We start from the raw sequence: 57,215 nt of genomic DNA on the forward strand, positions 1-57,215 counted from the left end.
AGTCCGCTGGCCATTTCGCGATGGATCTGGCTTTCGGTCGTGCGCGCGCCGATGGCGGTCCAGCTCAACAGGTCGGCAATGTATTGCGGCGTGACCGGGTCGAGTAGTTCGGTGGCGCAGGGGAGGCCTTTGCCGTTGACATTGAGCAAAATGGTCCGGGCCAACTCAATGCCCTGGGCAATCTCGCAGGTCCCGTCCAGATGGGGATCGTTGATCAAACCCTTCCAGCCGACGGTGGTGCGGGGTTTTTCGAAATAGACCCGCATGACGATAAAGAGGCGGTCTTCCAGGCTGCGGTGGAGCAAGGCCAGCCGGCCGGCGTATTCCAGGGCGGCCTCGGGGTCATGGATGGAACAGGGCCCGACGATGACGAGCAGGCGGGGATCCCGGCGCTGGAGGATGTTCTGGATGGTGGTGCGGGCGGCGACCACGGTGTCGAGGCAGGTCGAGCCCATCGGGATCTCGTCGCGCAAGAAGCGCGGCGTCGGCAGTCTCACCGAAGACTGGACGTGGATGTTCTGCAGGGGGATCAGGGACATGGCGATCCAACTCTAGGCCGGTCAGGCCGGGTGGGCGAGCCGGAATTCAGACATCCCCTTCGTCGGGTTGCGGTTCCACCGCCCGGGGGTGGGCCGAGCGGTAAAAGAGGTAGACCAAACCGCCGGAAAAGCCCCAACCGAGGGTGACCGCAAAAAAGACAAGGGAGAGCGCGATGGAAGTTTCCTTGGTTACTGAAACATAGGTTAGGAAATGCTGGAAGGCCAGTTCGCGCACTCCCAGGCCGCCGACCGAGGGAATGGCCAGGGTGACCAGGGCGATGAGCGGCAGGACGGCTCCCAGATCCCAGAAACCGAGTTCCAGCCGGAGGGCCATGGCCACGGCGTAACAACTGAAGAGGAGCGAGAGGTGCGCGGCGACGGAATAAAGCAACCCACCCCAGAAACACGACTTGTGATGCAGAAAGAATTGGTAGGCTTTTCCCGCTTCCGCCAGCTTTTCCCGCACCGGCAGGCGCTGCCAGAAAGGCAGGCGCGCCCCGATCCCGGGAATGCTGCCCAACCCGATGACCGCGAGGGTGAGGAAAAAAACAGCGAAGTAAAGGATGACGGCGTAGCGGGTGACGGGTTCCTCGGTCAGGGGACCGATACGACCGAGGATGAGGGTGGTGGAGACCATGAACATGGCCACGAAACCGAGCACACGTTCCATGACAATGGACATGATGACCGTGGGTTTGACCGACGGGGCCTCGCGGGCCACGAGGACGGCCTTGAACAGATCGCCTCCCATGCCTCCCGGCATGAACGTGTTGGCGAAAAGGCCGATGAGGGTGAGTTGGGCCGTACGGGTGAAAGCCACCGGGGCCCCGCAAGCGCCGAGCAGGAGGTGCCAGCGGAAGATGCCGAGGAGCGTCGTCAGGCCGTAGGCGGCAAAGGCCGCCGCCAGCCAGGGCAGTGCGGCCTGGTGCACCGCGTCACGGATGGTGCCCCAGTCCTTGAAAAAGCAGAGGTAACCGACCCCGCCCGCTGTGACCAACAGACGGAGCAGCAGGCCCCAGGAGAACAACGGTCGTTTTTTCGGCATGAGAAGCCTCCCACTCAAGCAGGACCGCTGCACGATACCAGCCGGAACATGAGGCCGATCAGTCGCTCAAAATTCGAAGTCGCAAAAATCCCTTTGGAGAAGACTGGGGGCCAACCATGGGGAATGAAGTTCTTATGGTTACTTTTTCAATACCATCCCCAATCCCCACCGGAAAGCCAACCATTTGAGTGGAAAGGTCGATGGCCTGCCACTCGAGCATGTCCCGAGATTCTTCAAAGACAGCGTGCATTCCAGGAGGAAGAAGATTCCGGCGATTGGTCTGGAGGGTCAGAAATGTGCCTTCGGGTGCTTCGTTGGTGGCCATCGTGCCTTGGTAGGCGGCGTTGTCAGAAACATGAGGGTTCGAGCCCAGAACGAATTCTGTCAGATTGGGATTGCCGTCACCATCCAAGTCATCCGTCCCGGCTGAGGCGGAAAAGAGGTCGAGTTGGTGTAGTTGTTCCCACCAATCGGGCAGACCATTGTGAAAATTATCAATATGCGGGTCCGGTGTGACAGTGATCTTTCCTTCACGCACCGACAAACTGCCTGATGGATCCATGGAAACGACACCGGAACTGTCCCCGAATTGGACGTCTGCAACGGCCAGGCTCTTGACGAGATTCTCGGCGGCGCCGGCGTTTACCTGGAAATCCAGCAACAGAAGCATGCCCGATCCCGAAGTCAGGTTGGAATGGCGGAAGAGAATCAGGGAAATGACACCATCGTCATCGGCCTGGGATAATTCGAATTGGAGTCCTAGTTGTGTGCATTCGACCTCGTTGAATACGAGGGCGGAGGAATCGTAATTGATTTTTATTTTGATCGAGGCGATTCCCGTGGCGTCATCGAGATAAACAGGGACTTTGACACGGGACCCGGGATTGGCCAGGTAATCGGGCAAAGAAACAGTGCGGGCCACACTGTCCGTCGGCCGGCTCAGAATGACTACCAGAAGGCAGACTGCGATCCAATTACCGGAATGCATGGTTATACTCCTTTTACTCATCCACTGACAGTCCGTCCAATAGACGGACCAGCAGAACCAGATCGTTTTGATCCAAAATGCCGTTGTTATTCAAGTCTCCTGCGGAAAGTTCATCTTCAGTGGGAGCCGCCGCTTTGGGCTTCAGCAGTGCCAGGAGCCGGGTTTTGTCTTCTTTGCTGACGACACCATCGCCGTTGATATCGCCCTCTTGGTAGGCGGCATCCACGATGACATAGCCCACATTTCGTATGGTGACAGCCAGGGGATTTCCCAAGTTGTCATAAAACTCGGCATGGGGGATGGAAACCTCCATCCGGGTTCCCTTGGCAAGCTGCCCTGAAGCCACGAAGTGCAAAGTGAGCATTTTCCCTGAGCCGTTCTTTAGAGTGCCCCCGGTTCCCGAAAAGAGCAGGTGACCGTTGGCGATCAAACCGTTGTCTATGAACTCCAGATTGCGGCTCAACCCCGTTGTGGTGATGGAAGCCTCGTCGGAATCGACTTGGGAAACCGGAGTGAGCTGACCGGTGGGATATTGGATATCGAGTTGCATGCCCTGACCGCGAATGTCGGCCGCATTGTCGATTGATATGTCGAATTTAACTTTGGCCCCCGCCTTGACTTTTTTGTCGCGGAGAGAAAGGACAACCTTGTTGATGGCACCGCTGACCGTGTCGGATCGGGGGCTTTCCACGAGCACGGGAAGGGTGTTGCCGGGATAAAAAGCCTTCGACAGAGCGGTCACATAATAATGGTAAAGCGTGGTCAGACTTGGGGGGGAGTCCTTGTATCTGGGCAGCGTGACCGGCTCCATATTGATGATGTTGAAGGGGTTCGCCGTGGATTGTGTCGCCCGGTAGATTTCATATCCAGCAATCCGTGACTGGCGGTCAGGAATCCATTCCAAATTGATGGACTTGGCACCTTCGGCCAGCGTCAAACCCATGGGCCGTCCGACCCGGGGATCCATGCGTGCAATCAAGCCGCCGTTGGCCACACCGCCCAGGTAATCGGCATCCCCGTCCCCGTCCCAATCGGCCACGGCGATGCGCAGGCCATCGGCAAAGTTTTCCCCGGTTCCCGCCCATACTTTGCTGTAAAGAGTGGGAGAAGAACCCTCTTGCCCCCTGAATTCCCAGATCCTTCCGGCAGTGTCGGACAATAACACATCTGGAATGCTGTCAAAATTGATGTCGGCAATTCCTGCGGACAAAGAGCCGGGAACGGACATGCCGAGGAAGTTATCCGTCGTGTTGGATGCCGAGTAGGGGGCCGCACCATATCCGGTATGCCAATAAACCCGGGCTATGCCATCCGTGCCGATCAGCAGCAGATCCGGCCGGCTGTCGTTGTTCAGGTCGCCAAGGGCTGGGAGTGCACCCGGAAGTCCTGCGGCCAGCACATAATCCGGGGTGGCGGCAGTGGGTGTATTCCATTGCCCCGAGGATTTAAAGAAGACCAGATTCGAACCACCACCGCTGATCACAAGATCCGCATGGCCGTCGCGCGACCAATCGCCGATTGCCAAAAGAGCGCCGGTCATACCGGAGAGGGCATTGGAAACAGCTGTGAAGTTGGAAGTCTCGTTGGACAAGTTGGATTTATAGGGCGTGCCTTTGTTTTGGTAAACCAAGAGGCCGCTCTGACTGGTGACAAAGAGGTCCAGATCGCCATCCCCGTCCCAATCTCCCAAAGCGGGAGCAGGGGCCGGTCCGAAGTTCCATCCCGACGGCGATTCCGGGAAATCCGAGAAGACCCCCTCCAGTTTTCCTTTGACCTGGACTTCGGTAAGGCTTTCGTAAGGCTGGAGGTTGATGGTGGTTAGTTCCCCTCGCCTCCGGGAAATGCCGCCTTCCGCAAGGGTGTCCTTCAGTCGTGGATGGTAGTTGCGGGTGGCTTCCACTTGCAGGCTGACATTGTCGCCATCCGCGTCAGAGCCGGCATTTTGCGTCAAGTTAGGAAAATAGCGGAGTTCATACCAATCCGCAACTCCGTCCGCATCGTTATCCTGCGACCCCAACAGGTAGAATGCCGTGGCGGTGGTGTTCTGGCTGACCGAGAAAGACAATTCGCCCAAGGCGATTCCATTGGCATCCCGTTGTTGCACACCATCCCGTTCCCAATAGGCAAAGTAATAACCGTTATAGAACGAACTCAGGAGGTTGGGCGTGGTGATCGTGGTCAGGTTGGGAACGGTCGTCACCGTATTTTGAATACCCGGGGGATTGCTGAGAATCCGACAAGTGGACAAGCCGGCCAGATTGACCGCACTGAGTTCTCCCTGCCTTCGGGAAATGCCGCCTTCGACCAAATTGTCCGTCAAGAGGGGAGAATAGCCCCTAGTTTTCTCCACTGACACGCTAATTCCATCCCCGTCGCTATCCGAATCGCCGGCCTGGGACAGGGAGGTAAAAAAGAACCATTCATACCAATCGGATATTCCATCAACGTCTGAATCGATCGAATCATCCACGTAACGGGCGGTGACTGTGGTTGCAGCTGACATCACCAAGGTTTGGGGCGCCGGTACCAACGGTTTGTCCAGGCGGGTGGAGCCTTGGAACCAGCCCACCCAGTGGTAGGTATTGTTGTAGGTCGTTGGGGCGGTTGCCAGGGTCACCGTAGTGCCCAGGGCGATGGCTCTTTCGTTGGCAAGGATTCCAGGCGGGTCGCTCAATTCCTTCAGCAGGGCGTAGAGGGGATTTTGGATGACCAGGGAGGATTCCGATCTGCGGCGGCTGAACCCGCCCTCACTCAGGCCGTCGGGCAGATGCGGATGATAGCCTCGCTTGTATTCATTGATGAGGCTCAGTTGGTCGTTGTCGGAGTCGTCGGCTGCGGAGCGGGTCAGATCTCCCATATAGTGGATTTCAAACCAATCCGGCACACCATCGACATCGGAATCCAGAGTTTCCAGTAGATACTGGGCGACCGCAGTGGTGTTTTCATAGACCACGGTTGAAAAGCTGGTTTTTCCACGACCGTAGACATCGTTTTGCCGCACTCCCTGGACTTCCCAATGGGTGAAGCGGTATCCGTTGATAGATGCGGCTGCGGTCAGGGAGGTGGCGGAAGTGGAGGATTCCACAGCAGTGCTGTTGGTGGTGAAAAGGCCGGCAGGATTCGACTGTTGGGTGAACTGCACGACGGCCGCTTGGGTCCAGGTTCCGGAAAGCAACCATGCCGCAGCAAGGGCGGCTTGGAAGATGCCTCGCGGTTGGGAAGCCCGTTTCATGGTGTGGGTGCCGGGCGGGGGATCAGGGAAGCTTGACTGCCGTGGAGGTGCTCAGCTTTTCGAAGTTGTAGTTGCCGCCCTGGGCGCGCGCCAACTCCTGGGCCGTGATGGCCCGGGCACCCAATTTGGCCAACAGGAAACTCTTGCCCTGGGTCGTCGTGGTCGTTCCGGATGCCAATTCAATCCCATTGTAACTGCCTCCGACCCCGAAAACCTTTCCCGAAGTGAGCGTGATGGAAGGATCACCCGTGGCAATGAGCCAGAACCAGAGGTAGAAATAATCTTCGTCGACCATGGGCCGCTTGCTGAGGGTCAGGGATGGGTTGGTACCTTCGGCGGGAAGGGTGATCCAATGGAAAGGGAATAGATTACGGCCATCATTGGCCAGGATTTCGATTTTAACCTGGCCAAAACTGGTGCTCCAATCCGCCGCCACATCCCAAGTCAAGCGGTGGGTGGTGTTCGTTGCAATGTTGGTCCCCAGTTTGGATCCTGTTCCGTCGACAAGCGTTTTCAATTTGAGAACGTTGGCGAGACTTACTGTGCCATTGGCCAAGGCCAGCGCAGCCACAGTGACCGTGGGTGAGTCGGCATCTTTGACGGAAAAATCGATGTCCATGAGAGCCGTTCCGGGGCGTTGGACGGATTTGAGAACCAAGGGCTGTGGAATCGATGTGGTGCTGGATGGGGACACATCAATTCCGGCCGTATTAGCGCGGTTGGCCCCCAAGGGATTAGAACTGCTGTAAACGGGACTCCAAGAGGTTCCGTAAACCCTGCGGTAGTATCTGATGGGGTGGCTTCCTGTGTAGGAACCGCTGCCTGATACGCTGCCCACCGCGACCATGTCTCCTTTTTGATTGAAGGCCAGACCCATGACATATTCAAAGGGCTTGTCTCCGCTAGCACTCTCCCCTTCGGGCGTATTCATCTGGAAGGCGTAATCGCCGGACCATAATACGCCGTCCGGGCTCACGGCAGTGGCGGCATCATTGAAGTTGATTTTACTCAGGTATTCCCCGTTCTTGGAAAAAATCTGCACAGCCAAGGATGAATGAGGGGAAGTCACGTAAGCTCGGTTGTCGGGGCCCAGTGCTACTCCGCTGGGGCTGGGACTCAACCCGTTGCCAAAGCTCCCAGGAACCAAGGCGGATCCCCCCCATTGACGGAGATAGGTTCCGTTACTTCCAAAAACCATCACCCGGGCATTGCCGGGGTCCACTACAAAAACTTCACCTTCGCTGGAAACGGCCAGCCCGTTATATATGCCGCTGTAGTTGGTGCTAAATATGCCGAACTGTCCATTGCCCGATCCCGAGTCGCCCCATTGCCGCAACAGGGCACCGTCCGGGCTGAATACGGATATTTTTTTAGTCCCAAACAAATCCAGAACAAAGACCTCGTTGTTTCGGCAGGCAATGCCTCCCAGATGGCTGAACGACCCGAATGTCCTCACAAAATTACCGGTGGCATCAAATTTCAGGATGTTTTTCCCGGGGCTTTTGGGGCCATTGGTGTATCCTTTGGCACAATAGATATTTCCCGCCTCGTCAAAAGCAGCGGAAGTTTTCGGTGAAGTGGGAAACGGGTCGTTTTTGAATTCCAAGTAGCCACTCTGCCATCGGTCTTGGAGCATCGATTGGGCACATAATGGATTGATATACAAAACGCATAGGGCCACGGGGAAAACAATCCGAACAACAGATGATAGTAGGGTGGGGCATTTCATGGGGGCTCCGACTTTTGGGGGATTTGATGAAATTTTTTGAGGGCCCTATTGTATACAACAACCGCGGATTAAAAACAAAGCCTATCTACAGCATTGGCGAGTGCGGTATTGATATGGTCCAGGGGTTGCTTGACTTTGCTCGCGCCGTCATCAGCCCTCCCCCGGACGCCTGTTTTAAGGTCGCTAATAAGCCACAAAACACCAAAGCAGCCCGGGTGATTTGCCACGGTAGGAGTGATTCTCGCTCTTGATGCGCCGCGAACTTTTTGTCAGTGGCAGGTGGGCCACCGCGGTTCATCCTGTGGCTTCCAGCACCACCGTTGAATTCTGGCCGCCAAAACCATATGAAGCTTTGAGTGCGAAACGTGGGGTGGCTTGGCGAGGACTGTTTTGGATCCAGTCTGGCCCTAGGCAATCCTCTGAAATATGATCCAGATTCCGGGTGGGCGGCAACACGCCAAACCGCAGAGCCAGAAGTGTGCCAATTATTTCCACCGCTCCCGCTGCCATGGAAAGGTGCCCGATCATCGATTTGAATGATCCGCAGGGCACTTGGCCCAGCTTTTCACCGAAAACCCGCCGCAACACGGCTACTTCCACACGGTCGTTGGCCGGAGTGCCTGTGCCATGGAGATTGGCGTAGCCGATGTCTGCGGGCTCCAATCCGGCACGGGTGATCGCTTCTTCCAGACAGCGGGCCGCGATCACTCCACCGGGCTCGGGATCGGTCAGGCGGAAGGCGTCGCAGGTGGATGCGGTCCCACGGATAAAGCCCCACACTTTTGCGCCGCGAGCATGTGCCTTGGATTCGGTTTCCAGCACCAGGGCCCCCGCCCCCTCGCCGATGACAAAGCCCGCGCGGTCGCGGTCGAAGGGGCGGCAGGCCCGCGCGGGGTCTTCCCGGTGGTGTGTGGTTAGTGCACCGAGCTGGTGGTAGCCCAGCAACGCCAGGGGATAAAGACGGGTGTCCGCCCCGACAACGGCCACGGCCGCGGCCTCCCCGTTCCGAAGCAAACGCACGGCGTCGCCCATCGCCTGGGTGGAGGCGGCGCAGGCGGAAAGACAGGAAAGCACCGGCCCACGGAAGTTGTGCTCCCGGGCCAGGGTATCAAGGCCGTGCGCGAAGCCGTTTTCATTCTTTGCCGGCCAGGCCGGCCAGCCCACCGCTCCGCACAGCCCGACGGACACGGCATCGGTCAGTGAGGCCTGCCTCAGTGCTTCGCGGAGGGCCGTCCGTCCCAGGACCAGGGCCCGGTCTTCTGTCAGGATTCCCGGGGCCTGGGCGGCGATGGCCACGGGAAATCCCTTGGAAGGGAATAGGTCGTAGCGCCGCACCGCGGAACTACCGGTCGAGAGTCCAGCCCAGAGTGCGGCACATCCGGTTCCAAATCCAGTAACCGCACCCAGGCCGGTCACGGCCACCCGCTCTTTGGATTCAGTACTCACACGCCGGGGGGCCCGAGTTTGGCCGCGATGTAGGCGGCGACGTCAGCCACGGTCAGAAGGCGGGCCGGATGTTTGGGGTCTTCGAACAATTCCCCCTCCGGCACGGTGATGCCGAAGGTTTTTTCAATCCGGAAGGTGAGGTCGATGAGATCAATGGATTCCGCACCCAGATCGTCGACCAGTTTGGACTGCGGCTGGATTTCCGCTGGGTCAAGACCGAGGGCCGCCGCCAGTTCGGCATTCAGTCGGGGGAGGAGGGAGTGGGGGTCGGGGTTGAGGTTGGGTTTCATGGATTCAAATGGAAGCGCCGCCGTCGATCCGGATCGTTTGACCGGTGAGGTAAGAGGCGCGGTGGGAAAGAAGGAAGACCGCCCAGGCCGACACTTCCGCCACCGAGGCCCAACGGGCCAGGGGAACGAGGGCGCGCAGCGCATCCAATTGTTCCGGTGAAAAGGCGGACAGGCGCGGGCTGTCGATGAAACCCGGGGCCAGGCAATTGACGCGGATGTTTTTCGGGGCGAGTTCACGGGCCTGGGCACGGGCCAGGCTTTCCAGGGCTCCTTTGGCGGCGGCGTAGGCGCACTGGCCCGGTTGCGGGCGCATGGACGCCAATGATCCAATATAAAGGATGTCTCCACCACCGGAACGGAAGAAACCGGGCAGGACGGCACGGGAACAGGTGAAGGCCGAACGCAGCGGTTGTTCCGCCATCTCCGACCAGGAGGCGGTGCTCTGGCGCGCCACCAACCGGTCGCCATGGGTGGCGGCAGCGTGGATCAAGGCATGGACCGGACCGGAAACGGACTCGATCTCCCCGAGGGCCCGGGCGACCGAATCCACATCCTGCAGATCGGGGGCGGCGGAGGCCCGGACCTCCGGACCCGGCGGGCGCTGGCGGATGAAGGCCCCGACGGTTGCCCCGGCGGCCGCGCAAGCGGCGGTCAATCCACGCCCGAGGGCACCCCCGGCTCCGGTGACAAGGATATGCCGGCCGGACAACACACCGGGCGGATTCACGGTTGAACTCCCTTCCGGGGTCGTGAGCTGTCGAACACCGCCGCGCGGACGCGGCCGTCACCTCCACGACCACAGGCGATGACCCGGTCGGCTTCCCCCTCCAGCAGCCAGGCGGAAGCAAGTCGGGTGATTTCTTCCCATGAAGAGGTCGCCAAAGTATGGCAAGGCCCACCGGCACGGAATTGGATGGCCAGGTGGGAAGCGGCCATGTTGGGCAGGCAGCCGAGCAGCCACAGCGGGGGCCAGTCGCGCAACAGATCCCGAACCGCCGCCACGTCCATGGGAAAGGCTGCGGGGAGTGGGGTGGGAAGTTCCGCCGGCGGAGCGGCGACGCAAACGCCGCAAGAAGGAAGCTCGGCATCCGGCAAGCCGGCCCGGTCAGCGGCGATGAGGGAAGCGGCCAGCAGGGAGCGTGTTTCCAAGCCCATCCATTTGGCCGCCTTGCGTTGGCGCAGACGTTCCACGGGCAGAGGCACTTGGGCGCCGCATTCCCCCTCGAAATACCCGCTGAGCAAGGTGTCCACTGAATCCGTTTTACCGTGCCGTCGTCAGAACGGCAAAGGAGCAAATGATGAAATTGTCCGTGAAATCCAGCCTGGTCACCCTGTCCGCCCTGTCCACCCTCGCCCTCTTTACCTTGGTTCCCACCGCTTCGGCCGGTGTCAATGTCAGCATCAATCTGGGAGGGGGGGATTATTGCGCCCCGCGTCCGATCCGTGTTCGCCCGTCCTGTGGGCCGGTGGTTTACGGGAGTTATGGCTACCCATGGGCGGTGCCCTCCTACGCCCCGGGGTATTACCGCCCGGCCCCGGTGGTGGTTTATCCGGCCCCGCGGGTCTACTACTACGCACCTTCTTATGGATACATCTCCCATCGCCGGGGGTATGATTACCCTTATGGCCAGCGTGGTTGCCGCTGAGCGGGTCAGAGGCTGTCTTTGAATGCCTTGCCGGGGATGAACTTGATGCTCTTGCGCGCCGGGATGCGGATCTTCGACTGATTGCGGGGATTCACCCCGGCGCGTGCCCGTCGCTGCACCTGCTTGAATGTCCCGAAGCCGACCAATTGGACGATCTTGTCCTTCCGCACCCCGTTCTGGATCGCTTCCAAGACGGCATTGAGGGCACGTTCGGCGGCGGCTTTGCTGGTCTGGCGGCCCAAGGTTTTCTGAACCGCTTCCACCAGTTGGGAACGACAACAGGGCATGGGGTGAAGATGCCGCCGACTTCGTCTCTTGTCAAAACCAACGCGGACAATCCCCCCAAGTGCGCGGTTGTTTTTGCCAGAGTGGGGCCCGGCAGGTAGGCTCGCGCCATGCTTGGCTTGCTGGTTTCCTGGTGGTTGTCCGCGTTCTGCCGCTTCCGTTGGATCGAAGGGCGTCCGTCCAGGACGGGGCGGGAAACCGTTTGGTGGCTGGAGAACGCGGGGTTGCTGGAGTTGGCGGGATTGATCGGTGAGTTGAGCGGAACGGGTTGTCCGTGCCGTGTCTTGGTCCATGCCCCGGTTGCCCCGGTCTGGCGGGCCCGTTGGGGGGCGCGGCTGCTGGGAGCCGTTTGCGTGGGTTCGGCGAACGAGATGGCCGAACGCACCGTCGACGCCCACCGGCGAGGCTTTCAAGTGATCTGGGTCCACCGGGGGCTTTCCCCAGAGGAACGGGTGTCGGCGGCCCGCCGGGCCCGTGCCACGGTCATCCCGCTGGAGATCCTCCGCACCGACCGTGTCGGGCTCGGACGACCGCAGCCCCCGCTGGAAGATTGGACCCCGGCGGTGGCCTGCCACCTTCATGCCGGCACCCCCATCCCTCCGGCTGCGTTGGACCAGGATGCGCTGGCCGAAGAAATCCTAACACTGCGCAACCGGGCGCTGGAACACCTGCCCATCCTGGATTGCCACCTTGCCACCCTGGTGGTGCGCAACCTGCGCCGGCGATTCTTCCACACGATCATCACCGATGCGTATGCTGACAACCGTTCCCTGCGCGGAGGCCTGCTCCTGGCGATGGCCTGGCTGCTGGCAGATTGGATCCGCCAACAGGTGCCCGGTCCCCGTGTCGGCGTCGTCCTGCCTCCCGGACTCGGGGCCACCCTGGCCAATCTGGCCTGCCTGCTGGCCGACAAAACCCCGGTCAATCTGAACTTCACCATGGGCCGGGCCGCCAACGAGCGTGCCATTGCCGCCGCCGGACTGACCCACGCCTTCACCGCCGAGGCCTTTGTGGCCAAGGCCGGGGATTTTCCCTGGCCCAACACGCGCCTCGATCTGCCCCGCCTTCTGGCCGGATTCAGCCGCTCGGCCATCCTTCTGCGGGCCCTGCGGGTCCTGTTGCTGCCGGCCGGCTGCATCCTGCGGGATCTCGGCATTCCGGAACATGGCGGAACGCGCGAAGCCGGTTTGCTCTTCACCAGCGGGAGTTCGGGCGACCCCAAGGGGGTTCCGCTTTCACACCGCAACCTCATCGCCAACATCCTCCAGGTCGGGGCCATCCTGCCCCCCCGGACCGTTCCTTCCCTGCTGGGATGTCTGCCCTTGTTCCACAGTTTTGGATTCACCGTGACCCTGTGGTGGCCGCTGGCCGGCGGTCCGCGCGTGGTCACTTATATCTCACCCCTGGACAGCGCCAAAATTGCCTCGATCGTCGCCGGGCATGCCATTGCCCTGTTGATCACCACGCCGACCTTCCTGCGCTCGTTGTTGCGCAAGGCCGGACCCGGGCAGTTGGACTCCCTCGTCCTGGTGGTGACGGGGGCGGAAAAACTCCCGACCCCGTTGCTTCAGGAATTCGAATCCCGCACCGGGATTCCGGTCTGCGAGGGTTACGGCATGACCGAGGCCAGCCCGGTGATATCAACCAACCTCACCGACCGGGTCGTGGAAGCTGCGGGTGGGCGCACCCCCGGCCGGACCGTGGGAAGCGTCGGACGGCCGCTCTACGGGATCGCGGTCCGCGTTTCCCATCCCGAAACGGGAGAGGCCCTTCCCTTGTCCTCTACTGGAATGCTGGAATTCCGCGGGGCGAATGTCTTCGCAGGCTACTTGGGCGACCCCGTCCGCAACGCACAGGTGCTGCGGGACGGCTGGTATGTTTCCGGCGATGTGGGCCACCTGGACGGGGATGGGTTTCTCTACATCGACGGCAGGTTGAGCCGCTTTTCCAAAATCGCCGGCGAGATGGTGCCACACGGAACGGTGGAAACCCACCTGCTCGAGATCCTGCGGGGCGGGGGGGAAGTGTCCCTGGCGGTGGTGGGGATACGTGATGCCCAGAAGGGTGAAGCCCTGGTGGTGCTGGCGAACCAAGACATCGACCCCGAGGTGGTGCGCAAAGGCATGGCCGCCCGGGGACTGCCCAATCTCTGGATACCCAAACATTACCTCCGGGTGGACGCGGTGCCGACGCTGGCCTCGGGCAAGTTGGACCTGCGGGGGTGCCAGGCCGCAGCGGAAGCGCTCCTGCACACCTAACTGGTAGCCAAGCCGTCCGCTTCAGGAGGCGTCGGCCAGAATGGCGTGTTCTTCCAGCACCGAGCGAGGAATGACGCGTTGGGCGGCCTGATGGGTGGCTTCGAGAACCACGCCCGGAGCCTGGCCGGCCTCCCAGGCTTCTTTCCAACGGGCGGCGCACAAGCACCAGCGATCCCCCGCAACCAAACCAGGGAAATGATACTCTGGCCTGGGGGTCGAAAGGTCGTTCCCCCGGCTGCGGGAAAATTCCAAAAAAGCCGCGGTCATGACGGCGCAGACGGTGTGGCTGCCATGGTCTTCCGGACCCGTATGACAGCATCCGTCGCGGTAGAAACCGGTCATCGGCTCGGTGCTGCAGGGAATGAGCGGGGTTCCGAGGACATTCTTGGCGTTCATGGTGGTCGGGATACGGGGCGCAGGGGGCGGCTTTTAGAAACTACACCAACGCACCGGGGGGTCAACCGGAGGTCCGTTGGCCCTCGGAGCCCGGATTGAGGTCGATCCCGTAGTGTTGGCGCGCGCAATCCGGGCACACGCCATGCGAAAACTGGGCAGTGGAACGGTCACTGATGTAGGACTCGACCCGGGTCCAGCGTCCTCCCTCGTCGCGGATGTTTTTGCAGAACGAACACATGGGCAGGATGCCTTCGAGGATTCGCACCCGCTCCTGCAATTGCAATGCCTCGCGGGCGCGCACGGTCAAAAGCGCGATCCCGGAGAGGACCCCGAGGCGGATGGCGGTATTGGCCAGAAAATACAACAGCGGAATATTGGCCTCGGCGTATAGGGCGATGAGGAGGCGTCCGAGGGAAAGAACAACCGCCAGAGTGAAACCCGAGCCTCGCCCGCAGTACCAGGAACAGAGGGCCACGGGAAAAAACAAGAGGAGCGAAACCTGGAGTTGGATGCCGGTCACCAGATCCAGCAAGAGGATGACCCCACCGATACCGAAATACGTGCCCGGGTGGGCGCGGATCTCCGGAGGCAACCGGAGAAACAGGGCCTCAAGCAGCCTGGCGGCGAGTCTTAAGGTGCGCATGGCGGTCGGGATGGGGGGGGAATCCTGTCAGCGAATCATGAACACGTATGCCCCCCCGGGCAAGGGCAAGAATCGATCGACTACCGCGCCCCATCACAGGCCGGGGTGGCCACAACAAGAGGGGCGGTGCCGTATCGGGCCCGGTAGGCCTGATCGACCGCGGAGGCGAAAGCGTCCACTGCGGAAGCCTCCACCAAGTTGATGGTCGCCCCGCCGAAGCCTCCACCGCTCAGGCGTGCCCCCAGACAGCCGGGGCTGGCCACGGCCGTCTCAACCAGGAAATCCAATTCCTCGCAACTGTTCTCAAAATACACCTTTGAGCTTTCATGGGATTCCACCATGAGTTTCCCGAAGGCCCTCATGTTGCCCGCGGCCAGGAAATCCACCGCCAGTGCGACGCGGCGGTTTTCGCCAGTGATGTGTTTGGCCCGTTTCCACACCCGTTCGGGCATCCGGTCTTTTTGGGCGTCGAGTTCGGCATCGTGGGTGTCGCGCAGGGCTTTTTTTCCCAACAAGCGGGCCGCCTCCTCACAGGAAGCGCGGCGTTCGTTGTATTCGCCCGCGACCAGGGCATGTTTGACACCGGAGTTGACGATGACGAAGCGGGCATCGCCACCCAGAGGGAGGTGGCGGACCTCGAAGCTGCGACAATCGATGAAAGTGGCGTGGTCCTTCTTGGCCATGAGGACTGATATTTGGTCGAGCAGTCCGCATTTTACGCCGGCGTAGGTGTGCTCGGCGGCCTGGCAGGCTTTGGCAATTTCCAGACGGTCGAGGTCGTAGGGGTAAAGCTTTTGGAAGAAGAGGGCGGTGGCAGCCTCCAAGGCGGCGCTGCTGCTCAAGCCGGCCCCGATGGGGATGGTGGAGGAAGCTTCCAGAGAGGCCCCGCCGAGCAGGACCTGGCGGTGTCCGAGTTCCTGGATGACCCCAAGGACGTAGTTGTACCAGGCGTGCTCCGGTCCGGGTGCGATGCGACGGACCGAACCTTCGTAGCGATCGGGCAAGTCCCGGGAGGTCAGGACCAACCGGTTGTCGTCAAGAATCGTTCCGGTGATGGTGGTGCCGGTGTTGATGGCAAGGGAAAGGACCAAGCCCTCGTTATAGTCGGTGTGGTTCCCAAGCAATTCAGCCCGTCCGGGGGCGTAGGCGGAAAAGGACATAAGGAGGAATCTTACCGCGAAGGGCGGGAAGGGCGCGAAGCTTTTTTAGAATTCAGGAAAAAGCGACATGCCCGGTTCTTGGGGCGCTCAAACCAATAATTCGGTCACCGAATCGGCCACCAGTTTCCCGAACCGCGTCAGGGTGAAGCGGTCGCCGCTCCGCTCCAGCAGACCGGCCTCCAGCAAACGGGCGGTTTCCTCCGCCTTCCGGACCAGCCAGGCCGCGGGCACGCCCTCGCGGGTGCGGAGGGCGAGCATGGTCCGTTCATCTTGGCGCAGATCCTCTGTGAGGATTTCCTCCTCCCGCTCCGATGGCCCGCCCTCCCGGACCGAGGCGGCATAACGGAGGGTGTCGGCGATGTTTTTCCAACGCAGGCCGCCCACGGTCGAAACCGCGCTGGGGCCGAGGCCGAGGTAGTCCCGGCCCTCCCAGATGGCCTGGTTGTGCCGGGACTCGAAACCGGGCCGGGCGAAGTTTGAAATTTCGTACTGACCGTAGCCCGCCGTTTCCAAGACATCCATGGCACAGGTGAAGTGACTGCGGTCGGTGGACTCGTCTGAGACGAATTCACCACGCCGGTGTTTCTCCAGGAAGGCGGTGTCCTCCTCATATGTGAGGTTGTAGGTGGAGATGTGCTCGGGCTGGAGGGCGAGGGCCTGCTCCAGGCTGTCCACCCACTGGCCGATGGTCTGGCCGGGGAGGGAGAACATCAGATCGACGTTGATGTTGCGGAACCCGGCCCCGCGCAGGAGGTCCATGGTGCGGCGGATGTCGTCGCGGCGGTGGGTGCGGCCGAGGAGTTGAAGCAGACCGTCGTCGAAGGATTGCACCCCGAGGCTGATGCGGTTGACACCCCAGTCCCGCAGCCGCCGAGCCTTGTCGGGGGAGAAAGTCATCGGATTGGCCTCGAAGGTGAACTCGGGAACATCGGTCCATGTCCGGGGCCAGATGGAAAAGAGATCTTCCAGTTGGGAGATGCTGAGGGCCGAGGGGGTGCCCCCTCCGAAGAAAACCGTTTCAGGCTGAAGGTCGAATATGTCCCGTGCGCGGGCGATTTCCAGCTTGAGCGCCGGAAGGAAAGCCTTCATGGCCGGCAGGAGGTTGCGTTCCTTGTGGAAGGCGCAGTAAGGGCAGATGTGGGTGCAGAAGGGGATGTGGACGTAGAGATGGGAAATCGGGGAACGGAAATGCGAAGGCATGATTAAACAGAAGGTAACAAAGGTAACGGAGCAAAGCAGGGATTATTACATTACAAATGCGAGAGGGGCACGCCGCGCTTCTTCAAAAATGCGTTGAAGAAAACTCCGCCCCCTTTATCAATCGCAAACTCCTCATGTGCATGGTCCTGGATCATTCGGACTGTGAGACATTGATAACATATCAGAAAATCAACCCGGCCTCCGGAAATCTGAATACGAAGACCGTGCCTTGGCATGAAGCATTCGGCCACATCCCCTCGCGGATTGTTCCTGATCGACTTGAGAAATACCTTGTACACTTCCCTTCGCTCATGCGTCAAAGCCAGTGGCCATTGACCCAGAATTGGATAGCCCTGAAATTGTCGGCCACGAGGCAGGTCCAGCTTTGGATAAGGATCAAGACTATAGAGAGTTCCCGTTGGAAGATCGGCCAGGAGCCCTTCAACCAAAACAGCAGTCTTTTCTTGCTTGGCCTGTGCCGCGGTATTTTGGCCCAAGGCGCGGCTGTGGGTGGTTTCGAAGAAGACAAGCACCAACAAAAACAAGACGCCCTGTCCCAAGCCTCGATAGGACATCCGTTTATCCGCGCTTTTTGGTCACGACCAGCCAGAGGGCGTGGATGACGCCGGGGAGGCCGCCGCACAGGGTCAGCACGATGTTGAGCCAGAAGTGCAGGGTCAGGCCGACTTGGAGGAAGGCGGCGACGGGTGGAAGGAAGATGCTGAGGATGATTTTGAGAAGGTCCATGGGTGGATCATGCAGATCAAGGGACGCGGGAAAAGCAAAACCGGGGCTTTCCAGGGGACCGGGCGGGACTTCCTCCCCAGCTTGCACCCCGGCCCTCAACCCCTGGCGGCCAGCAACTTCTCGGCGTATTTGGCCAGGAGGTCGAATTCCACGTTCACAGCATCGCCGGGTTTCCGATCCTGTAAGGTTGTGACTTGATAGGTGTGGGGGATGATCCAGACATTGAAGCGGGGTCCGTCCACTTTGCCCACGGTCAGGCTGATGCCATCGATGGCGATGCAACCCTTCGGCACCAGATAACGTCCGGCCCCGGCGGGGACCTCGACTTCCAGCACATAGTCCGACCCCTCACGTTCCCAACGGAGCACGGTGGCGGTGCCATCAACGTGACCGGTGACAAAATGCCCGCCCAGGCGGGCGTCGGCGCGGAGCGAACGTTCAAGGTTGACCCGGCTGCCGGGCTTCAGGCCAAGGAGGTTGGTCGCGCGGCGGGTTTCCTCCAACAGATCGAAAGTCAACCGTGGGCCCGCGATGGCCGCCACCGTCAGGCAACAACCGTTGTGGGCGATGCTTTCGCCCAGTTGGGCACCGGCCGAGCAGAGGGGGGCCTCGACGACATAGCGGCAGCCTTTGGGGGTGGTTTCGAGGGAGACCACTGTGCCTGCTTCTTCGACGATTCCGGTGAACATGCGCGATTCAGGTTTTAAACGAAGCCACGATACCTTCCAGCTTCAAATCGGGGCCGAGGGTGGTGAGGCGGGTGTTCTGGAGCGGAAGGGCGCGGAAACGATCGGCGGAAACCAGCTTGCGGTTGTTATGGAAATGGAAGGGGGCGTAGTAGTGGATGCTCTCCTGGATCAGGCCTTTTCGGGCGAGGTCGTCCAAGACCTCGCCCCCACCTTCCACCAGCAAGCGCGTGACACCCCGTTTCCCGAGGTCTTTCAGCACGCGGGACCAGGATTGATGGCGGTAGATCAGGGTGCGGTCTTTTTGCGCGTCGGTGATGAGATGGAGATGCCGGGGCAATCTTCCGGAGCGGGTGACGATGACGCGCCAGGGTTGTAGGCGTCCACTGGGAAGGCGGGAATCACGGACGTTCAGGCGGGGGTCGTCGTGGCGGGCGGTTCCGGCACCGATGAGGATGGCGTCGCAGGTGGCGCGGAGACGGTGGGCATCGCGACGGGCGGTGGCGGAAGTGAGCCATTGTTTTCCGTCGGGCCGGGTCATTTTCCCGTCAAGGGAGAAGGCGGCTTTGCCCACGACCCAGGGGCGGCCGGTGGTGATCCAGTGGTTGAAAGATCGGTTCAGGGCGGCTGACTGGCGGGCCAGCACACCGGTGGTGACGGTCACGCCCGCTTTGCGGAGGATGCGGTAGGCACGTCCGGCGTGGGCGGGGTTGGGGTCGGTGGCGGCGACCACCACCCGTTGGATTCCGGCGGCAAGGATGGCCCCGGTGCAAGGTGGGGTCCGTCCATGGGTGCAACAGGGTTCGAGCGTGACATAAAGCGTGGCCCCGCGCGTGGAATGGCCCCGGCGGACCGCTTGGCGGAGGGCCAGCACTTCCGCGTGGGCGCTTCCGGCGCGACGATGCCAGCCTTGACCGAGGATTTTCCGGCCGCGGACGAGGACCGCGCCGACGCACGGGTTGGGACTGGTGCGACCCAGGCCCCGGGCGGCCAGGGTCAGGGCACATTCCATGTAGGCGGCATCCACGTGGTCGGAGACTGGCTTCACCCCGCCACTTAAGCAGGCGGACGGAACATGGCCAATCCCGGATGTCCACGCATCCAGATCATGCAAATGCGCTGGTTTGTTTTGGGACCATCATTATAGTCAGCTTTTACAAGATTACCGCACCATGGCCCAAGGCAACCCCAACCAGCCCGAATACATCGTCGGCTTGAACAACAATCCTAGGGGGCCGTTCAATCGCGACGACCTGATTCTGTTCGCACGGGGTGGTCTCTTGAACGAGAAGACCCGCATCTTCGTCAAGGGTTGGGAGCGTTGGAAGACGATGGGCGAGGTCGATGAATTGAGCACCCTGCTCGCCGAGCACCCCCCGTCCCCGGCCTCCCCTCCCGCTCTGGCTCTTGCCCCTTCTGCCGCCGCCCTGGACGGGGAAACCCGGTCTGCTCTGGGCGCCATCCAGACTGCTCTTGAAAGACTGAACACTGAACTGGCACGACGGACCGACCAGTTGGGCGAGGGACAGAAGATTTCCATCGAATCGGTCAGCGGAGAACAGGGCGAGATCAAGAAGCTCCTCACCGACCTGAAATCCGAAGTGAAGGCCCTGGGCCAGTCGGGAACCCAGGCCCTGGCCGGCGAACTGGCAGACTTGCGCGACACCCAACAGCGGGTGCTCCAGGAAATCCTTGGCAAGTCGCAAAGAGAAACCACCGTGCTCCTGGATGCCATGCAATCCGGCCTGGCCCTGAAACTTCAGTCCCTGGAGTCGCTGCAAAAGAGTTTATCTGATCGTTGGAGCGAACAACAGGAAGCCCGGAAAAAAGAAACCGAGGCCAGCCAGGCCTCCTTTGAGCGTCTGCAACAGACCCTTGCCGCGGAGAAGGAAAAAGAGTTGCTGGCCTTCGCCAATCGCGTCGAGGACATGGACCGGCGCTTTTCCGCCTTGCAGCAGGCTTTTTATCTTTCGGTGGAGCAATTCAAGCAGGACATCACCACCTCGCTGGCCGGCCAGGGCGCGGATGCGGCGCAAAAACAAACGGAGGCCATACGGGCAGCGGAGGCACGCCATCAAGCCCTGATCGAGGCACAGGGCGAAACCGCGGCGGAGCTGGCCCGCGTCCGTGGGCTGATCGGGGATCGCCTGCAGGCCCAGGAACAACAGCGCCAAATGGAGCAGGAGAAACTTTTGCAAACCCTGGCCTCCATCTCCCAAGAGCTGGAAAGCGCACCGGGCAGGCTGGATGAACTCTCTTCGCGTTTGCTGGAAGAACAACAAAAGCAGGCGGGACGAAATCAGACCCAACTGAAGGAAACCACCCAGGTATTGGGAGGAATCAACCAGCGACTCACCGCTTCGGAGAAAGTTCTGGCGGAATTGAGCGAGGGGCAGACGAAGCTCACCGGCAAACTGGAGGACTCACGTCAAACAGCGGCTTCGCAAACCCAATCTCTCCAGATCCGACTGGATGCCCAGTTGCAGACCCTGCTGGCGGCCGTGGAATCGCGCGGGGCGGTCTTGGCCGCCGACATGGAGCAACGCGGACAGGCCTTCAATGAGGCCGTGGCGGGCCTGCGGGCCGGCATCAAGGAATTTGAGGACATCACCCTGGAGCGATACCATGTTTTGTTGGCGGCAGCCGACGACCAGAGGGTCATCCCCGAGCGGGTCAGCCAATTGATGGGCGAATGGTCCGGCGAGATGAAAGCCCTGGTGGAGAAAGTCAGCCAGGGCCTGGCCACCGTGCAGGAACACACCCAGTCCCAGGCGGAGCGCTTTTACGAAGAATTGGGCAGCACGCACCAGGAGCAGATCCACCGCCAGCAGGTGGCCGACTCGGAACGACTGGAGCAATTCACCCTATTGTCGCAGGCCCTGAACCGGGTGGTCACCCATCTGGAAGGCGACCTTCCGGCCCATTTGGCCCGCGTCGAAGCCCAGGTTGAAGTCGGCACAAAGAGTCTCCAGTCGATTCTCGACAAAAACGCCACCGAATTGGCCTCGGAGTTGGCGACCCGCGCGAAAAAGGCGGATGAGAAAAGCCACAAGCTCCAGGCTGAAATCTTGGAAGGCTTCCGCAAGGTTCAAGAGGGACTCCAGGCAAGCCTGGCCGACCAACAGAAGCAGCTCGGCCTGTTCCAGGACAGCCACCGCGGCGATCTGAAAGAGATGAGCTCGCTCTTGTTGGGTGCGACAGAAAAAGGGATCGACTCGGTGAACGCGTTGGCCGCGCAACACTTGGAGACGCGCGACACCACCCTTCAATCGCTGACCCACTTGGGCGGCTGGGCCCAGAGTCTGCACGAGAAAATGGAAAAAGGACTGACGCAGTCCCTGGCCGAATCGGCCAAGGCACAGGCCGAGCTGCGCGGCCTTCTGGCCAATGCACAGGAAACATCGGCCAAGGCCGTGGCCGCCCAGGAAAAGGCCCTCGAACAACGGCACAAAGATGCCCTCCAAGCCCTGAACCAGATCGAAAGCCGCATCCCCGAACGCATCGGAGCCGAGCTCCGCGGGGTGGCCGAGCTGGTCGAGAAATCAGCCAGTGAGGGACAAAAACGCACCTCGGCGGAGTTGGCCTCCGTTCTATCCCACTTGCAAACGGGCCATGGTGCACTCCAGAAAGCGCTGGCCGGCGAAATGGCCGGTGCGGCCGTCCAAAACCGCGAGACCCTCCAAACCTTCCTTTCCTCGGAACTCGCCTCCGCCGTCGGCCAGATCACCCAGACGCAGCAGGCCATGCAGAAAATGCTCGCCGACGAATGGACCGGTGTGTGGTCACAACGATGGGCCGAGCTCAGCACCGTCCTCTCCCGTCTGGGTGAGGATGCATCGGTCCGGCGCGAACAACTGGCCAAACGACTGGGCGAGTTGGAGGATTCGATCCCCGCGGCAGTGGCGGCCCAGCTCAAAGCACGGTCGGAGGAAATCGGGAGCGGATTGAAAGAGCTTTCCAGCGCGCTTGCGCAGCAGGAGAAACGCACGACCGAGGCCGGCCGGGAAATGGAGAAATTGATCGCCCAGCACTTCACAGGGCACCAACGTTCGGTCGAACAGTTGTTCAGGTCGGTACAGGACGACGTTTCCGCATTGCGCAGTTCGGCCCCGGTCCAACAAAAAACCCTGGTGGAAGAATTGCATAAAGCGGTCTCCCGACTGCCCGACCACTTGGCCGAGTCCTACCGTGTGACCAACAACGCCATGCAGAAACAACTGGCGGAGATGGCGCAGGATGTCAGCCAGGCGACCCAGCACGTCGAGCACAGCCGCAGCGCACTGGAAAAAGTGGGCTCGAACCACCTATCCAGCCTGCAGGAAGCGAGCGAATCCTCCCGCCAGCAAGTGGCGGCCGTCATCCGCGAGGCCAAGGAAGAGCGCGCCCAATTGCACGCCCAACTGCTCCAGGAATTGAAAACCTGGCAGTTCGAGCAGAAAAAGATTCTGGCCGCAGTGCTCAAAGGCAACAAGGGCCAGGCCCAAGATTAAAAAGAGCCGCAGTACGCAGGCTCAGTCTACCAAACGCTGGAAGAAATTCTTCCTCGTCTCGGGCGCATTCAGAAAATCCACAATCTGGGCGATACCGGCCGAAGGATCACCAGAAGCGGGGAGATCCAACCGTTGCACCCGTGCGTGAAGTTCGTCCAGTTGGTCCGGCAACGGGGTGGGCCCTCCGACCAGGCAGGCGGCGGCCAATGAGCGGTTCTTGCTCTCGCGGCAGAGGTCGAGGGCGAAGGCATCGGCATCACCGATGGCGACAACCGCCACGCGCGACATCTGGAAGCGCGGGCTCTTGGCATAAAAGTTGAGGCCGGTTTCCAGCGCCTTGCGCACATCCTTGGGCTCCAATCCCTGCCGGTTGGTGCGGGCCTCGCGGTCGTCGGCGGCGACCCGTCCGTTGTAGAGATCGACAGCGAGGGCGAGAAAGCCACGCTCGGCCAGGAGATCACACAATTTTTTGGTGCGCGCATCCAGCCCGTGCCCGTCCGGGATCACGAGCAGGCCCATGGGGGGCTCCTGCATGGGGACGGAGAGGAACCCCACCTCATCGCTCCCAAAATCGCGCAAGTAGATCATCTCGCCGGTGCGGGTGCTGGCGGGGGCGGGCTTGGCCGTGGGTTTGGCAGATGGCGCGGCGTGGGAATCACTCCCCGCCGAGGAGGCCAACAGGAGTGTCAGGGTGCTCAGAACTGTGACAAAAGAACTCGCTTTCACGGGGTCATCAAAGTTCCAGGAAGTTTTTCAAGAGCGATTTGCCCTCACGCGTCAGGATGGATTCGGGGTGGAACTGGACGCCATGGACCGGATGTTCGCGGTGGCGCAGTCCCATGATTTCCCCTTCGGCGGTGGTGGCGCAGACCAGAAGTTCGGAGGGAACGGTATCCGGGGCCACGAGCAGGGAATGGTAGCGGGTGGCATCAAAGGGCTGGGGCAGGTCGCGGAAGACGCCCTGCCCGTCATGCTGGATGGGGGAGGTTTTGCCGTGCATCAGGCGGGCGGCCCGGACGATGGCGGCACCGTGGACGTGGCCGATGCACTGGTGCCCGAGACAAACGCCGAGCAATGGGGTGGTCGGGCCGAACTGGCGGATGACCTCGTTGGAAATGCCTGATTGTTCGGGGGTGCCGGGCCCGGGCGAGATGACAATCCGGTCCGGCTTCATTTTGTGTATTTCCCCAAGCGTGATCTGGTCGTTGCGATAGACGACCGGAGCGGCTTGGAGTTCACCAAAATACTGCACCAGGTTGTAGGTGAAGGAATCGTAGTTATCGATGACCAGGAGCATGGGATTCTGAGGGAAACAATTTAGTGCGCTGAGGGGCGCTTGTCATCCGCGATTCCAGCGGCGATCCGGGCCAGGCCGATGGCCTTGAGGGCGGCCTTGGATTTGTTGACGCTTTCCTGGTATTCGCCCAGCGCGGTCGAATCCGCCACCAGACCCCCGCCCGCCTGCACGTAGGCCTTCCCCCCTTTCAGGAGCATGGTGCGGATGGCGATGCAAGAATCCAGATTGCCGGAAAAACCAAAGTAACCCACCACCCCGGAATAGATCCCACGACAGGTCGGTTCCAGTTCGGCAATGATCTGCATGGCCCGGACCTTGGGTGAACCACTGACCGTTCCGGCAGGGAACGTGGCCCGGATCACATCATAAACGCTGGTGCCCGCCTTGAGCTGGCCGATGACATGGGAAACGATGTGCATGACGTGGGAATAGCGTTCCACTGTCATGAAGTCGGTCACCTTGACCGTATCGTAATCACAGACGCGGCCGAGGTCGTTGCGGGCCAGGTCCACGAGCATGACGTGCTCCGCGCGTTCCTTCGGATCGGCGAGGAGTTCTTTTTCCATCGCCTGGTCTTCTTCCGGTCGGGCTTTGCGCGGACGGGTTCCGGCGATGGGGTGGATCTCGGCCAGTCCGTTTTCGCACCGGACATGGGTTTCGGGCGAGGACCCGATGAGGGCGATGTCGCCGAACTTGATGCAGAACATGTAGGGCGATGGATTGACATGGCGGAGGGCGCGGTAGAGGACGATGGGATCACCGGAATAGGGGACGGCAAACCGCTGCGAGGGCACCACCTGGAAGATGTCGCCCGCACGGATGTATTCCTGCATGGCCTCGGTCATGCGGACATAGGCATCGCGGTTCATGTTGACCTCGGGCTCAATGCGGGGGGATTCCGAGACCGGCTCCATGGCGGAAGCGGCCACGGGCTTCAGCAGGGACGCCTCGACCGCGGCAATCCGCGCCACCGCCGCATCGTAAGCCGCCCCGGCTTCCCCCTCGATGAAGGTGTTGACCAGGATCTTCAGTTTGCGTTCCAAGTGGTCGAAAATGACCAGGGTGTCACTCACCACAAAATAAGCGTCTGGCAGGCCGAGGTCGTCGCGGGCCGCGATAGGGACGGTCGGCTCGAAAAAGCGGACCATCTCATAGGCCAGGAAGCCGACCGCGCCGCCATAGAAGATGGGCAGTTCGCTGAAGGTGATGGGTTTGTAGCGGGCCATCAACGCTTCCAACTCGTGCAGCGGGTCATGCGTGGTCTCGAATTCGCGGACGCGCCCGTCCTCCTCGATACGGATGGTGCGGCCCCGGGCGGTGAAGATCACCCGCGGGTCGGTGCCGACGAAACTGTACCGTCCGGTCCGCTCGCCCTTCTCCACGGATTCGAGGAGGAAGGTGTGCCGACCGGTGTCCAGCTTCAGGTAGGCGGAGATGGGGGTTTCCAGGTCGGCGACCCATTCCTTGTAGACGGGGATCAGGTTGCCCTGTTTGGAAAGCTCGATGAAGATGTCGCGCGTCGGAAATAGCATGCGCCGCTCCTTGGATAAAGGGACCAGCATCCCCCCAACCGGGACGGCTGGCAATCCCATTTAAGCACGGGACATCCGCACCGGGATGCCCCGGCTCGCACAATGGGCTTTGACCTCGGAAATCTTCAATTCGCCGAAATGGAACAAGCTCGCCGCCAAGGCCGCGTCGGCCTCGCCCTCGCCCAACACGGTGGAAAAGTCATCCAGTTTGCCCGCCCCGCCGCTGGCGATGACCGGGATCCTGACCGCACGGGAAACGGCACGCGTCAGCTCGAGATCATAGCCTGCCTTGGTGCCGTCGGCGTCCATGCTGGTCAGAAGGATTTCGCCGGCCCCGCGCTGTTCGGCCTCCACGGCCCAGGCCACCGCGTCCTTACCGGCAGGGCGTCGTCCTCCATGGGTGTGGACTTCCCAGCGGCCGGGACCGTTGCGACGGGCGTCGATGGCCAGGACAATGCATTGCCGGCCGAATGCCTCGGCCCCCTCGGAAATCAATTCCGGGCGGGCCAGGGCGGCGGTGTTGAGGGAAACCTTGTCGGCTCCGGATTCGAGCATGGCACGGATGTCGTCCACCACCCGTATGCCACCGCCCACGGTCAGCGGCATGAAAACACTTTCGGCCGTGCGGCGGACCACATCGCGCATGGTTGCCCGGCCCTCATGGGAGGCCGTGATGTCCAGAAAGACCAGTTCGTCCGCTCCTTGGGCGTCGTAGGCCAAAGCAGACTCGACGGGGTCCCCGGCGTCAATGATGTCAACGAAGCGGACACCCTTGACCACCCGGCCACGGTCCACGTCCATACAGGGAATGATGCGTTTGGCCAACATGGGAATAAAAATGGAAGAAAGGACATCTGACGCCCGAAAGCCCCGTGAATCAACTCCAAATGGGGATGGGGCCGTTGGAATATAATAAAAACTTAACAAGACTTTGCTTGGCGATCAGCGGGGATGATGCCATGATGCTTTTATTCTCTTTCGCCACAAATTTCGGCAACTTCACACAATTGTTGGTTTAACTTCTGCTTTGGTTTGGAAAGATCCCTTTTCCCGGGAAAGGGAAACCGGAACAAGGAACCGATATGGCCAGTAAGACAAAAAAAGTAGCCAAGCGTACCACGCTCGAACGGAAGAAAAAAACCCTCGTGAAATCGAAGGATAAAGAAAAGAAAGCGGCGGCCAAACCCACCAAACAGGCCAAAGTGGCCCGGGCCAAAAAGTCCGTGGCCGATGCCAAGGCCCGGCAGAAGCTTCCTTCGCGTGGCACCAAAACCCAGCCCTCCACGGCCCGCACCACCAAGGTGCGCAGCGTCGATCCACGGGTGGTTTTGGTCGAGGAACCGGAGGATATTTCCGCCCACAAATTCGACCTGGCCGCCGGTGCGACGCCAGAGCCTGCCCGGTTCGAGCTGCCGGAATATGAGGATCTGGGCGAATTACCGGCCAAATACGGCACCGGGAAGTTGTTCCTCGTGGCCCGCGATCCCCAGTGGCTCTACGCCTACTGGGACCTGACTTACGACCAACTGGCGGAAGCACAAAGCCGGGCCCACGACGGCAAGCTCTTCCTGGAACTGCGAAAGGATGGCTCGCGCATCCAGCAGATCCAGATCTCCGCCTGGTCGCATGACTGGTATCTCCACGCACCACAGGCGGGCTCGGGCTACCTGGCCGAAATTGGCTACTACCGAGGGGACGGTGGATTCGAAGTCGTGGCCCGTTCCTCCGGCGCACCCACCCCCCCGGATGCCATCTCGTGGAAGACCCAGGCCAAGTTCGTCACCATTCCATTCCACTACAGCTTCAAGCAGCTGCGCGACCTCATCGCCCGCTTCCAGCAGCCGGGCGAGGATCTGGGAGACACCCTGGCCCGCCTCCAGGAGGAGGGCTTCCCCTTCCCCTTCGAAGTTCCCCGTCCTCCGGGAATGTCGGAGGATGCCTACGTCGAGTTGCTCAGTTATCTGGGCGCCGTTACCATCCGGCGCATCCAGCAAGGTTCGGGGGAGATCATCGAGTTGTTGCGCAAAAATCTACTCGACCAGTTCAGCACCAGTTCCGGCCAATGGATCAGCAGCATCTCCAGCCCCTTTGGTTCGTCCTTCGGAGCCGGAGACCGCGGATTTTTCATGGATGTGAACGCCGAGTTGATCATCTACGGGGGCACCCACCCCCAGGCCACCGTTCGAATCGACGGTGAGAAGATCCAACTCACCCCCGACGGGCGGTTTTCCTACCACTTCAATTTCAAGGACGGCAAATTCCACATCCCCATCGACGCCCTTTCGCCAGATGGGGTGGAAACCCGCTCCGCCCTGCTTTCCTTCCTCCGCCTGACCGCATTGGATCCCGGGGTTGAACCGACGCCCCAGGAAACCCGTCCCACGCCTCTGGGGGAGATCGACTGATCTCACCCCGGTAAGCACCCACAGTCCGAAGCCCGGAAAAAGTTACAGCCAATTCGTCACAATCCTGTTTAATACCGCTTATGCCCCAAGGCCACGTCGCCCTCGTCCTCCACGCCCACCTGCCCTTTGTGCGGCATCCGGAATACCCTTCATTCCTGGAAGAGGACTGGCTGTATGAGGCCATCACCGAAACATACATCCCGCTCATCAACATGATGGATGGCCTGCTCCACGATGGAGTGGATTTCCGCCTGACCATGTCGATGACCCCGCCGCTCTGCGCCATGCTCCGGGACCCCCTGCTGCAAGAGCGCTACATCCACGAACTGGTCAAACTCATCGGGTTGACCGAGAAGGAAATCGAGCGCACCCGCCAAGGGCAGGAGCACGGCTACCACGAGGTGGCCTGGTTCTACCACCACCGACTGAAGGATTGCCTGCATGTCTTCAGCGACAAATACCACCGCGACCTGGTTTCGGCCTTCCGCAAGTTCCAGGACGCCGGCAAGCTCGAGATCATCACCTGCGGCGCCACGCATGGATTCCTCCCCCTGATGATGGAATACCCCGAGGCCGTCCGCGCGCAGATCATGGTCGCGCGCGATTCCTACCGCGATTGCTTCGGCCGCGACCCCCGGGGCATCTGGCTGCCCGAGTGCGCCTATGTGCCGGGCGTGGAAGCATTCCTCCAGGAAGCCGAGATCCGCTGGTTCCTCGTCGACACCCACGGGGTCATGTTCGCCGACCCTCGCCCGCGCCACGGCATCTTCGCCCCGCTCTTCACCAAGTCCGGCCCGGCCGCCTTCGGCCGCGACGTCGAGTCCTCCAAACAGGTCTGGTCCTCGGAGGAGGGCTACCCCGGCGATGTGAACTACCGCGATTTTTATCGCGATGTCGGGTTCGATCTGGATTTCGACTACATCAAGGACTACGTGCAACCGAACGGCCTGCGTAAATTCACCGGCCTGAAATACCACCGCATCACCGGCAAGACCTCCTACAAGGAAGTCTACCGTCCGGGGGTGGCACGCGAGCGCGCGGCCGACCATGCGGGCAATTTCATGTTCAACCGGGAAAAGCAGATCCAACACCTGCATGGCATCATGGGCGGCATCGAACCCATCGTCGTCGCCCCCTACGATGCCGAATTGTTCGGCCATTGGTGGTTCGAGGGTCCCGACTTCCTCAATTTCTTCCTGCGCAAGAGTGCCTACGACCAGCACACCTACCGCACGACCACGCCCGGGGAATACCTGCAGATGTTTCCGACCCAGCAACTGGCCCAGCCCGCCGCTTCCAGTTGGGGGGCCAAGGGCTACTGGGAAGTGTGGCTCGAGTCCTCGAACGCCTGGATCTACCCCCACTTGCACGTGGCCGCCCAGCGGATGATCGCCCTGGCCCGTGATCACCGGGATTGCTACGGACTGACCGACCGGGCCATGAAACAGGCTGCCCGCGAACTCTTGCTGGCCCAGAGCAGCGACTGGGCCTTCATCATGAAGACCGGCACCATGGTGCCCTACGCGGTCAAACGAACCAAGGACCACATCCTCCGCTTCACCCGCCTTCACGACCAAATCCGCGCCAACACCATCGACGAGCGCTTCCTGGCAAACTGCGAGTGGCGTGACAACATCTTCCCCGACATCAATTGGCGCCATTACCTCTGACCCGCGGTCCATCGCGCGGCTGACTTCGGGATTCAGGAACCGGGGTTGCGGTCCTCGCCCCATCCCTTCTAGGATGAGCGGATGAAACGGACCGTCTTCGCGCTCATCGCGCTTTACCTCCTGACGATCATCGCCTTTGCCGGACTCTACCTCATCACGCCGCCGCGCGAGGTGGTGCGGGAAATCATCCGTGAAAAAACCCCGGAGCCGGTGGAAAAATGGGTCGCTCCGGTGGAGAAAATGGTCCAGGACACGCTCCGACCCTTGGTGCCCGGAGAGGTTGCAGCCGCCGGGGAAACAGACTTGTTGCGCGATCTCGGCCCGGTCCGGGTCCAGGTCATCGCACCGGTCGAGGATTCCGGCGCCGTGCCGGTGGATGTGGCCGAAACCGCGGTTCTGGCCGTTCTGTCGCGGAAAAACATTCCAGTATCCACCGATGCCGCGCCCGCGCTGCAAGTGTCCCTGCGCGGAAAATGGGATGAAGGCGGACAAAATCTGGCCTACCATGTCCGCGTGGCCTTGTCCGAACCCGCCCGGGTGCGCCGTCCGGGTGGAATGGTGCCGGTAGCGGCTGAAATCTGGCAGCGGGACCAGCACGGTTTCCTTCCCAAGTCCCGGGTGCCACAGGACGTGATCGGTGAAGCCGCCGCCCTCACGACAATCTTTGCCGATGCCCTCCTCCAAGCCCAAACCGGAAGCCAACCGGCGGTTCCCACCCCGGCCCAGCCCTGAGCGGCTGAGGTGACCCCCTGCCGCAATTCAGTTGCAGCGGCGTCCTCTTGGCCTATTTTTGAACCCAGTTCTTTGCTGTGAAGAAAAAAACGACCCCACCTGTCTTTGCCCCCATCGAGGAAGTCATCGCCGACATCCGCAAGGGCCGCATGGTCATCCTCACCGACGATGCCTCCCGGGAAAATGAGGGCGACCTCATCCTGGCAGCGGAAAAAGCCACCCCCAGCGCGATCAACTTCATGGCCCGCTTCGGCCGCGGCCTCATTTGCGCCCCGATTGACAGCGCACGCGCGACCCAACTCGGCCTCCAGCGCATGGTCCTCGACAACCGTGAGAGCCACAAGACCGACTTCACCGTCACCGTCGATGCCGCCCGCGGCATCACCACCGGTATCAGCGCCGCCGACCGCGCCAAAACCATCCGCCTCCTCGCCGGAAAAAAAACCCGGCCTTCCGACCTCGTCCAACCCGGGCACGTCTTTCCTCTCAAGGCCAAGGACGGGGGCGTTCTCCAGCGCGCCGGCCACACCGAGGCCGCCGTCGACCTGGCCCGCCTGGCCGGCCTCGACCCCTCGGCCGTGATCTGCGAGATCCTCCAGGACGACGGCACCATGGCCCGTGTGCCCGGGCTCATCGATTTCGCCCGGACCCATGGCCTCAAACTGGGCACCATCCGCGACCTCATTGAATACCGCCGCCGCACCGAGAAACTGGTCGTGCGTGCGCAGACCATCCAGATGCCGACCGACTACGGCATGTTCGACCTCCACCTTTACACCTCACAGACCGATGGCAGCCATCACCTGGCCCTGGTCAAGGGCAGGATTCCCAAGGACCAGCCCGTCCTGGTTCGCGTGCACAGCGAGTGCCTGACCGGGGATGTCTTCGGCTCGCGTCGCTGCGACTGCGGCCACCAGCTCCATGACGCCCTGCGCATGATCGAACGGGCCGGGGCCGGCGTTCTGGTCTACATGCGGCAGGAAGGACGCGGCATCGGCCTTCCGGCCAAGATCCATGCCTACAAGCTGCAGGAAAAGGGCCTCGATACCGTGGAAGCCAACCTCAAGCTCGGCTACGCCCCCGACCTGCGCGAATACGGACTCGGCGCCCAGATCCTCCACGACCTGGGCGTCCGCCGGATGCGGCTCATGACCAACAACCCCAAGAAAGTCGTCGGACTGGCCGGCTACGGCTTGGAACTCGTCGACCAGGTCCCCATCCGTTCCAAGCCCAATGCCCACAACCGCCGTTACCTCGAAACCAAGAAGCGCAAGATGGGCCACAAGCTTTGAACGGCACCCTAACCCCATTCCCATGAAAACCACCATCGGCATCGTCGCCTCGCTCTTCAACAAATCGTTTGTCGATGGCCTGATTGATTCCGCCCTCGTCCAGCTCAAGGGACAACGGGTCGATGTCGTACGGGTGCCGGGCTCATTCGAGATCCCCCTGGCCACCCAGCGTCTCCTGGCCCGCAGCGATGTCGGGGCCGTCATCGCCTTCGGCGTCATCTGGCAGGGCCAGACCGCCCATGCCGACCTCATCGGCCAGACCGTGACCGGGTCGCTGATGGACCTGATGCTCAAGCACGACAAACCCGTCATCCACCAGGTGTTGGTGGTCAAAAACGAAGCCCAGGCCAGGGCCCGCTGCTTCGGCAAAAAACTCAACCGCGGCAGCGAAGCCGCCCAGGCCGTCAAACTTCTCCTGAATCTCAAAAAATAAGACTTACCCCATGGGCAAACGCCGCGAGGGACGCATGCTGGTCGTCCAATTCTTCTACCAGCAGGAACACAGTCCGTCGAAGCCACTCGACGACGGCCTGCTCGTTTTCTGGCTCATGGTCGACTGCACCGCCGAGGCGCGCAAGTTCGCCGAACCGCTCATCCGGGGCATGGCCCCCCGTCTCAAAGAACTCGATGCCCACCTCAACCGCATCGCCCAGAACTGGGACACCAAGCGCATGGCCCCGGTGGACCGGAACATCCTCCGCTTGGCCCTCTACGAGATGCACCATGTTCCCGAGGTTCCCCCGGTGGTGGCGATCAATGAAGCCATCGAACTGGCCAAGGAATTGAGCACCGACGACTCCGGGAAATTCGTCAACGGCATCCTCGACCGTGCCCGCAAGGAACTCCCCCGCCCGGCCCCAACAGCCGGCCCGGGCAACCGGCCATCGAAAAAGAAACCCGCCTGAGCGGCCCGCGCGGCAACTCACCAGCGTCAAGTTAGTAGATTTATCAAATCATGATAGGAATATTCAGGAAATGGATTTCCGAGGCCCGCGGGGGCCGGGTCGACTGGGAAGAACTGGAGGCCATGCTGATCCAGGCCGATCTGGGCTACGCCCTGGTCCAGCGCATCCTGGCCCGGTTGAAGGACCGGCCGCTCAATGCGGAAAACATCGGGGCCGCCGCCCGCACAGAAATCACCGCCCTCTGGCCGCGCGTCCCCGCCCCACCGGTGCCAGCCGACGGAGAGGTCTGGATGGTAATCGGCATCAACGGCGCGGGCAAGACCACGACCCTGGCCAAGTTGGCCCACCGCTACCAGAACCGCGGCGTCCACCTCGTGGCCGCCGACACCTTCCGCGCCGCCGCCATAGAACAACTGCGCGTCTGGTCCGAGCGGGTCGGCTGTGGGTTCACAGCGGGCCGTGAGGGCGGCGATCCCGCCGCCGCGGCCTACCAAGGAGTCGAGGATGGACGCAGGGCCGGGGCCGGGCTCATCCTCATCGACACCGCCGGACGGCTGCACAACAAGGACAACCTCTTGCGCGAATTGGAGAAGGTCAAGCGGGTCGTGGGCAAAAACGATCCCGGCTCACCCCACCACACCCTGCTGGTGGTCGATGGCACCAACGGGGCCAACGCCCTGCTCCAGGCCGAACAATTCCACAAGAGTGTCGGCCTGACCGGTCTGATCGCCACCAAGCTGGACAGCACGGCCAAAGGCGGCGCCATCGCCGCGATCAAATCCGAGCTCGGGCTGGATACTTTTTTCATCGGCACCGGCGAATCCCCCGAAGACCTGAGGCCATTCTCTCCGGATGAATACGTCGACCGCTTCTTTTAACCGGCCAAATTCATGGAAGTGATGCCCCGCCGCCGATGCCAGGACCGCAACATAAAGGGACAAATGGCCCTATTCATGATGGGGTAATCACGATAAAACCTTCGACTCAACGAACATTCTCCGAAACAGCCCCATGACCCATTCCCGCAAATCACTCGAAGAAGCCACACTCTATGCTCTGGCCATGGGATGTCCGCGTTGTGCCGAGGCGGCGGATTGTCCGATGCGGCCGATCCAGGGCCTGCCCTACGGCAGGCGCTTCACCGCCGTGGATGCACTTTCTCGGGAAGAACGGGCGCAGGTCTTGGAACACTCGGGAACATGCCTGGGTTGCATGTCGCCCAATACTTTGCGCGACGGCCCTTTCGTCGAGTCCCTCATGCTTTGGCGGGATGTTCAGCAACGGATCGGCACCTCGCAGGAGCGGGAAGAAGACCTGGAAACCGCCGTGAATTCCGCCCACACCGTGCGCAACGCCCTCATGGCCATGGCGGCCCGCCCCTGGCCTGTGTCTGCCTGACGATTTGTCGGCTTCCATCCCAAAGGACGAACTCCGGTCACCCGTTGGCCAGTTCCTCGGAGCGTCTGGCGGCGGCGCTGATGGTCTCCCGGATGAGGGCTTCGGTGCGTGCGCTGTCGAGGATCTTCAGCCCGGCCTCGGTGGTGCCGCCCTTGCTCGTCACTTGGGCCATGAGTTCGCGCGGCGGGGTGCCGGTTTCCAGGATCATTTGCGCGGCCCCGCGCGCGGTCTGCGCCGCCATGCGCAGGGCTTCCCCGGATTCCAGTCCATTTTCCCGTGCCGCCCTGGCCATCAGGTCGATCAGAAGATAAAAAAACGCCGGGCCCGAGCCGGAAAGGGCGGTGACGGCGTTCATTTCCTTTTCCCCGACCAGAACCACCCGGCCAACAGCGGCAAATACCGAACGGGCACGTTCCAGGTCGCTCTCGGTGCATACGGCGTTGCCGGACAAGGCGGTCACACCTTCTCCCACCAGGGCGGGGGTATTGGGCATGGCGCGGACGATGCGGCGCTCCGGGCCGGACAAGGACTGCAGACGGGCCAGGGGCACGCCGGCACAAACGGAGATGAAAACACTCGACCACGGGGCCCCGGCCCCCTCCGGCAGGGCCTCGTGGATCTGCTGGGGTTTGACCGCCCAGAGGACGACATCGGCGGCGGCCACCGCGGCCGGGATGGAATCCGCCCAACGGAGCCCGGGATGGATGGCCTGGAAGGCGCCTCGCGCCTCGGGCATGCGGTCGGTGGCCGTGATCTGCCCCGGCGGCACCAGCCCGGATTTGATCCAGCCACGGGTGAGGGCCCGCCCAAGGTTTCCGGCGCCGATGAGGGTCAGGTTCATGGAGGAATCGATTGTTTCGGGGTTAGGAGGAGATGAAGCTGAAATGGGAAATCAAGGGGATGCCGGGTCGACGGTCAAGGGAAACGCGGGGATGCGGATGAGCAGGGTTTCACCGTCCTCATCGCGGGCGGTGTAGGCCCCCTCGGCGGTGCTGGTGGAGTCGACCAGGTGGTAGCTGTTGTAGCGGAAGCTGTCGCCGGGTGTGAGACGGGGGAACTGGCCGACGACGCCATCGCCCTGGACGACGAGCTTGTGGCCCTTGGCATTGGTCAGGACCCATTTGCGGCCGGTGATGGTGACAACGCGCAGGCTGTGGTTGTGGATGGAGATGTGATAGGCGAACTTGTGCGGCCGGTGGGGGGGGGCATCGCTGGCGGGCACGCACTCCACGCGGTCGACGGCGGCGGTGAGCCCGGGGAGTTCGCGGGGCTTGGGAGTCGCATCAGCCATGCCCCATCCAACGTCGGGCGGGGTCATGCGTCAAGCCCGAGTCCGCGCAGGACCAGCCGGAGGCGGCCGCCGGCGTCGAGGAGGCGGTCGCCGGTGAAGGTGTTGTGGACATGCCCAAGGATGAGGACATGCAGCCAGGCCATGGCGGAGAAGGTGGCGGCCCAGCCGATGAAGGCAGCCCAACCGGAAGGACGATGGTGGCTGCCGAGACCGCGGCGGCGGCGCCATTCCATGTTGGCGATGACGAGGCCGGCCTGGCACAGAGCGTAAGCCAGCCAGTGGAGGAGGAAGCCGGGATCGGCCAGGAGGTACTTCGAGCCGAACCAACCGGTGTGGAGGATGAGGGCGGAAGCGGCAAAGACGACCACGACATTGCGGTAGGTGTGGTGCTGGCTTCCTCCAAGGGGAAAGAAGAAAAACTTCAACAGGAGTTTCCGGTTGAAGATATTCCAGCGTCGCCAGTGTTCGATGGGGGAAGTGGCCAGGAGGGGGAAGCGGAAGTTGGGGGGGATGTCGGCGCCGAGGAAACGGCAGAAGACCACACAGAGGTCGAACTTGGCCGAAAGCCAGAGGAACCATTTGACGTAGTTGAGCAGGACATAGCCCCAGGCGGCCGCGGGGCTGAGGTTGGGATCGGCGGGGTTTAAGTTTGAGAAGGGGGCAAAGTGGTTGAGCAGGCGCCAGGCGATGATTTTGAGAAAGGCCAGCCCCAGAAGCTGGAGGCCGCGTCGGAATACCACGGGGTAGTTCCCGGCACCCTCCCATTGCTGGGAGGGACTGTAGTTGAGATTGGCGTAGATCTGTGGGATGAAGGCGATGTAGCCCAGGTGGCGGAAGTAGTCCGGCTTTTCCCACAGGCCGCGTCGCCATTCGTAGAAATAGTAGGCGTAGCGAAGAACAAGGCCGGTGGTGGCCATATCCACCAGCCAATTCCAACGGCCGGGCTGGTCGGGGAACAAATAAAACAGCGCCTTGGGCAGGACGACCGCAAAAAGCACCAAACCGGCCCAGAAGAGATGGGCGGCGTATCGGCCGCCGTAGTGCAACGCGCCGTAGCAGGCCAGCGTGACGATGAGAAAACAACTGCCGTAGAGCGGGAAATCCTGGAGCAGGTAGACTGCGCCGCAGAGACCCAGAACGAGCGGGTAGTGGCCGCGCTGGGCGGCAAAAACAAGAAGAACGGATATCCCGGCCAGCTTCCACGGCAGGACCCATGGGATCGAGGGATCAACCAGCACGTATGCCGTCATCATCCCGGCGTAGCCCAGGAGAAAAAGCAGGGTCCAAGCGATGACCAGTGCGTAATCAGCGCGCTGAAGGCGGACCACCCGGGTTGGTGCGCTCATGACGAAGGGGCCGGGAGCAGCTTCCGCGCCCACTTGCGCATTTCGTGATGGAGGAATCCGACGACGACGAAGGTGGCAAGTTCGAGCAGACCGTAGGGCCGGTGGGTGTTGGTGATTTTCCCGGCGCGGATGGCCTGGAACACAGCCCGTGCCTCCAGGGTTTCGGCCTCGACCACGGCCGTATTGCGTCCGAAGAGAGCGAGGGCATGGGTGTCGGATGTGGCGATGAGTGGCTTGTGATTTTTCTCCGCCCACTCGGCGGCGCGGCGGTTGGGGTTGTAAAAGCCCAGGTAGAGGTGGCACCACTCGATGACATCGATCAGGCGGGCGAAGCGGTCGAGCACCGGCCCGACACAACTGTCCCGCGGGTAAAACGGATGGGGGGCCAGGACGAGGAGGTCCCCGCCCTTGGCCAGACGCAGGGCTTCGAGGTCTTCACGGGCCATGAGGTGGGGGATATCACCAGGGGCGACATTGATGAGGACGATCTCCCTGCCCTCGATCATCTTTTCCACCCCGGGGAGCAAAAGCACGCCGCGAGAGCGGGCGTAGTTGACAGCATCGGGGTCGTGGAAAACTTCCCGGTGGGGGGTGATGGCCAGGACTTGGACGCCCCGGGCCACGCAGGCATCGACCAGATCCCGGGCACTGTAATCCAGGGCGTCCTGGGGGTCGCAGTCACAGTGGTTGTGCAATTCGACCCGGTAAGTGGGCATGACGGCGGAGCGTTGGAAGTTGGGAGTTAGGGATGCGATCTCAGGCCCGGACCGAGGTTTGGCGGATGGTGGTGGCCTCCGGGAGCCACGTCACAATGTGGCGGATGAGGCTCTCTTCGGTTTCGAAGTGGGCGTGTTCGGCCGGCTGCGTGCAGAACCCGAAACCCTCGCCATAGGCGGTGCCGTTGGCCACGCAGGCGTCGCTGTCGCAATCGACCATCTGCTTCCAGGCCTTTTGCACGGCCTGCGGGCGCTTGCCCTCCAGTTCGTATTTCCAGCCGACAAGGACACTCTTCGGGAACCAGCCCCGGAGGTTGCGGATGAGTTTGGGGGCGGGCTTGAGGAGAAGCTTGATCTCCTGGGAACTGCCGCTGATTTTCTTGGCGATGACGGGTTGGTTGTCGATGTCCAGGATGGCATTGATCTCGAAGTCGCCGACAGCGGCGGCGTGGAAAACGGCGGCGAATTCCTGTTCCTTGGAAAGGCGGATGAGTTCGGCTTTGAGGGAATCGCGGGTGGTGAAGGGAAGGATCTGGCCGTGTTTGGGTGGGGCAAAGGTGCTCTGGACCCCGCGCAATACGGTGACGTGCCAACCGGCGGCGGCCAGACTGTCGACAATGACCGCCCCATGGCGCCCGGTGGAAAAATTGGTCAACCGGCGGACCTCATCGATGGGTTCGTAGGTCGGGCCGCAGGTGACGAGGACGTTTTTCAGGTCGGACATGGCTGGTATAAGATTATACGGCTTGAAGACCGGGGCGCAATGCCTCCTTGGAGGACTGTCAAGATCCCTTCCAGGTCGGCGGTTGTCCTGTCAAATCTTTTTGGATACCACAATATGGCTAGGTATGCTATAAAATGGGGTGCGCGGCCGGAACCGCCGCTGAGGAAACCGCCCATGGAACACGCCAGAATTCTTATCGCGGACGACCAGGAAGGGGTGCGCACGATCCTGCGCATGGCCTTGAGCAGGCGTCCGGTGGAGGTGGATGAAGCCTGCGATGGACGCGATGCCCTGGCCCACTGCCTTTCCGGTTCATACGATCTGCTGCTGCTCGATTTGCGGATGCCGTTCTTAGGAGGACTGGAGTTTCTGGAGCAGGCACGCGCGCAACACATTGACACGCCCGTACTGGTCATCAGCGGCCATTTGGATGCCCGGGATTTACCGCGGGCCTTCGGCCTGGGCGTGGTGGATTTTTTGTCCAAGCCTTTCGAAATCGGCAGGATGTTGGAAACGGTGGACGATTTGTTGCTCAGACAGCACGAGTTGCGACAGGACATCGACTGGAGGGTGTTGGCGAATGGTCCGTTGCTGCGGCGCGCCCGGGCCCTGGTGCAGGGGAGGCGATGGGAGGAAGCGGAAGAGGTCCTGTCGGTTATTCTGGAACGGGAGCCGGGCCACTCGGAAGCCCTGGTGTTGGAGGGACTGATTGCCGAGGTTGGAGGGCGGTTCGGCCAGGCGGAGGCCGATTACAAAAAAGCCTGTTTGACGGAAAGGCACCGCGGGGAAAGCAGTCGATGCGAATGGCTGCATGCCGGCTGAAGAATAGGGAACGCCGGACTTCCTTGACTTGCCAACAGCCAATGGGCCGCAAGCCCGCCCAGCCAACCCGTATTCAGGGCTGACGGCGTCCGGCGACGGGAACCGTCCGTGGGGCACAGGCACAGCCGCTTGCACAGCCGGAGGCCTTGTGGCGACGGCGCCTCCAGAGGAAGTAGAGGGCGCTCCCGACGATCAGCCCCACGCAAGCAACATCGATCCAGGAATTCATGGTTGGGTTAGACAGGGGTCCAGCGGGAGAGGATCTGGTAACTCAGGACCGCACCTACCCAGGCCATTCCGGTCATGAGGAAGAACGCGGACACGGCCCAAGGCCATCCGGCCTCGGCCTTCATGATGGCCACGGTGGCACCGCATTGCATGCAAAGGGCAAAAAAGACCATGACCGCTACGGCCGTGGCGACTGTGAATACGGGCTGTCCGGCCCGGGGGCCCGAGGGCCAGACTTCTTTCTGGAGCTTGCTCCGCAGGTCGGTGGATTCCTCGTCCTGTTCGCCACCCAGATTGTAGATCACCCCCAGGGTGGAAATGATGACCTCGCGGGCGGGGAAGCTGGCCAGGACCCCGACGGTGATTTTCCAATCGAAGCCCGCCGGTGCGAAGAGCGGCTGGATGGCCTTGCCCGCGCGGCCGAGGATGCTTTGTTCGAGGTAGGCCGAAGCGATGGCATGGTCGAGCTGGCCGGAGGCTTCGCTCTCCGGGTCCCCGAGTTGGGAGGCGAGTTCGGCGGGAGAGGTTCCCGTGGTTTGGGAAGCGGAGGCCAGCCAAGCGGAGCGGACCTGGTCCTTGAGGGCCTCCGGTCGGGGAAAGTAGAGCATGGCCCAAATCAAGATGGTGATGCAGAAGATGACGGTGCCGGCATCGGTGAGGAAGCGTTGTCCGCGCTGGCCCACCCGCCAGAAGACGTCACGGAACGAAGGAAGACGGTAGGGTGGAAGTTCGAGGAGGAAGGGCGGGGAAGGCGCCTTCAGCACCAGTTTCTGGAGGAACCAGGCCAGAGGCAAGGCCAGAACCGGGCCCAGCAAGTGCATGGCAAAAAGGGCGAGTGCGGCCACGGTCGGGCCGTAGACGGGTTCAACGAAGGCCCCGATCATGACCAGATAGACCGGGAGGCGGGCCGAACAACTCATCAGGGGGGCGATGAAGATCGTGGTCAGGCGGGTGCGCGGGTCTTCGATGGTGCGGGTGGCCATGATGCCGGGAATGGCACAGGCGTAGCTCGACATCAGGGGAACAAAGCTCTTTCCACTCAGGCCGAATCCGCTGAAAAGACGGTCGGCAAGGAAGGCGGCGCGGGCCAGGTAACCGGTGTCTTCCAACAACCCGATGAGCAGGGTGAGAATCAGGATCTGGGGCAGGAAGACAAGGACCGAGCCCACGCCGGCGATGAGACCGTCGGCGACCAGGCTCTGGAGCATGGGCAGGCCCCCGAGTTGGCTACCAGCCCATTGCTGGGCAACACTGGTGGCGGTCTCGATGGCGTCCATCAACGGGCCGGACCAGGAGTAAACAGCCTGGAAAACACCCAGCATGACCAGGGCAAAGATGAGGGTGCCCCAGAAGGGATGGGCCAGGGCGTTGTCGAGGTGGCGGGCCCAGGAAGCAGCCGCGGCCTGGCGCTGGACGATGCACCCGTCAAGCAATCCGCGGATGTGTTCGGATATAAGGACCGGCTCGGCGGTGGCCGGGTGGTGTCCGCCGGAGAGGATGCGGCCGTGGGCGCGGCGCAGCGATTCTTTCCGTGATTCTTCGGCCCCGGCCAACCGGTCGAGGGACCGGACCGAGGTATCAAAGAGGGCCCGCTGGGCCGTGAAGGCGCAGGGGTTGCCGGGGGTATTTTCAGGTGAGTGAGGTGTGAGGAAATCAAGGGCTTCCCGGATGGAGTCCGGCCAGACGGGGACCCGGAGGAGGGTCCGGGAGGCGGCGGCCCGGACCAGGGCTTCTTTGATTTCGCCGATGCCCCGGCCCTTGTGCCCCACGGTGGGGATGACCGGCACACCCAGGCGCTGCTCCAGTTTGGCGAAATCGAGTTGCAAGCCCTTGGAATGGGCCTCATCGATGAAGTTGGCGGCGATGACGATCGGGATGCCGAGACTGGAGGCCTGGATGGCCGGGAGGAGGGAACGATGGAGTTGTGAGGCTTCGGCCACGCAGAGGATGACATCGGGCCGGGGTTCGGTGCCAGTGCGGCCACAGAGCGCATCGACGGCGATCTGTTCGTCCGGCGAGACGGCGTTGAGGCTGTAGGTGCCGGGAAGGTCGTGGCAGATGAGCTCGCGGCCTTCGTGCGCGGTGCGGCCTTCTTTGCGCTCGACGGTGACTCCGGGGTAGTTGCCGACGCGCTGGCGCAGCCCGGTCAGACGGTTGAAGAGCGAGGTCTTGCCCGTGTTCGGCTGGCCGATGATGGCTACGTGGAGCGGGGGGGCGGCGACGGTTGTTTCCGACGCGTGGGCGATCATGGCTTGGGCGGGACGGTGGGGGATTTCTTGACCCGGAGCTTCTGGGCATCGGCATGACGGATACCGAGCTTGCCCGAGGGGAATCGACAAAGCACGGGACCACCCAGCGGCATCTTGTGCTGGAGGTCGATTTCATGGCCGGGCATCAAACCAGTCGCCATCAATCGCTGGGCCAGAACCGCATCCGGCCCGATATCTTCCAAGTGGGCTTTTTGACCGCTGCGAAGGGAGCTGAGTTTTGACATAAGATCCTTTTGAGAACTGTTCTCAATTATTAAGGAAGGGGCTCGAACTGGCAAGGAGGAATTGCAAAGCGCTGAAAATAGTTGGGGATCTAAAGGGGCCTTTAATTTGGGAAACCTGATGAGATTCCGGCTTGGGACTGGCCCTGGCCGGGGGCGAAGTGGTAGTTTTCCGCCCCATGAATCCGCCCTCCTTTTCGCCCCGAGGCAGCAAGCAACAGATCGAGGAAGGTCTGGAGTTGGCCCCCAAGTTCGATGAAAACGGCCTGATACCTGTGGTGACCACCGATCATGCGACCGGCGAGGTCCTGATGATGGCCTACATGAATGCCGAGGCCCTACGGGAAACCATAGAGAAGGGCGAAGCCGTTTATTGGAGCCGCAGCCGGAACAAGCGTTGGAAAAAGGGCGAAGAAAGCGGCAACGTCCAAGTGGTGCGCGAGATGCGGACCGACTGCGACCAGGACGCCATCTGGCTGCGGGTGACGGTGATGGGGCTCCAAGCCACCTGCCACACGGGCTTTCGTTCTTGTTTCTATCGTTCGATCCCGACCGGGCCATCGGCAGTCAACGGCGTGACGTTGTGCCTCGAGGAGAAAGAGAAAGTCTTCGACCCGAAAGAGGTTTACGGACGCTGACAGGGGTCCTGCCCCGGTGGCTGTCCGGTCAGCCAACCGCCCTCCCAATCAAGCCATTCGTAGCGGGCGATGGTTTTTTTGTAATCGTAAAGGGAGGCGCCATGTGTGGCGTAGCCCGGGTAGTGCCAACGAAAACCCTGTTGAGCGGCCCAAAAAAGTTCGATCAATAACGTGGCCGTGCCCAGGCTGCGCTTCGATTCATCAGGGTCAAAGACCGCGTAAATGCTGCTCACCGACTCCAACCCTAAGTCCAGGTAACTGGCGGCGACCAGTCGCGGACCTTGGCGCAATGAAATAGTGACATTACGGCAGGGATGCCCGTCCGGTTGGGGACCCAGGAAATCCTCCAGCGCATCGGGGACATCCTCCCGGAAGCGGGAGCGGTGGCGGAGGAAAAGGTCGCGTTGTTCATCTGTCAGTCGAGTCGGGCTGATCTCGCAGGAGAGATCCCGATTGCGGCGGAGAATGCGGCGTTGGCTTTTTCGCGGGGCCCAACCCTCCAAGGGGTAGCGCAGGGGCATGATCTCCCGTGCCTCCGCGCCTTGTTGCATCCAGCGGGTGCGAAAAAAGAACGGACCAAAATGTCTCCAACCCGCAGCCCAGGCCGCATCCATCTCTCCTGGGGATGAATGGGACCGCAAAAAGGCATCATGCTTCGACACGATACCATGCTGACAGATTAATGATGCAGAGAAAAGACCGGGCCGAGCAGCTATGATTCAATCAGGTTACAACGTTTCGGGAATTTAACATGAATCACATTGTTAGAATGACCAATAATCCTATGTTCCAGCGCATGAAACGTTTTTCGATGTTCGCCTTCTTCGCACTAGCCCCGTTTTTCGCGGAAGCGCAAACCTCCATCCCCACTGGATCATCCGCTTCCACGTACACTGCCAATTCTGGAAACTACATCCTTTCCGGCAACCTCACCTACACTGGAACGGCGGCCAATGGTGCCATTCTCTTGAGCCCGGGGTCTGCGCTCCAGATCGGACCGAACTCGGTCTTGTCTTCAACGGATACATCCGGAGGAGCCCGGGCCATCCGACTGACCAACAACGCTGGAAATTTTTCCATCACCGTCGGATCCAACAGCACGGTACAGGCCCAGTCCAACGACGGGATCAAGCAGCAGAATAACGGCTCCCTGATCACCTTGACCAATAACGGCACCATCCGGACCTTCAAATCCACCACGTTCAATGCCTCGGTCGGCCAGGCCCTCGACTTCGATGGCAACACCGGCGTCAGCACCATCACCAACAACGTCGGTGCCCTGATCCAGGCCGATGGCGCCGATGCCATCCGCGTGGGCAGCAACATGTCCATTTTCAACTACGGCACGATCAAGGGCAACAGCAACGTCAACGACAACGCCGCCAACAACAACAGCAGTTATAATTTCGCCAACACTTTCGATACCTCGGAAGCGGTCGACTTCCGCAGTGCCGCCAATGCCTCCCTGACCAACAACGGCACCATCATCGGCACCCGGCATGGCGTCGACGGAGATACCGCCGCCACCAATATCACCATCAACAACCTCAGCGGCGGAAGCATCATCGGCCAGAACGGTTCCGGCATCGGTTCCGATGCCACCAACATCTCGGCTTCGAACTACCTCGTCAACAACTACGGCCTTATCCGCGGCGACTACGCCGGGGTCGGCAATATCTTCGACCGTTCCGGCGCGGCCAGCATCGATGGCGACGGAGACGGCGTGGACATCGACGGCGGCGCCACCATCAACAACTTTACCGGCGCGAGCATCCTCGCCACCGGTGCCGCAGGATACGATTCCGGTGGACGGGCCAACGGGAGTGACGGCATTTCCATCGGGGGCGGCATCATCAACAACAGCGGGCTGATCCAAGGGGCCAACAATGGCATCATTGTCAACAACGACTCGGTCGCCAGCCGCAGCGGGGTTGCCGCCACCACCATCACCAACAACAGCACCGGCACGATCGCCGGGCTCAACGGCTTCGCCATCCGCCTGGAAAACAAGCTGGGCGACGCCCGCGACAACGACACCATCATCAACTACGGCACCATAACGGCCAACGGCACCATCCCCACCCCGACCGGTGTGGTCACCCGCCAATATGGTGAAACCGATGCCAACTCCGTGGGCACGCTCGATGGGGTGGCCTACTCCGGAAATGGTTCAGCCCGCTTCATCAGGGGCGACGGCGCGGCCATCCAGACAGGCGAGGGAAATGACGCCATCACCAATTACGGCACGATCACCGGCAACAGCGGCCGGGCCATCTCGATGGAAGGCGGCAACGACACCCTGACCGTCTCCGGCGGCTCGGCCGTGATCAACGGCGCGGTCAACGGCGGCACCGGGAGCGACACCCTCAATTTCTCCCCCGGCGCCGGCAACACGTTCAACGCCACCTCGGCCTTCTCAAATTTCGAGCAGATCAACATCAACGCCGGCAAGACCATCCTCAACACCTCTCTCACTGCCAACGGCACCGGCAATGGGGCGGTCAACATCAAGAACGGCGGCAATCTCAATCTCGCTTCCACCAACAACAGCACCGTGATCGTGGAATCGGGCGGCCAGCTCACCGGAACCGGTTCGGTGGGTGCACTCACCCTCCAGAGCGGAGCGCTCCTGGCCCCGGGCAACAGCCCCGGCACCATCACCGCCGACTCGGTCATCTGGGACGGCGGGGCCGATTTCGTCTTCGAACTCGGCGCCACCTCGGACCAGTTGGTCATCCTCGGCGCCCTGACCAAGGGCTCGGCTGGCACCTACGAAATCATCCTCACCGCGGGTGAAGGACTGAGCGAGGGCCTGAAGGACCTGATCACCTTCAATTCGACCAATTTCAACGGTTCCGATTTCACCATCATCAACAACACCCCCGGCCTGATCGGGAACCTGGTCCTCAATGGTTCGACCTTGAGCTACAACGTCACCACGGTTCCGGAGCCCTCCACGGCCCTGCTCGTCGTCCTCGGTCTCGGGGTCTTGGCCGCCGGTCGCCGCCGCGCGGTCTGAACCCCGCCCATCCGCCCGGCCCGGGCCTTTATTCCTTCCGCAACCAGCGGGGAAAGTGCTACTTTCCCCGCTGTGCCTTTGGTCCCCCTTCATTTCCATTCCAGCCGTTTCCCCGCCGCCGTTTCCCGCTTGTGGCGGGAGTCGCTGGAGAGTCGGGAAATGGACCACAGTTTCCATTACCTGACCCACCGACAGTCGATGCGCTGGCTGGCCGTCCACTCGGCCCACTCTCCGGCAAAACGCGACGAAGCCTGCCGCCGGATCTACCATGAGGCTTTCGACCACATGGCCCGGATCATCCATGAAGCCGACCTGGCTGTCATCGGTCTGGGCTGCGGGGATGGGGGCAAGGAGGCCGAACTCATGCGCGTCCTCGGACAGGGCGGCCACCGGCCGACCTTCCTGTCCTGCGATACCAGCAGCGACCTCATCCTGGCCGCCCTGGACACGTTGGTCCGGACCACCGGGGTGCGCCAACAAGCACCAGCGGTGATCGCGGATCTCCGGGCGGCGGCCGATCTCGGCCCGGTCTGGGACCGTTGGACCGGACGCGTTCCGCGCATATTCACGCTCTTCGGCCTGCTGCCCAATTTCACCCCGGGTGAAATCCTGCCGGTGGTGGCCGGGTGGATGCGTCCCGGTGACTTTCTCCTGGCCAGCGCCAACCTGGCCCCGGGAAATGACTATCAGGCCGGATGCAACCAAATACTCCCCCAATATGACAACCGGGAAACCCGGCAGTGGCTTTCCGGCGTCCTGGAGGACCTGGGGGTGGAGCGGAACCACTTTTCCCTCGATTACCGGATCGGGGAGGCCGGGGGTTTGAAACGGGTGGAGGTCTGGGCCACCTTCCGGAGCGACCTCACGGTCCAACTTGAGGGAAGGGAATATGCCTTTGACCCGGGGGACCGGATGAGGCTCTTTTTCTCCAACCGCCACACCTTGGAATTGATGTCGCGGCAACTGGAGACGGCCGGTCTGGAGTCGACCGGGAGTTGGCTGGCCCCTTCGGGTGAAGAAGGGGTTTGGCTGGCGGTCAAAAAAGGTTCGGCCACATGAATTCCGGGCAGCGTGTCCTCAGGTTGCTTTTGGCATGGGTCCCCTGGCTGGGCTTCATACTCCTCGTGCTTCCAGGGCCGTGGCAGCGCGTGTTTTTCACTCCGGGACATTTCCTGGCCTGGACGGGCCTGCCCTGTCCACTCTGTGGAGGAACCCGGGCCATGCGGGCTCTATTGCTCGGCGACTGGTCCCGTGCCCTCTACCTGAATCCACTGGCCGTATTGGTGGTCCTGGGCGGACTGCTCTGGACGGCGGCCTGCCTATGGGAGGCCTGGCGCGGGCGGGCCTTGGTTCCCGGCTGGGACCAAAAACTGGCCCCGGCAGGCCGTTGGTTGGTCCTGCTGATCGTGCTTTATTGGATCTACCATGCCGGGACGGCCTGGTGGTGGCCCAAGGAAGAACTGCTCAACCGCGGGGGATTTTTACTCCGTCGTTAGTCTGCTCGTTCTACAACAGGCTGCGGTATTTGGCCCAAAGATGGCGGAAGGAAGGGGCGAACGCCTCCGGCTCACGGGCCACCCAGGCGCTCAGGTCTTCGGGAAGAAGCCAACGCAGTTCGTCCACCTCATCCTTCTTGGGCCGGAACGGGCCCTCGCACAATCCACTGTAAAGCCGGACAAACTCGTGGTCGAGTTCCCGGGTGTCGGTGCAGTAGGCGATTTCCGTCAGCACAGGTGCCCGGGACAGCCCGAGTTCTTCACAACATTCCCGCGCCGCGGCGGCCGGATAGTCCTCGCCGGAATCGACATGCCCGCAGGCGGAGGAATCCCAGGTGCGGGGATGGCGGTCCTTCGCGGCCGACCGGAGTTGGATGAGGATTTCGCCGTTCCGGCGCAACAACCAGATGTGGGCCGCGCGGTGGAGCAGGCCATCCCGGTGCACCAAAGAACGCGGGGCCCTGCCGACCACTTCGTCCTGTGCGTCGACGATGTCAAAGATGTCTTTCATTGTAGGCTATAATATAGTTGTTAGATTTAATTCATCCACTCCATCGGGCCGGACCGGAAGCACTACCCGCGGCCAACCGTTCCATTTCCGACCAGGCGGCGGGAAGGGACTCGATGACATCCCCCGCCACCAGCGTTTGTTCGGCACCCCCCTCCACCGCAAGCTCTGCGGCGCGCCCGTGCCAGCAGACCCCGAGTCGCGCGGCGATGTCCGGCGGATAACCTCCGGCCATCAGGGCGGTGATGATCCCGGATAGAACATCGCCCATCCCGGCCGTGGCCATGCCCGGATGGCCGGTGGCATTGTGGCTGATGGCGCCCAGGTGGTCGATCACCAGGGTGTTCGGCCCCTTGGCCACCAGAACGGTGCCGGGGTGGCGGGCGTGCCAGGCCTTCACCGCCTCCCTCCGTCCGGTTGATCGCTCACCCAACAATACCGCCAATTCACCCGCATGCGGGGTGAGCACACATCCCCGTTTGGAAAACTGCGCCAGACATTCCGGCTGCCCTGCCAAAGGATGCAGCGCGTCGGCATCCAAGAGTACGGCGGCCCGGGTTTCCTCGGCCAGGCGGCGAAGCAGCAAGCCCGCATCCTTCGAGCGTCCCACTCCCGGACCGGCCAGGATCGTGCCCGACTGGACCAGTGTTTCCGGCAAGGCCCCCCGGCACTCGACCGCGCGGACCATCACTTCGGGAGTGGCCACCGCCAGCAGCGGCACCAATTCCGGATGGGTGAAGAGTCGCACCAAGCCGGCTCCAGCGCGCAACGCGGCCCGGCTGGCCAACAGGGCCGCACCCGCCATGCCGGGCGAACCCGCCCATACGGCCACCTCGCCTTTCCGGTGCTTGTACAGATCGGCGGGCAGGGGCCTGATCCATCGGCAGGCCTCGCCCGGACCGATGAATGCCTCCCCCTTTCCAGAGGGAGGAAAAGCGAGGGGGAGGGTGATCGCCAACAACCGCCCGACCCGGCCTCGCGCCGCATCCGCCAGGCAACCGGGTTTGACCGCCCCGATAGCCAGAGTCCAGTCGGCCCGAAAACAGGGTCCCGCTACCGAACCGGTATCCGGGTCCATCCCCGATGGAAAATCCAAAGCCACCCGCACGCCGTGGATTTCTTTGCCATCAGACCAGTTGAGCATTTCCGCCACCGCACCCCGGGGCTCGCCGGACGAACCGGTGCCCAGCAATCCATCGACCACGGTCCACGAGCCTCCCACTTCTGGATGGTCTGGCCAGATCCAAGCGGAGGATTCCTCACGCTTCACTTGTTCTAAATTCACCCGGGTTCTTTCGGTGATGGGACCGGCCGATACCACGACCACTTCACGGCCGGCAGATCGCAGGTTCGAGGCCAGGAGGAGGGCGTCGTTGCCATTGTTCCCCTTGCCGGCCAATACCAGGACCCGCCGGGGCCAATCGGGGCGGGCCGCAAAAACCCGCAGGCATCCCTCCACCGCGGCCTCCATCAACCCCTCCACCGTGGCGGCACCCGACGCTATCGCCGCGGCCTCGGCTTCTCGGAGCAACCCGGCCGGCAGCACTTTCATGCGGATATCAGGATCGCGGTCGCCGCCGCATAATGGTCGGTGTGGGTTAGGGAAATCATCATGGCCGAGGCCCCGCGTTCCCGCAGAAGATCGAGCGCCCCGCCATGCAACACCATGAACGGTGCCCCCGACTCATCGCGCCGCACCTCCATTTCTCGCCACCCCAGCACGGACCCGATGCCCGTGCCGAAGGCCTTGCTGGCGGCCTCTTTGGCGGCAAACCGCGCCGCCAGATGACGCTCGGGGAATTTTTGCGCCCGTGCGTAGGCCACTTCCGCCGGGAGGAAAATCCGGTCGAGGAAGCGGTCACCAAACTTTTCCATGGAGCGGGCAATGCGTTCGCATTCCACCAGGTCGATGCCCGTACCCAGGACACGGCCATTCATGGGATCGGCTTTCCCAGCAGGTGCACCATGTCTTTGACCGCCTTCTGCATGCCGAAGAACACCGCCCGGGAAACGATGGCATGGCCGATATTCAGCGTGTGGAGGTGGGGGGTGGCAAGGAAGGCGCTGACGTTACGGTAATTAAGACCATGCCCGGCATTGACCTGGAGGCCGGCGGCATGCGCCTGTTCGGCGGCGGCTCGCAAAATCGACAGCGAGGCGGATTTCCCGGGTTCCGTCACCGCGCGGGAATAGGCTCCGGTATGCAGCTCCACCACCGGCGCCCCGGTCGACACCGCCGCCTCGATCTGGGTTGGATCGGGGTCGATGAACAGGCTCACCCGGATGCCGGCCGCAGACAATTCTCCCACCGCGGCCCGGATTTTCTCCCGCTGCCCGGCGACATCCAGACCACCTTCGGTGGTGACTTCTTCCCGGCTCTCCGGCACCAGACAGGCCTCGGCCGGTTTGAGTCGCAGGGCGAAGGCCACCATGCCGGCCGTCACCGCCATCTCCAGGTTCAGGGGCGCGGGCACCCGGGATTTCAACTCCATCACATCCCGGTCGATGATGTGACGGCGGTCCTCCCGCAGGTGGGCCGTGATGCCCTGGGCGCCGCCCGCCACGGCCTCGAGCGCCGCTTCCACCGGGTCGGGCTCAACAGAAACATGGCCGGGCGGCTCGTTGCGGTAGCGCGCTTGGCGCAGGGTGGCGACGTGGTCGATGTTGACGCCAAGATGGATCACCCACGCATTATCCGGGCCGGAGCCCCGGTGAACAAGCCGTAAAAAACCCGCCCGGCGGGTCATGATCCCGGTTGAATGGTCCGCCTATGGGCGTTATCTTCCCCAATCGATGTCCGCCCACTTGGAACGCGTCCTCACGCACGCTTCACGCAAGCTGGAAGGCCTGTCCCACAAGAGCAACCGCGACCAACTCGATCTCTACCGCAACTTCCTCCGGCTGGAACAGGCACGTCTGCGCATGGCCCACCGCGCAGGCGAGGGCGGAATCGAGTGCACCACACGGCGCGCCGACCTCTTCAATGTCATCCTGAAGCACATGTTCAACGGGGCCCTGGAATCCGGCCAGCGCTCCCATGACATCAAACCCAGCGAGGCCCGCATCGCCTTGGTCGCCGTGGGTGGCTACGGCCGCGGCCAGCTCTCTCCCCACAGTGATATTGATATCCTCTTCCTCTACGAAAAATTCCGCCCCGACAGCCCCCATCACCGATTCGTCAACGACGTCGTCGAGCAGGTTCTCTACCTGCTCTGGGACTCCGGCATCAAGGTCGGCCATGCCTCGCGCACCTTGGAAGAGGTCATTGACCAGGGACGCCAGGATTTCATGACCCTGACCGCCCTGCTTGAATCCCGCCTCCTGGACGGACCGGATGACCTCTTCACCGAATTCCAGCGCCGGTTCCACCGCTTGTGCATCCAGGGCCGCGAAACCGCCTACCTCGAATGGCGGCTCAAGGACCAGACCGCGCGCCATGAAAAATTTGGCAACACGGTATTCGTCCAGGAACCCCAGGTTAAAAATGGCTGTGGAGGCCTGCGCGACTACCACAACCTCATCTGGTCGGCCCACATCGCCCGCGGCTTCAAAACCACCCTTGAACTCCAACAGGCCGGTCTCCTCACGCTCTCCGAACGCAAAGCCATCGACCAGGCCTACGATTTCCTCCTCCGCATCCGCACCGAATTGCATTACCAGCAGGACCGGGCCGGCGACATCCTGACCCTTCGGCTCCAGGGCGGTGTCGCCAATGCCTTCAAATACCCCCAGCGCCACGTCATACCCCGCACCGAAGCCCTCATGCGGGAGTATTACACCCACAGCAGTGCCATCTACCACACCTGCCAGCTCCTTTTCCGCCGCCTCATCGGCAAACCCGCCCAACCGCGTGGCCTCTTCCAAAAACTCCTCCCCGGCAGCGCCGCCCGATCTGAAAAAATCCACGGCTTCACGCTCAACGCCCACAACGAGCTGGAAGCCCCCCCCGCCTCATTCTTCAGCGAGGAACCGGCCCGCATGGTCCAGGCCTATCAAATCATCCAACAGCGCAACGCCATATTCTCCCCCGAACTCGAATCCCTGATCCGCCACAAGGCCCACCTCATCACGCGCAAAACCCTCTGGGACCCCGCCATCCGCGAGATGCTCCTCAGCCTCGCCTCGCCCAAGGGCCGCGTCGGCCGCATCTTCCGCGCCATGCACCAAACCGGCATCCTCGGACGCCTCATCCCGGAGTTCGCCCCCCTCACCTTCCTGGTCCAGCACGAGTTCTTCCACCGCTACACCGCCGACGAACACACCCTCGTCTGCCTCGAACAACTCGACCGTGTCCTCGATGACAACTCCTCCCATTTCCCCGCCTACCGTCCGCTCTTCGAACGCTGCACCGAACCCGCCATCCTTTATCTCGCCCTCGTCCTCCATGATACCGGCAAAGCCGACCACAGCCGCGACCACAGCAACGTCAGCTCCCAGCTCGCCTCCCGCTTCGCCCGCCGCATGCGCATCGGCGGACGCCGCCGCCAACTCCTCATCTTCCTCGTCGACCACCACATGACCCTCACCGAGTTCGCCCTCCGCCGGAACCTCGACGAACCATCCACCATCCGTGACTTCGCCCGCATCGTTCAAGATGAGGAACGCCTCGACCTCCTCATGCTCCTCAGCCTGGCCGACGGCATGGGCACCGGCACCGACAACAGTTGGACCGACTGGAAGGAGGGGCTTGTCTGGCACCTATACACCCGCACCCGCTACATGCTCGCCGGTGAGGAGGAATTCCTCCGCCACACCGAGAAGAACCGCGCCGAACTCGAGACGCGGCTGCGCAAGACCGTCCCGAAGGCCATCGACGATGCCGAGTTCACCGCCCACATCCGCTCCCTGCCCGAACGTTACCTGACCTTCCGCAATGAGGCCCTCATCGCCAGCCACATCGAGCTGGTCCACCAGTTCCTCTTCGCCCAGCTCAACAATGAGTCGGTGGCCGACGCCCTCAAGCCGGTCATCGGTTGGCGCGACCTGCCCAGCACCGGTCACAGCGAGGTCACCGTCGTCACTTGGGACCGCCACCATCTCTTCGCCAAAATCGCCGGCGCCTTCGCCCTGGCTGAATTGAACATCCTCAGTGCCGATATCTGGACCCGCTCCGACCACATCGTCATCGACACTTTCCGCGTTTGCACCGAAAAATTCGAAGCGGCCACCCACGCCCATGACCGCAAGGTTTTCACCGAAGCCCTCACCCGTGCCCTTCAGGACGGTGATTACAACATCGGCACCGAGATCAACCGCGCCCACTCCTTCTCCCGTCGTCCGGACCACCTCGCCGGCATGGTCGAACCCATGGTCGGCTTCGATTCCGACTCCACTCCCGGAACCACGGTCATGCACCTCCGTGCCGCCGACTACCTCGGCCTGCTCTATGACGTCTCCGCCTGCCTGGCCGGCTTGGGCCTCTCCATCACCAATGCCCGCATCACCACGGAAATGGGGGCGGCCATGGACACTTTTTACCTCACCACGTCCGATGGCACACCGGTCACCGACCGCTCCGAATTCCGCCGCTTCCAGCGTGCCGTCATCGCCGCCATGGAGGCCCACCTGCCCGGCTAGGCCGGGAGTTTTAGGTTTTAAGTATGAAGTTTTAAGTAAGACGCCATTTTTTCTATCTCCTTTCCTGCTTAAAACTTAATACTTAAAACTTCAAACTTGTCATGACCGACGACTTCCTGCGCCACGGACAGGCCCTGCTCGAACCCCAGGAGCTCCTCCAGCGCATCCTCAAATTCGCGGTCAAGAAAACCGGCGCCAGCAGCGGCTCCCTCTGCCTCCTCAACCCCAACACCGGTTCGCTCGACATTGAAGCCGCGGCCGGTCTCAGCGCACGCGCACGCCGGACCAAACTGCGCATCGGCGAGGGCATCACCGGTTGGGTGGCCAGCCGGGGACTGCCTCTCCGCATCCACGATGTCACCACCGACCGCCGTTACGTCCAGATCGACCCCCGCATCCGTGCCGAACTGGCCGTTCCCCTCCTCCTGCGCGGCCAGGTCATCGGCATCCTCAACTTGGACAGCACCACTCCGGGGGCCTTCGGTGAGGAAGAGGAGAAATCCCTCGTCGCTTTTGCCAAACACGCCTCCGAAAGCATCCGCCTCTCCTGGGAAATCAACCAACTGCGCCTCCGCAGTGAGCAACTCGAAACCCTGGTTGATATGGGACAGACCATCATCTCCCAGGACCAGCTCGATATTGTTCTCCAGCGCATCGTCAAGGAATCGTGCCGCCTGATGAATGCCAAGCTCTGTTCGCTCATGCTCCTGGATGAAAACGGTAAAACCCTCGCCCTCAAGGCTTGGTATGGCGCCTCCAAGGCCTACATCAACAAACCCAATCTCCCGGTGGCCGAATCCCTCGTCGGCGTCGTCGTCAACCGCCTCAAACCCCTCACCGTCCTCAACGTCATCGACAATCAACGCTACCTCAACACCGAACTCGCCCGCCGCGAGGGCCTCGTCTCCCTTCTTTCCGTCCCACTCACCTTCGAAAGCCGCGCCCTGGGTGTCCTCTCTGTTTACACCCGCGAGACCCACCGCTTTTCCAACGAGGAGATCCGTCTCCTCTCGGCCATGGCCGGCATGTCCGCCGTCGCCATCGCCAAGGCGCGCCTCCTGGAAAAAGTGGTCCGCATGGAAGATGAACTGCGCAACGCCGAGCGCCTCTCCGCCCTCGGCTGGCTCGCCGCCGAGATTGCCCATGAAATCCGCAACCCCCTGACCGTCGTGCAGATGCTCTTCCATTCCATGATGCAGGACGTCCAGGGCAGCGAAACCACCCACCGCGACGCCGCCCTCATCGAAACCAAGATGAAGCAGATGAACCGCATCCTCGACCAGGTGCTCACCTTCGCCCGCTCCTCCGAGCCCGAGCTCGAGCCCCTCCACGCACCCAGCCTTCTCCGCGATGTCCTCCTCCTCACACGGCACAAACTCGCAGAGCAGAAAATCGACTTCCGCCTGGAGGTTGACGACGAGGAGCTGCGCATCAACGGCGACCGGGCCCAATTGGAGCAGGCCATCCTCAATCTCGTCCTCAACGCCTGCCAGGCCATGGCCCAGGGCGGCCAGCTCATCCTCTCCGTGCGCAACCAGACCAAGGGCGGGGCGCATGAGGTCATCATTGGCATCAAGGACAACGGCATGGGAATTTCTCGCGAACGCCAGGAAGAACTCTTCCAACCTTTCCTTAGCCACAAAAAGGGGGGAACCGGCCTCGGATTGGCCCTGGTCGAGAAGACGGTCAAAAGTCACGGCGGCCACATCACGGTCAAATCCCGCAAGGGCTCCGGAACCCTCTTCCAGCTCCACTTTCCGGCCCTCACGGACGAATAGCAACCACTTGCCTATCTCGACATATCTTCATTTTTTTGTCGGAGAATCCCCTCCCCGTTCTTTGCCAGTATCCGTAGCCCCGGCTGATGGGATTCGCTATTCCGCTCATCGGGGTTATGCCCCCACTGTTGGCGGATAGATAATCCTCGCGCGACAGGGGGGCGCGGCGTATTTTGTTCCCATGTCCGGCCCCCTCGACGCCCTTCTCATCCTCCAAGACCGCGACACCCGCCTCCGCCGCATCGTCCAGGAATTGAAGGCCATTCCGGCTGAAGAAAAGACCATTGCCGACCGCCTGGCGGCGCAAAGCCGGCACCACGAGGAACTCAAACTCAAGGCGCGCCAGATCGAGAGCCAGCGCAAAGACCTGGAAAACCAGGCCGGTTCCCTCCGGGATAAAATCAACAAATACGGCCAACAGCAACTCCAGACCAAAAAGAACGAGGAATACCAGGCCCTCGGCCATGAGATCGACCGAGCCAAGGCCGACATCGCTGCCCTCGAGGACCGTCAATTGGAATGCATGGAAGCCTTCGAGGCCGCCCAGAAGGATGTCGCCACCGAGGGGGCCAAGGTCCGGGAATTTGAAGCCGCCGCCCAGGCCCGCCGGGCCGATCTGACCACCAAGAAGGCCCTTTTGGAAAAGCAGCAGGCCGATCTGGAAGCCGAGCTCAAGACCCTGGAAGCCGGCCCCAACCCGGCCGACCTGACCCGCTACCGTCGTATCCTGTCGAGCAAGGGGGATATCGCCATTGTTCCGGTGGAGCACGGCAACAAGTGCGGCGGCTGCCACATGTCCCTAACCCACCAGAGCGTTCTCAACGCCAAAGGCAACACCGGCTTGGTCCCCTGCGAAAACTGCGGCCGCCTCCTCTACTGGAAGTCCGAATTCATCTGAAGGCTGATCCGGCCCGGGGCTAGTGCCCGGCATGTTCTTGGATGTATTCCTGCTTCAACCCAAGCTTCTCCGGGGCATGAAGAACCAACATCTTCATGCGGATGTCGGACGGAACTTCCTTCGCGGTCCATTTTGAAACCCCTACCATCAGTGCCATCGCCAAAGGCGTGGCCCAGATGGCCGGTTGCTCGCAGAGGATGCGTGCCAGCGGGTGTGCTTTCCAGAAATCGACCAGGTCGATCCATTTCATCACATCGTTGAAGCTGGTCAGGGAGATCGCCAGCACGGCCAAAAGACCGCCCGCCAGCATGCCCGTGGCGGCGCCCTTCATCGTCATCCCCCGCCACCATGCGCTCAGGAACAGGAGCGGGAAATAGCTGGAGGCGGCGATGGCGAAAGCCTGGCCGACCATGAAGTTGATCTCCAGTTGTTCCACCTGCATCCCCAGCACCATCGAGACCACGCCAATGAGCACGGCGCAGATTTTGAAGGCGACCATGCGCTGGGCCGGGGAGGAGGAAGGGCGCAGGATGCGCCCGTAGACATCGTGCGCCAATGCCCCGGTCATGGAAACCAACAAGCCACTGAACGTGCTCATGAAGGCGGCAAAAGCACCCGCGCAGGTGATCCCGCTGAGGATGGAACCAAGGGGCGGATACTTCTCGTTCAGGAGAAGAGGGATCTTCAGGACCACCCCGTCCGGGCCGGCCACCCCCGTGCTCTGGTAGAGTTCGGGCAGGAAATTGCGTCCCATCGCCCCCAACACCGGCGGAAACACATAGAAAATCCCGATCAGAATCATGACCCACATTGTGGTCCTCTTCGCCGCCACCCCGTCGGGATTGGTGTAAAAACGCACCAGGATGTGGGGCAACCCGGCGGTGCCGCAGACCAGGGCCACGATGAGGGAGTAGGTGTAGAGCAGAGAGTAAGGCTTTTGTTCTTCCACGGTCAATCCGGCCGCCGCCGCCGCCCGGGTGGTCAGGGGGCCGAATGGCGACACCCAGGCCTCGTCCTTCGGGGCTTTGGGTGGCAGCTCATCGCGCAGCACCACGATCTCCGCCGCGGCGGCCGAGGGCTGAGACGTGTTCGCCCCCACTTGGACGTTGTAGAAACCGTAGACCGCCATCAGCACGAAAACGGGCAGGGAGATGGCAAACATCTTGGCCCAGTATTGGAAGGCCTGTACCAGGGTGATACCCTTCATCCCGCCCAGTGCGACGTTCAGGGTGATGATCCCGGCCACGACGACCACCCCGGCCCCGTAGGGCAGACCGGGGAAAATGTAGGCCAGCGTGGTGCCCGCCCCCTTCATCTGGGGCATGGTGTAAAAGAAACCGATGAACAGGACAAAGAGGATGGCGATCTTGCGGAAGAGCGGCGAATCATAACGCCCCTCGGCAAAGTCCGGAATGGTGTAGGCACCGAAGCGGCGCAGCGGACCGGCGATGAATAACAGGAGAAATAGATAACCGCAGGCATAACAAACCGGATACCACAACGCATCGTAACCACGGCTCATCACCATGGCCGCCACCCCCATGAAGGACGCCGCGGAAAGGTATTCCCCGGATATGGCGGAGGCGTTCCATCCCACCGAGACCGAACGTCCGGCGACAAAGAAATCACTGGCGGTCTTCGACTTGCCCGCCGACCAGAATCCCATTCCGAC

54 protein-coding genes (1 of these 54 running past the window's edge) are annotated in these 57,215 nt (G+C 61.8%); 19 read left to right on the forward strand and 35 right to left on the reverse strand.

Translation table 11 applies throughout. The features are described 5' to 3' along the window. From SFU85_03650 to SFU85_03690, 9 genes are all read right to left on the reverse strand, one after another. A partial coding sequence (locus SFU85_03650) for a 3-deoxy-7-phosphoheptulonate synthase (protein ID MDX6765863.1) occupies positions 1 to 539 on the reverse strand: 539 nt, incomplete at its 3' end. A gap of 46 nt (positions 540 to 585) precedes the next feature. Further along, the gene (locus tag SFU85_03655) at positions 586 to 1,584 is read right to left on the reverse strand and encodes a lysylphosphatidylglycerol synthase transmembrane domain-containing protein (GenBank protein ID MDX6765864.1); all 999 of its coding nucleotides are present in this window, start codon (positions 1,582 to 1,584) and stop codon (positions 586 to 588) included. Positions 1,585 to 1,642: 58 nt separating this feature from the next. After that, complete coding sequence (locus SFU85_03660; GenBank protein ID MDX6765865.1) at positions 1,643 to 2,593, reverse strand: cohesin domain-containing protein; 951 nt, start codon at positions 2,591 to 2,593, stop codon at positions 1,643 to 1,645. After that, positions 2,586 to 5,804, reverse strand: coding sequence for an FG-GAP-like repeat-containing protein (locus SFU85_03665; protein MDX6765866.1), 3,219 nt, complete (start codon positions 5,802 to 5,804; stop codon positions 2,586 to 2,588). Before SFU85_03665 ends, SFU85_03660 begins: the two co-directional genes overlap by 8 nt. A gap of 22 nt (positions 5,805 to 5,826) precedes the next feature. Beyond that, the gene (locus SFU85_03670) at positions 5,827 to 7,440 is read right to left on the reverse strand and encodes an NHL repeat-containing protein (GenBank protein ID MDX6765867.1); all 1,614 of its coding nucleotides are present in this window, start codon (positions 7,438 to 7,440) and stop codon (positions 5,827 to 5,829) included. 387 nt (positions 7,441 to 7,827) lie between these two features. Further along, positions 7,828 to 8,979 (reverse strand): beta-ketoacyl-[acyl-carrier-protein] synthase family protein, encoded by a 1,152-nt coding sequence (locus SFU85_03675; GenBank protein ID MDX6765868.1) that lies wholly within the window; start codon positions 8,977 to 8,979, stop codon positions 7,828 to 7,830. Beyond that, positions 8,976 to 9,269 carry an acyl carrier protein gene (locus SFU85_03680; protein ID MDX6765869.1) on the reverse strand — a complete coding sequence of 98 codons (294 nt, stop codon included), beginning with the start codon at positions 9,267 to 9,269 and terminating at the stop codon, positions 8,976 to 8,978. Before SFU85_03680 ends, SFU85_03675 begins: the two co-directional genes overlap by 4 nt. A gap of 4 nt (positions 9,270 to 9,273) precedes the next feature. After that, complete coding sequence (locus SFU85_03685) at positions 9,274 to 9,996, reverse strand: SDR family oxidoreductase (protein MDX6765870.1); 723 nt, start codon at positions 9,994 to 9,996, stop codon at positions 9,274 to 9,276. Beyond that, positions 9,993 to 10,520, reverse strand: a complete 528-nt coding sequence (locus SFU85_03690; protein MDX6765871.1) for a beta-ketoacyl synthase N-terminal-like domain-containing protein — start codon at positions 10,518 to 10,520, stop codon at positions 9,993 to 9,995. The genes SFU85_03685 and SFU85_03690 overlap by 4 nt, the downstream gene beginning before the upstream one ends. 59 nt (positions 10,521 to 10,579) lie before the next feature. Between SFU85_03690 and SFU85_03695 the strand changes: the two genes are divergently transcribed. After that, a complete protein-coding gene (locus tag SFU85_03695) occupies positions 10,580 to 10,915 on the forward strand; it encodes a hypothetical protein (protein ID MDX6765872.1) in 336 nt (111 codons plus the stop codon). A 5-nt stretch (positions 10,916 to 10,920) separates the two neighbouring features. Here the strand turns inward: SFU85_03695 and SFU85_03700 are convergent, their stop codons facing one another. Beyond that, a complete protein-coding gene (locus tag SFU85_03700; protein MDX6765873.1) occupies positions 10,921 to 11,202 on the reverse strand; it encodes an HU family DNA-binding protein in 282 nt (93 codons plus the stop codon). 108 nt (positions 11,203 to 11,310) lie between these two features. Here SFU85_03700 and SFU85_03705 point away from each other — a divergent pair, with 108 nt between their 5' ends. Continuing rightward, positions 11,311 to 13,458: an AMP-binding protein gene (locus tag SFU85_03705; protein MDX6765874.1), complete on the forward strand. Its 2,148-nt coding sequence runs from the start codon at positions 11,311 to 11,313 to the stop codon at positions 13,456 to 13,458. A gap of 21 nt (positions 13,459 to 13,479) precedes the next feature. Here the strand turns inward: SFU85_03705 and SFU85_03710 are convergent, their stop codons facing one another. The 8 genes from SFU85_03710 to ribD all read right to left on the reverse strand — a co-directional run bounded on the left by SFU85_03710 (position 13,480) and on the right by ribD (position 19,338). Next, complete coding sequence (locus SFU85_03710; GenBank protein MDX6765875.1) at positions 13,480 to 13,854, reverse strand: DUF2237 domain-containing protein; 375 nt, start codon at positions 13,852 to 13,854, stop codon at positions 13,480 to 13,482. Positions 13,855 to 13,915: 61 nt separating this feature from the next. Further along, entirely contained in the window at positions 13,916 to 14,497 is a 582-nt protein-coding gene (locus SFU85_03715; protein ID MDX6765876.1) for a hypothetical protein, read from the reverse strand. 80 nt (positions 14,498 to 14,577) lie between these two features. Continuing rightward, positions 14,578 to 15,657, reverse strand: coding sequence for a galactokinase (gene galK / locus SFU85_03720; GenBank protein MDX6765877.1), 1,080 nt, complete (start codon positions 15,655 to 15,657; stop codon positions 14,578 to 14,580). Between the two features lie 87 nt (positions 15,658 to 15,744). Beyond that, entirely contained in the window at positions 15,745 to 16,857 is a 1,113-nt protein-coding gene (gene hemW, locus SFU85_03725) for a radical SAM family heme chaperone HemW (GenBank protein MDX6765878.1), read from the reverse strand. 50 nt (positions 16,858 to 16,907) lie between these two features. After that, positions 16,908 to 17,432 carry a hypothetical protein gene (locus tag SFU85_03730; GenBank protein MDX6765879.1) on the reverse strand — a complete coding sequence of 175 codons (525 nt, stop codon included), beginning with the start codon at positions 17,430 to 17,432 and terminating at the stop codon, positions 16,908 to 16,910. Between the two features lie 4 nt (positions 17,433 to 17,436). Beyond that, entirely contained in the window at positions 17,437 to 17,604 is a 168-nt protein-coding gene (locus SFU85_03735) for a YqaE/Pmp3 family membrane protein (protein ID MDX6765880.1), read from the reverse strand. A 95-nt stretch (positions 17,605 to 17,699) separates the two neighbouring features. Further along, positions 17,700 to 18,293 carry a riboflavin synthase gene (locus tag SFU85_03740; protein MDX6765881.1) on the reverse strand — a complete coding sequence of 198 codons (594 nt, stop codon included), beginning with the start codon at positions 18,291 to 18,293 and terminating at the stop codon, positions 17,700 to 17,702. Between the two features lie 7 nt (positions 18,294 to 18,300). Next, positions 18,301 to 19,338 carry a bifunctional diaminohydroxyphosphoribosylaminopyrimidine deaminase/5-amino-6-(5-phosphoribosylamino)uracil reductase RibD gene (gene ribD, locus SFU85_03745; GenBank protein MDX6765882.1) on the reverse strand — a complete coding sequence of 346 codons (1,038 nt, stop codon included), beginning with the start codon at positions 19,336 to 19,338 and terminating at the stop codon, positions 18,301 to 18,303. A 124-nt stretch (positions 19,339 to 19,462) separates the two neighbouring features. Here ribD and SFU85_03750 point away from each other — a divergent pair, with 124 nt between their 5' ends. Further along, entirely contained in the window at positions 19,463 to 22,780 is a 3,318-nt protein-coding gene (locus SFU85_03750) for a GYF domain-containing protein (GenBank protein ID MDX6765883.1), read from the forward strand. Positions 22,781 to 22,801: 21 nt separating this feature from the next. Here SFU85_03750 and SFU85_03755 read toward each other — a convergent pair whose 3' ends face one another. From SFU85_03755 to hisF, 4 genes are read right to left on the reverse strand one after another with little or no spacing between them, the layout of a single operon-like run. Next, a complete protein-coding gene (locus SFU85_03755; GenBank protein MDX6765884.1) occupies positions 22,802 to 23,506 on the reverse strand; it encodes a dienelactone hydrolase family protein in 705 nt (234 codons plus the stop codon). Positions 23,507 to 23,513: 7 nt separating this feature from the next. Next, entirely contained in the window at positions 23,514 to 24,077 is a 564-nt protein-coding gene (locus SFU85_03760; GenBank protein ID MDX6765885.1) for an aminodeoxychorismate/anthranilate synthase component II, read from the reverse strand. Positions 24,078 to 24,097: 20 nt separating this feature from the next. Then, entirely contained in the window at positions 24,098 to 25,609 is a 1,512-nt protein-coding gene (gene trpE, locus SFU85_03765; GenBank protein ID MDX6765886.1) for an anthranilate synthase component I, read from the reverse strand. A gap of 60 nt (positions 25,610 to 25,669) precedes the next feature. Further along, on the reverse strand, positions 25,670 to 26,437 hold the full coding sequence (gene hisF, locus SFU85_03770) for an imidazole glycerol phosphate synthase subunit HisF (protein MDX6765887.1): 768 nt from the start codon (positions 26,435 to 26,437) through the stop codon (positions 25,670 to 25,672). A 317-nt stretch (positions 26,438 to 26,754) separates the two neighbouring features. Between hisF and SFU85_03775 the strand changes: the two genes are divergently transcribed. From SFU85_03775 to SFU85_03810, 8 genes are all read left to right on the forward strand, one after another. Beyond that, positions 26,755 to 28,014, forward strand: a complete 1,260-nt coding sequence (locus tag SFU85_03775; GenBank protein ID MDX6765888.1) for a DUF4912 domain-containing protein — start codon at positions 26,755 to 26,757, stop codon at positions 28,012 to 28,014. Between the two features lie 80 nt (positions 28,015 to 28,094). Next, on the forward strand, positions 28,095 to 29,684 hold the full coding sequence (locus tag SFU85_03780) for a 1,4-alpha-glucan branching protein domain-containing protein (protein ID MDX6765889.1): 1,590 nt from the start codon (positions 28,095 to 28,097) through the stop codon (positions 29,682 to 29,684). Positions 29,685 to 29,765: 81 nt separating this feature from the next. Further along, positions 29,766 to 30,416, forward strand: coding sequence for a hypothetical protein (locus tag SFU85_03785; protein MDX6765890.1), 651 nt, complete (start codon positions 29,766 to 29,768; stop codon positions 30,414 to 30,416). A gap of 77 nt (positions 30,417 to 30,493) precedes the next feature. Further along, on the forward strand, positions 30,494 to 31,708 hold the full coding sequence (locus SFU85_03790; GenBank protein MDX6765891.1) for a bifunctional 3,4-dihydroxy-2-butanone-4-phosphate synthase/GTP cyclohydrolase II: 1,215 nt from the start codon (positions 30,494 to 30,496) through the stop codon (positions 31,706 to 31,708). A 22-nt stretch (positions 31,709 to 31,730) separates the two neighbouring features. After that, a complete protein-coding gene (gene ribH / locus SFU85_03795) occupies positions 31,731 to 32,141 on the forward strand; it encodes a 6,7-dimethyl-8-ribityllumazine synthase (GenBank protein ID MDX6765892.1) in 411 nt (136 codons plus the stop codon). Between the two features lie 10 nt (positions 32,142 to 32,151). Further along, entirely contained in the window at positions 32,152 to 32,613 is a 462-nt protein-coding gene (nusB, locus tag SFU85_03800; GenBank protein ID MDX6765893.1) for a transcription antitermination factor NusB, read from the forward strand. Positions 32,614 to 32,663: 50 nt separating this feature from the next. After that, positions 32,664 to 33,491, forward strand: coding sequence for a signal recognition particle-docking protein FtsY (gene ftsY / locus SFU85_03805; GenBank protein ID MDX6765894.1), 828 nt, complete (start codon positions 32,664 to 32,666; stop codon positions 33,489 to 33,491). Between the two features lie 133 nt (positions 33,492 to 33,624). After that, positions 33,625 to 34,011 carry a hypothetical protein gene (locus tag SFU85_03810; protein MDX6765895.1) on the forward strand — a complete coding sequence of 129 codons (387 nt, stop codon included), beginning with the start codon at positions 33,625 to 33,627 and terminating at the stop codon, positions 34,009 to 34,011. Between the two features lie 37 nt (positions 34,012 to 34,048). On the opposite strand, the gene proC is transcribed toward SFU85_03810, so the two are convergent. From proC to SFU85_03835, 5 genes are read right to left on the reverse strand one after another with little or no spacing between them, the layout of a single operon-like run. After that, a complete protein-coding gene (gene proC, locus SFU85_03815) occupies positions 34,049 to 34,852 on the reverse strand; it encodes a pyrroline-5-carboxylate reductase (protein MDX6765896.1) in 804 nt (267 codons plus the stop codon). A gap of 51 nt (positions 34,853 to 34,903) precedes the next feature. Continuing rightward, positions 34,904 to 35,329, reverse strand: a complete 426-nt coding sequence (locus SFU85_03820) for an ApaG domain (protein ID MDX6765897.1) — start codon at positions 35,327 to 35,329, stop codon at positions 34,904 to 34,906. Further along, positions 35,326 to 36,648: a hypothetical protein gene (locus SFU85_03825; GenBank protein MDX6765898.1), complete on the reverse strand. Its 1,323-nt coding sequence runs from the start codon at positions 36,646 to 36,648 to the stop codon at positions 35,326 to 35,328. Before SFU85_03825 ends, SFU85_03820 begins: the two co-directional genes overlap by 4 nt. Next, positions 36,645 to 37,364, reverse strand: coding sequence for a PHP-associated domain-containing protein (locus SFU85_03830; GenBank protein ID MDX6765899.1), 720 nt, complete (start codon positions 37,362 to 37,364; stop codon positions 36,645 to 36,647). Before SFU85_03830 ends, SFU85_03825 begins: the two co-directional genes overlap by 4 nt. Positions 37,365 to 37,404: 40 nt before the next feature. Further along, positions 37,405 to 38,088 carry a phosphopantothenoylcysteine decarboxylase gene (locus SFU85_03835; GenBank protein ID MDX6765900.1) on the reverse strand — a complete coding sequence of 228 codons (684 nt, stop codon included), beginning with the start codon at positions 38,086 to 38,088 and terminating at the stop codon, positions 37,405 to 37,407. 174 nt (positions 38,089 to 38,262) lie between these two features. On the opposite strand from SFU85_03835, the gene SFU85_03840 reads away from it, so the two are divergent. Then, entirely contained in the window at positions 38,263 to 38,910 is a 648-nt protein-coding gene (locus SFU85_03840) for a response regulator (GenBank protein MDX6765901.1), read from the forward strand. A 236-nt stretch (positions 38,911 to 39,146) separates the two neighbouring features. On the opposite strand, the gene feoB is transcribed toward SFU85_03840, so the two are convergent. Next, positions 39,147 to 41,387 (reverse strand): ferrous iron transport protein B, encoded by a 2,241-nt coding sequence (gene feoB, locus SFU85_03845; GenBank protein ID MDX6765902.1) that lies wholly within the window; start codon positions 41,385 to 41,387, stop codon positions 39,147 to 39,149. Next, positions 41,384 to 41,632 (reverse strand): FeoA domain-containing protein, encoded by a 249-nt coding sequence (locus tag SFU85_03850; GenBank protein ID MDX6765903.1) that lies wholly within the window; start codon positions 41,630 to 41,632, stop codon positions 41,384 to 41,386. The genes feoB and SFU85_03850 overlap by 4 nt, the downstream gene beginning before the upstream one ends. A gap of 176 nt (positions 41,633 to 41,808) precedes the next feature. Between SFU85_03850 and hisI the strand changes: the two genes are divergently transcribed. Then, a complete protein-coding gene (gene hisI, locus SFU85_03855) occupies positions 41,809 to 42,267 on the forward strand; it encodes a phosphoribosyl-AMP cyclohydrolase (GenBank protein ID MDX6765904.1) in 459 nt (152 codons plus the stop codon). Here hisI and SFU85_03860 read toward each other — a convergent pair. Continuing rightward, complete coding sequence (locus tag SFU85_03860) at positions 42,255 to 42,881, reverse strand: hypothetical protein (GenBank protein MDX6765905.1); 627 nt, start codon at positions 42,879 to 42,881, stop codon at positions 42,255 to 42,257. The genes hisI and SFU85_03860 overlap by 13 nt on opposite strands. Positions 42,882 to 43,063: 182 nt before the next feature. Between SFU85_03860 and SFU85_03865 the strand changes: the two genes are divergently transcribed. The 3 genes from SFU85_03865 (at position 43,064) to SFU85_03875 (ending at position 46,782) form a co-directional block, all read left to right on the forward strand. Further along, positions 43,064 to 45,286 (forward strand): PEP-CTERM sorting domain-containing protein, encoded by a 2,223-nt coding sequence (locus SFU85_03865; GenBank protein MDX6765906.1) that lies wholly within the window; start codon positions 43,064 to 43,066, stop codon positions 45,284 to 45,286. Between the two features lie 72 nt (positions 45,287 to 45,358). Continuing rightward, positions 45,359 to 46,345, forward strand: a complete 987-nt coding sequence (locus tag SFU85_03870; protein MDX6765907.1) for an L-histidine N(alpha)-methyltransferase — start codon at positions 45,359 to 45,361, stop codon at positions 46,343 to 46,345. Further along, a complete protein-coding gene (locus SFU85_03875) occupies positions 46,342 to 46,782 on the forward strand; it encodes a DUF2752 domain-containing protein (protein MDX6765908.1) in 441 nt (146 codons plus the stop codon). Before SFU85_03870 ends, SFU85_03875 begins: the two co-directional genes overlap by 4 nt. 10 nt (positions 46,783 to 46,792) lie before the next feature. On the opposite strand, the gene SFU85_03880 is transcribed toward SFU85_03875, so the two are convergent. From SFU85_03880 to SFU85_03895, 4 genes are read right to left on the reverse strand one after another with little or no spacing between them, the layout of a single operon-like run. Beyond that, the gene (locus tag SFU85_03880) at positions 46,793 to 47,293 is read right to left on the reverse strand and encodes an NUDIX domain-containing protein (protein MDX6765909.1); all 501 of its coding nucleotides are present in this window, start codon (positions 47,291 to 47,293) and stop codon (positions 46,793 to 46,795) included. Between the two features lie 31 nt (positions 47,294 to 47,324). Continuing rightward, positions 47,325 to 48,842, reverse strand: a complete 1,518-nt coding sequence (locus SFU85_03885; protein ID MDX6765910.1) for an NAD(P)H-hydrate dehydratase — start codon at positions 48,840 to 48,842, stop codon at positions 47,325 to 47,327. Further along, on the reverse strand, positions 48,839 to 49,228 hold the full coding sequence (gene acpS / locus SFU85_03890; protein MDX6765911.1) for a holo-ACP synthase: 390 nt from the start codon (positions 49,226 to 49,228) through the stop codon (positions 48,839 to 48,841). Before acpS ends, SFU85_03885 begins: the two co-directional genes overlap by 4 nt. Further along, on the reverse strand, positions 49,225 to 49,974 hold the full coding sequence (locus SFU85_03895) for a pyridoxine 5'-phosphate synthase (protein ID MDX6765912.1): 750 nt from the start codon (positions 49,972 to 49,974) through the stop codon (positions 49,225 to 49,227). Before SFU85_03895 ends, acpS begins: the two co-directional genes overlap by 4 nt. Before the next feature lie 61 nt (positions 49,975 to 50,035). On the opposite strand from SFU85_03895, the gene glnD reads away from it, so the two are divergent. From glnD to SFU85_03910, 3 genes are all read left to right on the forward strand, one after another. Then, positions 50,036 to 52,867, forward strand: a complete 2,832-nt coding sequence (glnD, locus tag SFU85_03900; protein ID MDX6765913.1) for a [protein-PII] uridylyltransferase — start codon at positions 50,036 to 50,038, stop codon at positions 52,865 to 52,867. Between the two features lie 101 nt (positions 52,868 to 52,968). Next, positions 52,969 to 54,645 carry a GAF domain-containing protein gene (locus tag SFU85_03905; GenBank protein ID MDX6765914.1) on the forward strand — a complete coding sequence of 559 codons (1,677 nt, stop codon included), beginning with the start codon at positions 52,969 to 52,971 and terminating at the stop codon, positions 54,643 to 54,645. 181 nt (positions 54,646 to 54,826) lie between these two features. Next, entirely contained in the window at positions 54,827 to 55,543 is a 717-nt protein-coding gene (locus SFU85_03910; protein MDX6765915.1) for a C4-type zinc ribbon domain-containing protein, read from the forward strand. A 19-nt stretch (positions 55,544 to 55,562) separates the two neighbouring features. Here SFU85_03910 and SFU85_03915 read toward each other — a convergent pair whose 3' ends face one another. Then, positions 55,563 to 57,215, reverse strand: partial view of a cation acetate symporter gene (locus tag SFU85_03915; GenBank protein ID MDX6765916.1) — the 3' portion only. 78 nt of this gene lie beyond the right edge of the window; 1,653 of the gene's 1,731 nt are visible here — the last part of the coding sequence; its start codon lies beyond the right edge, outside the window; its stop codon occupies positions 55,563 to 55,565.

It is taken from the genome of Candidatus Methylacidiphilales bacterium (assembly GCA_033875315.1).
In the GTDB taxonomy this organism is placed as follows: Bacteria; Verrucomicrobiota; Verrucomicrobiia; order Methylacidiphilales; family CAZTYG01; genus JANRJG01.

What these genes read in the sequence shown, in the direction of transcription:
- SFU85_03670 (MDX6765867.1), bottom strand. Translation starts at nt 7,440, where the DNA reads ATGCTCCAAGACCGATGGCAGAGTGGCTACTTGGAATTCAAAAACGAC.
- hisI (MDX6765904.1), top strand. Translation starts at nt 41,809, where the DNA reads ATGAATCCGCCCTCCTTTTCGCCCCGAGGCAGCAAGCAACAGATCGAG.
- SFU85_03655 (MDX6765864.1), bottom strand. Translation starts at nt 1,584, where the DNA reads ATGCCGAAAAAACGACCGTTGTTCTCCTGGGGCCTGCTGCTCCGTCTG.
- ribH (MDX6765892.1), top strand. Translation starts at nt 31,731, where the DNA reads ATGAAAACCACCATCGGCATCGTCGCCTCGCTCTTCAACAAATCGTTT.
- SFU85_03910 (MDX6765915.1), top strand. Translation starts at nt 54,827, where the DNA reads ATGTCCGGCCCCCTCGACGCCCTTCTCATCCTCCAAGACCGCGACACC.
- feoB (MDX6765902.1), bottom strand. Translation starts at nt 41,387, where the DNA reads ATGATCGCCCACGCGTCGGAAACAACCGTCGCCGCCCCCCCGCTCCAC.
- SFU85_03860 (MDX6765905.1), bottom strand. Translation starts at nt 42,881, where the DNA reads ATGGATGCGGCCTGGGCTGCGGGTTGGAGACATTTTGGTCCGTTCTTT.
- SFU85_03820 (MDX6765897.1), bottom strand. Translation starts at nt 35,329, where the DNA reads ATGACCCCGCCCGACGTTGGATGGGGCATGGCTGATGCGACTCCCAAG.
- glnD (MDX6765913.1), top strand. Translation starts at nt 50,036, where the DNA reads ATGATCCCGGTTGAATGGTCCGCCTATGGGCGTTATCTTCCCCAATCG.
- SFU85_03735 (MDX6765880.1), bottom strand. Translation starts at nt 17,604, where the DNA reads ATGGACCTTCTCAAAATCATCCTCAGCATCTTCCTTCCACCCGTCGCC.
- SFU85_03780 (MDX6765889.1), top strand. Translation starts at nt 28,095, where the DNA reads ATGCCCCAAGGCCACGTCGCCCTCGTCCTCCACGCCCACCTGCCCTTT.
- proC (MDX6765896.1), bottom strand. Translation starts at nt 34,852, where the DNA reads ATGAACCTGACCCTCATCGGCGCCGGAAACCTTGGGCGGGCCCTCACC.
- SFU85_03810 (MDX6765895.1), top strand. Translation starts at nt 33,625, where the DNA reads ATGACCCATTCCCGCAAATCACTCGAAGAAGCCACACTCTATGCTCTG.
- SFU85_03715 (MDX6765876.1), bottom strand. Translation starts at nt 14,497, where the DNA reads ATGCGCACCTTAAGACTCGCCGCCAGGCTGCTTGAGGCCCTGTTTCTC.
- SFU85_03830 (MDX6765899.1), bottom strand. Translation starts at nt 37,364, where the DNA reads ATGCCCACTTACCGGGTCGAATTGCACAACCACTGTGACTGCGACCCC.
- SFU85_03680 (MDX6765869.1), bottom strand. Translation starts at nt 9,269, where the DNA reads ATGAAACCCAACCTCAACCCCGACCCCCACTCCCTCCTCCCCCGACTG.
- hemW (MDX6765878.1), bottom strand. Translation starts at nt 16,857, where the DNA reads ATGCCTTCGCATTTCCGTTCCCCGATTTCCCATCTCTACGTCCACATC.
- SFU85_03705 (MDX6765874.1), top strand. Translation starts at nt 11,311, where the DNA reads ATGCTTGGCTTGCTGGTTTCCTGGTGGTTGTCCGCGTTCTGCCGCTTC.
- nusB (MDX6765893.1), top strand. Translation starts at nt 32,152, where the DNA reads ATGGGCAAACGCCGCGAGGGACGCATGCTGGTCGTCCAATTCTTCTAC.
- ftsY (MDX6765894.1), top strand. Translation starts at nt 32,664, where the DNA reads ATGATAGGAATATTCAGGAAATGGATTTCCGAGGCCCGCGGGGGCCGG.
- SFU85_03835 (MDX6765900.1), bottom strand. Translation starts at nt 38,088, where the DNA reads ATGTCCGACCTGAAAAACGTCCTCGTCACCTGCGGCCCGACCTACGAA.
- SFU85_03850 (MDX6765903.1), bottom strand. Translation starts at nt 41,632, where the DNA reads ATGTCAAAACTCAGCTCCCTTCGCAGCGGTCAAAAAGCCCACTTGGAA.
- SFU85_03730 (MDX6765879.1), bottom strand. Translation starts at nt 17,432, where the DNA reads ATGTCCTATCGAGGCTTGGGACAGGGCGTCTTGTTTTTGTTGGTGCTT.
- acpS (MDX6765911.1), bottom strand. Translation starts at nt 49,228, where the DNA reads ATGAATGGCCGTGTCCTGGGTACGGGCATCGACCTGGTGGAATGCGAA.
- SFU85_03840 (MDX6765901.1), top strand. Translation starts at nt 38,263, where the DNA reads ATGGAACACGCCAGAATTCTTATCGCGGACGACCAGGAAGGGGTGCGC.
- SFU85_03710 (MDX6765875.1), bottom strand. Translation starts at nt 13,854, where the DNA reads ATGAACGCCAAGAATGTCCTCGGAACCCCGCTCATTCCCTGCAGCACC.
- SFU85_03905 (MDX6765914.1), top strand. Translation starts at nt 52,969, where the DNA reads ATGACCGACGACTTCCTGCGCCACGGACAGGCCCTGCTCGAACCCCAG.
- SFU85_03785 (MDX6765890.1), top strand. Translation starts at nt 29,766, where the DNA reads ATGAAACGGACCGTCTTCGCGCTCATCGCGCTTTACCTCCTGACGATC.
- SFU85_03740 (MDX6765881.1), bottom strand. Translation starts at nt 18,293, where the DNA reads ATGTTCACCGGAATCGTCGAAGAAGCAGGCACAGTGGTCTCCCTCGAA.
- SFU85_03875 (MDX6765908.1), top strand. Translation starts at nt 46,342, where the DNA reads ATGAATTCCGGGCAGCGTGTCCTCAGGTTGCTTTTGGCATGGGTCCCC.
- SFU85_03700 (MDX6765873.1), bottom strand. Translation starts at nt 11,202, where the DNA reads ATGCCCTGTTGTCGTTCCCAACTGGTGGAAGCGGTTCAGAAAACCTTG.
- SFU85_03760 (MDX6765885.1), bottom strand. Translation starts at nt 24,077, where the DNA reads ATGCTCCTGGTCATCGATAACTACGATTCCTTCACCTACAACCTGGTG.
- trpE (MDX6765886.1), bottom strand. Translation starts at nt 25,609, where the DNA reads ATGCTATTTCCGACGCGCGACATCTTCATCGAGCTTTCCAAACAGGGC.
- SFU85_03825 (MDX6765898.1), bottom strand. Translation starts at nt 36,648, where the DNA reads ATGAGCGCACCAACCCGGGTGGTCCGCCTTCAGCGCGCTGATTACGCA.
- SFU85_03665 (MDX6765866.1), bottom strand. Translation starts at nt 5,804, where the DNA reads ATGAAACGGGCTTCCCAACCGCGAGGCATCTTCCAAGCCGCCCTTGCT.
- hisF (MDX6765887.1), bottom strand. Translation starts at nt 26,437, where the DNA reads ATGTTGGCCAAACGCATCATTCCCTGTATGGACGTGGACCGTGGCCGG.
- SFU85_03865 (MDX6765906.1), top strand. Translation starts at nt 43,064, where the DNA reads ATGAAACGTTTTTCGATGTTCGCCTTCTTCGCACTAGCCCCGTTTTTC.
- galK (MDX6765877.1), bottom strand. Translation starts at nt 15,657, where the DNA reads ATGTCCTTTTCCGCCTACGCCCCCGGACGGGCTGAATTGCTTGGGAAC.
- SFU85_03660 (MDX6765865.1), bottom strand. Translation starts at nt 2,593, where the DNA reads ATGAGTAAAAGGAGTATAACCATGCATTCCGGTAATTGGATCGCAGTC.
- SFU85_03750 (MDX6765883.1), top strand. Translation starts at nt 19,463, where the DNA reads ATGGCCCAAGGCAACCCCAACCAGCCCGAATACATCGTCGGCTTGAAC.
- SFU85_03885 (MDX6765910.1), bottom strand. Translation starts at nt 48,842, where the DNA reads ATGAAAGTGCTGCCGGCCGGGTTGCTCCGAGAAGCCGAGGCCGCGGCG.
- SFU85_03880 (MDX6765909.1), bottom strand. Translation starts at nt 47,293, where the DNA reads ATGAAAGACATCTTTGACATCGTCGACGCACAGGACGAAGTGGTCGGC.